The organism is Halobacillus litoralis, from assembly GCF_009856415.1.
Lineage (GTDB): Bacteria > Bacillota > Bacilli > Bacillales > Halobacillaceae > Halobacillus > Halobacillus litoralis_C.
Genome location: NZ_WMEZ01000003.1, coordinates 283,543 through 341,213 on the forward strand (window position 1 = coordinate 283,543; position 57,671 = coordinate 341,213).

57 protein-coding genes and 1 pseudogene (2 of these 58 only partly in view) are annotated in these 57,671 nt (G+C 44.9%); 20 read left to right on the plus strand and 38 right to left on the minus strand.

All coding sequences use genetic code 11. The annotated features are described in order from the left end of the window. Positions 1–1,414 carry the 3' portion of an acetolactate synthase large subunit gene (locus GLV98_RS11170; protein WP_160915111.1) on the plus strand. It extends 221 nt beyond the left edge of the window, so 1,414 of the gene's 1,635 nt are visible here — the last part of the coding sequence; the start codon falls outside the window, past its left edge; its stop codon occupies positions 1,412–1,414. A gap of 9 nt (positions 1,415–1,423) precedes the next feature. Further along, positions 1,424–2,857 (plus strand): aldehyde dehydrogenase family protein, encoded by a 1,434-nt coding sequence (locus GLV98_RS11175; protein ID WP_160915113.1) that lies wholly within the window; start codon positions 1,424–1,426, stop codon positions 2,855–2,857. Positions 2,858–2,892: 35 nt separating this feature from the next. Here the strand turns inward: GLV98_RS11175 and GLV98_RS11180 are convergent, their stop codons facing one another. The 3 genes from GLV98_RS11180 to GLV98_RS11190 all read right to left on the minus strand — a co-directional run bounded on the left by GLV98_RS11180 (position 2,893) and on the right by GLV98_RS11190 (position 6,071). Beyond that, positions 2,893–4,203 carry a Glu/Leu/Phe/Val family dehydrogenase gene (locus GLV98_RS11180; protein WP_272917294.1) on the minus strand — a complete coding sequence of 437 codons (1,311 nt, stop codon included), beginning with the start codon at positions 4,201–4,203 and terminating at the stop codon, positions 2,893–2,895. An 83-nt stretch (positions 4,204–4,286) separates the two neighbouring features. Continuing rightward, entirely contained in the window at positions 4,287–5,261 is a 975-nt protein-coding gene (locus GLV98_RS11185; protein WP_160915115.1) for a cation diffusion facilitator family transporter, read from the minus strand. A 183-nt stretch (positions 5,262–5,444) separates the two neighbouring features. Continuing rightward, positions 5,445–6,071 carry an FMN-dependent NADH-azoreductase gene (locus GLV98_RS11190; RefSeq protein ID WP_160915117.1) on the minus strand — a complete coding sequence of 209 codons (627 nt, stop codon included), beginning with the start codon at positions 6,069–6,071 and terminating at the stop codon, positions 5,445–5,447. A gap of 301 nt (positions 6,072–6,372) precedes the next feature. Between GLV98_RS11190 and GLV98_RS11195 the strand changes: the two genes are divergently transcribed. Beyond that, entirely contained in the window at positions 6,373–6,558 is a 186-nt protein-coding gene (locus GLV98_RS11195) for a YjzC family protein (RefSeq protein WP_160915119.1), read from the plus strand. Positions 6,559–6,615: 57 nt separating this feature from the next. Here the strand turns inward: GLV98_RS11195 and GLV98_RS11200 are convergent, their stop codons facing one another. Then, the gene (locus GLV98_RS11200; RefSeq protein ID WP_160915121.1) at positions 6,616–6,840 is read right to left on the minus strand and encodes a hypothetical protein; all 225 of its coding nucleotides are present in this window, start codon (positions 6,838–6,840) and stop codon (positions 6,616–6,618) included. Positions 6,841–6,937: 97 nt separating this feature from the next. Further along, the gene (locus GLV98_RS11205; protein WP_160915123.1) at positions 6,938–7,912 is read right to left on the minus strand and encodes an aminoglycoside phosphotransferase family protein; all 975 of its coding nucleotides are present in this window, start codon (positions 7,910–7,912) and stop codon (positions 6,938–6,940) included. A 215-nt stretch (positions 7,913–8,127) separates the two neighbouring features. On the opposite strand from GLV98_RS11205, the gene GLV98_RS11210 reads away from it, so the two are divergent. The 4 genes from GLV98_RS11210 to GLV98_RS11225 are packed head-to-tail and all read left to right on the plus strand — an operon-like array spanning position 8,128 to position 12,677. Beyond that, entirely contained in the window at positions 8,128–9,363 is a 1,236-nt protein-coding gene (locus GLV98_RS11210; RefSeq protein WP_160915125.1) for a Zn-dependent hydrolase, read from the plus strand. Between the two features lie 15 nt (positions 9,364–9,378). Continuing rightward, entirely contained in the window at positions 9,379–10,971 is a 1,593-nt protein-coding gene (locus tag GLV98_RS11215) for an amidohydrolase (protein ID WP_160915127.1), read from the plus strand. A 14-nt stretch (positions 10,972–10,985) separates the two neighbouring features. Further along, the gene (locus tag GLV98_RS11220; RefSeq protein WP_160915129.1) at positions 10,986–11,207 is read left to right on the plus strand and encodes a DUF3311 domain-containing protein; all 222 of its coding nucleotides are present in this window, start codon (positions 10,986–10,988) and stop codon (positions 11,205–11,207) included. Continuing rightward, positions 11,208–12,677 carry a sodium:solute symporter family protein gene (locus GLV98_RS11225; RefSeq protein WP_160915131.1) on the plus strand — a complete coding sequence of 490 codons (1,470 nt, stop codon included), beginning with the start codon at positions 11,208–11,210 and terminating at the stop codon, positions 12,675–12,677. Positions 12,678–12,769: 92 nt separating this feature from the next. On the opposite strand, the gene GLV98_RS11230 is transcribed toward GLV98_RS11225, so the two are convergent. From GLV98_RS11230 to GLV98_RS11245, 4 genes are all read right to left on the minus strand, one after another. Further along, positions 12,770–13,330, minus strand: coding sequence for a histidine phosphatase family protein (locus GLV98_RS11230; protein WP_160915133.1), 561 nt, complete (start codon positions 13,328–13,330; stop codon positions 12,770–12,772). 16 nt (positions 13,331–13,346) lie between these two features. Continuing rightward, positions 13,347–13,721 (minus strand): hypothetical protein, encoded by a 375-nt coding sequence (locus tag GLV98_RS11235; RefSeq protein ID WP_160915135.1) that lies wholly within the window; start codon positions 13,719–13,721, stop codon positions 13,347–13,349. 132 nt (positions 13,722–13,853) lie between these two features. Beyond that, a complete protein-coding gene (panF, locus tag GLV98_RS11240; RefSeq protein WP_160915137.1) occupies positions 13,854–15,320 on the minus strand; it encodes a sodium/pantothenate symporter in 1,467 nt (488 codons plus the stop codon). After that, positions 15,317–15,598: a YhdT family protein gene (locus GLV98_RS11245; protein ID WP_160915139.1), complete on the minus strand. Its 282-nt coding sequence runs from the start codon at positions 15,596–15,598 to the stop codon at positions 15,317–15,319. Before GLV98_RS11245 ends, panF begins: the two co-directional genes overlap by 4 nt. A 514-nt stretch (positions 15,599–16,112) precedes the next feature. On the opposite strand from GLV98_RS11245, the gene GLV98_RS11250 reads away from it, so the two are divergent. Further along, on the plus strand, positions 16,113–16,415 hold the full coding sequence (locus tag GLV98_RS11250) for a hypothetical protein (protein WP_160915141.1): 303 nt from the start codon (positions 16,113–16,115) through the stop codon (positions 16,413–16,415). Positions 16,416–16,612: 197 nt separating this feature from the next. Here the strand turns inward: GLV98_RS11250 and GLV98_RS11255 are convergent, their stop codons facing one another. The 9 genes and pseudogenes from GLV98_RS11255 to GLV98_RS11295 all read right to left on the minus strand — a co-directional run bounded on the left by GLV98_RS11255 (position 16,613) and on the right by GLV98_RS11295 (position 24,057). Beyond that, positions 16,613–17,140 (minus strand): GNAT family N-acetyltransferase, encoded by a 528-nt coding sequence (locus GLV98_RS11255; RefSeq protein WP_160915143.1) that lies wholly within the window; start codon positions 17,138–17,140, stop codon positions 16,613–16,615. 58 nt (positions 17,141–17,198) lie between these two features. Further along, complete coding sequence (locus GLV98_RS11260) at positions 17,199–17,585, minus strand: VOC family protein (protein WP_160915145.1); 387 nt, start codon at positions 17,583–17,585, stop codon at positions 17,199–17,201. Continuing rightward, a complete protein-coding gene (locus GLV98_RS11265) occupies positions 17,570–18,115 on the minus strand; it encodes an HAD-IA family hydrolase (protein ID WP_160915147.1) in 546 nt (181 codons plus the stop codon). Before GLV98_RS11265 ends, GLV98_RS11260 begins: the two co-directional genes overlap by 16 nt. Before the next feature lie 142 nt (positions 18,116–18,257). Further along, complete coding sequence (locus GLV98_RS11270; protein WP_160915149.1) at positions 18,258–18,701, minus strand: GNAT family N-acetyltransferase; 444 nt, start codon at positions 18,699–18,701, stop codon at positions 18,258–18,260. A 5-nt stretch (positions 18,702–18,706) separates the two neighbouring features. Continuing rightward, positions 18,707–19,132: pseudogene (locus tag GLV98_RS11275) on the minus strand (DUF1801 domain-containing protein). A 112-nt stretch (positions 19,133–19,244) separates the two neighbouring features. Then, complete coding sequence (locus GLV98_RS11280) at positions 19,245–20,786, minus strand: methyl-accepting chemotaxis protein (protein WP_160915151.1); 1,542 nt, start codon at positions 20,784–20,786, stop codon at positions 19,245–19,247. A 134-nt stretch (positions 20,787–20,920) separates the two neighbouring features. After that, positions 20,921–22,066, minus strand: a complete 1,146-nt coding sequence (locus tag GLV98_RS11285; RefSeq protein WP_160915153.1) for a D-alanyl-D-alanine carboxypeptidase family protein — start codon at positions 22,064–22,066, stop codon at positions 20,921–20,923. Positions 22,067–22,356: 290 nt separating this feature from the next. Then, a complete protein-coding gene (locus GLV98_RS11290; RefSeq protein ID WP_160915155.1) occupies positions 22,357–23,520 on the minus strand; it encodes an iron-containing alcohol dehydrogenase in 1,164 nt (387 codons plus the stop codon). A 96-nt stretch (positions 23,521–23,616) separates the two neighbouring features. Continuing rightward, a complete protein-coding gene (locus GLV98_RS11295) occupies positions 23,617–24,057 on the minus strand; it encodes a GNAT family N-acetyltransferase (protein WP_160915157.1) in 441 nt (146 codons plus the stop codon). 138 nt (positions 24,058–24,195) lie between these two features. Between GLV98_RS11295 and GLV98_RS11300 the strand changes: the two genes are divergently transcribed. Then, positions 24,196–25,005 carry an alpha/beta fold hydrolase gene (locus GLV98_RS11300; protein ID WP_160915159.1) on the plus strand — a complete coding sequence of 270 codons (810 nt, stop codon included), beginning with the start codon at positions 24,196–24,198 and terminating at the stop codon, positions 25,003–25,005. Between the two features lie 251 nt (positions 25,006–25,256). Here the strand turns inward: GLV98_RS11300 and ilvA are convergent, their stop codons facing one another. The 9 genes from ilvA to ilvE all read right to left on the minus strand — a co-directional run bounded on the left by ilvA (position 25,257) and on the right by ilvE (position 35,582). Beyond that, on the minus strand, positions 25,257–26,186 hold the full coding sequence (gene ilvA, locus GLV98_RS11305; RefSeq protein ID WP_423785010.1) for a threonine ammonia-lyase: 930 nt from the start codon (positions 26,184–26,186) through the stop codon (positions 25,257–25,259). A 44-nt stretch (positions 26,187–26,230) separates the two neighbouring features. Next, the gene (gene leuD / locus GLV98_RS11310) at positions 26,231–26,836 is read right to left on the minus strand and encodes a 3-isopropylmalate dehydratase small subunit (protein WP_160915164.1); all 606 of its coding nucleotides are present in this window, start codon (positions 26,834–26,836) and stop codon (positions 26,231–26,233) included. Positions 26,837–26,840: 4 nt separating this feature from the next. Next, positions 26,841–28,253 (minus strand): 3-isopropylmalate dehydratase large subunit, encoded by a 1,413-nt coding sequence (leuC, locus tag GLV98_RS11315; protein ID WP_160915166.1) that lies wholly within the window; start codon positions 28,251–28,253, stop codon positions 26,841–26,843. A 21-nt stretch (positions 28,254–28,274) separates the two neighbouring features. Then, a complete protein-coding gene (leuB, locus tag GLV98_RS11320) occupies positions 28,275–29,381 on the minus strand; it encodes a 3-isopropylmalate dehydrogenase (protein WP_160915168.1) in 1,107 nt (368 codons plus the stop codon). 16 nt (positions 29,382–29,397) lie between these two features. Then, complete coding sequence (locus GLV98_RS11325) at positions 29,398–30,942, minus strand: 2-isopropylmalate synthase (RefSeq protein ID WP_160915170.1); 1,545 nt, start codon at positions 30,940–30,942, stop codon at positions 29,398–29,400. Next, positions 30,929–31,960, minus strand: coding sequence for a ketol-acid reductoisomerase (ilvC, locus tag GLV98_RS11330; RefSeq protein ID WP_160915172.1), 1,032 nt, complete (start codon positions 31,958–31,960; stop codon positions 30,929–30,931). Before ilvC ends, GLV98_RS11325 begins: the two co-directional genes overlap by 14 nt. A gap of 24 nt (positions 31,961–31,984) precedes the next feature. After that, complete coding sequence (gene ilvN, locus GLV98_RS11335) at positions 31,985–32,506, minus strand: acetolactate synthase small subunit (protein WP_089654003.1); 522 nt, start codon at positions 32,504–32,506, stop codon at positions 31,985–31,987. Next, positions 32,503–34,218 (minus strand): biosynthetic-type acetolactate synthase large subunit, encoded by a 1,716-nt coding sequence (gene ilvB, locus GLV98_RS11340; RefSeq protein ID WP_160915174.1) that lies wholly within the window; start codon positions 34,216–34,218, stop codon positions 32,503–32,505. The genes ilvN and ilvB overlap by 4 nt, the downstream gene beginning before the upstream one ends. A 461-nt stretch (positions 34,219–34,679) precedes the next feature. Continuing rightward, positions 34,680–35,582, minus strand: a complete 903-nt coding sequence (gene ilvE, locus GLV98_RS11345) for a branched-chain-amino-acid transaminase (RefSeq protein WP_089654001.1) — start codon at positions 35,580–35,582, stop codon at positions 34,680–34,682. Between the two features lie 502 nt (positions 35,583–36,084). On the opposite strand from ilvE, the gene GLV98_RS11350 reads away from it, so the two are divergent. Next, positions 36,085–36,210 (plus strand): YjcZ family sporulation protein, encoded by a 126-nt coding sequence (locus GLV98_RS11350; RefSeq protein ID WP_089654000.1) that lies wholly within the window; start codon positions 36,085–36,087, stop codon positions 36,208–36,210. Between the two features lie 502 nt (positions 36,211–36,712). On the opposite strand, the gene GLV98_RS11355 is transcribed toward GLV98_RS11350, so the two are convergent. Together GLV98_RS11355 and GLV98_RS11360 are read right to left on the minus strand one after the other, a co-directional pair. Continuing rightward, positions 36,713–36,898, minus strand: a complete 186-nt coding sequence (locus GLV98_RS11355; RefSeq protein WP_160915176.1) for a hypothetical protein — start codon at positions 36,896–36,898, stop codon at positions 36,713–36,715. A gap of 306 nt (positions 36,899–37,204) precedes the next feature. Beyond that, positions 37,205–37,444: an indolepyruvate ferredoxin oxidoreductase subunit alpha gene (locus GLV98_RS11360; RefSeq protein WP_146813959.1), complete on the minus strand. Its 240-nt coding sequence runs from the start codon at positions 37,442–37,444 to the stop codon at positions 37,205–37,207. Between the two features lie 292 nt (positions 37,445–37,736). Here GLV98_RS11360 and GLV98_RS11365 point away from each other — a divergent pair, with 292 nt between their 5' ends. The 3 genes from GLV98_RS11365 to GLV98_RS11375 all read left to right on the plus strand — a co-directional run bounded on the left by GLV98_RS11365 (position 37,737) and on the right by GLV98_RS11375 (position 41,881). Beyond that, the gene (locus tag GLV98_RS11365; protein ID WP_160915179.1) at positions 37,737–38,591 is read left to right on the plus strand and encodes a thermonuclease family protein; all 855 of its coding nucleotides are present in this window, start codon (positions 37,737–37,739) and stop codon (positions 38,589–38,591) included. Positions 38,592–38,832: 241 nt separating this feature from the next. Continuing rightward, on the plus strand, positions 38,833–39,846 hold the full coding sequence (locus GLV98_RS11370; protein ID WP_089653996.1) for a TAXI family TRAP transporter solute-binding subunit: 1,014 nt from the start codon (positions 38,833–38,835) through the stop codon (positions 39,844–39,846). Between the two features lie 64 nt (positions 39,847–39,910). Continuing rightward, the gene (locus tag GLV98_RS11375; RefSeq protein ID WP_160915181.1) at positions 39,911–41,881 is read left to right on the plus strand and encodes a TRAP transporter permease; all 1,971 of its coding nucleotides are present in this window, start codon (positions 39,911–39,913) and stop codon (positions 41,879–41,881) included. A gap of 19 nt (positions 41,882–41,900) precedes the next feature. Here the strand turns inward: GLV98_RS11375 and GLV98_RS11380 are convergent, their stop codons facing one another. Further along, complete coding sequence (locus GLV98_RS11380) at positions 41,901–42,809, minus strand: EamA family transporter (RefSeq protein WP_160915183.1); 909 nt, start codon at positions 42,807–42,809, stop codon at positions 41,901–41,903. A gap of 541 nt (positions 42,810–43,350) precedes the next feature. On the opposite strand from GLV98_RS11380, the gene GLV98_RS11385 reads away from it, so the two are divergent. Further along, entirely contained in the window at positions 43,351–45,039 is a 1,689-nt protein-coding gene (locus GLV98_RS11385; RefSeq protein ID WP_160915185.1) for a serine hydrolase domain-containing protein, read from the plus strand. A gap of 158 nt (positions 45,040–45,197) precedes the next feature. Then, positions 45,198–45,524 carry a nucleoside triphosphate pyrophosphohydrolase gene (locus GLV98_RS11390; protein ID WP_160915187.1) on the plus strand — a complete coding sequence of 109 codons (327 nt, stop codon included), beginning with the start codon at positions 45,198–45,200 and terminating at the stop codon, positions 45,522–45,524. Positions 45,525–45,567: 43 nt separating this feature from the next. On the opposite strand, the gene GLV98_RS11395 is transcribed toward GLV98_RS11390, so the two are convergent. Then, the gene (locus GLV98_RS11395; protein WP_160915189.1) at positions 45,568–46,047 is read right to left on the minus strand and encodes a site-2 protease family protein; all 480 of its coding nucleotides are present in this window, start codon (positions 46,045–46,047) and stop codon (positions 45,568–45,570) included. Positions 46,048–46,375: 328 nt separating this feature from the next. On the opposite strand from GLV98_RS11395, the gene rlmN reads away from it, so the two are divergent. Both rlmN and GLV98_RS11405 read left to right on the plus strand, forming a co-directional pair. Beyond that, positions 46,376–47,461, plus strand: a complete 1,086-nt coding sequence (rlmN, locus tag GLV98_RS11400; RefSeq protein WP_160915191.1) for a 23S rRNA (adenine(2503)-C(2))-methyltransferase RlmN — start codon at positions 46,376–46,378, stop codon at positions 47,459–47,461. A 219-nt stretch (positions 47,462–47,680) separates the two neighbouring features. Further along, positions 47,681–48,124, plus strand: a complete 444-nt coding sequence (locus GLV98_RS11405; protein ID WP_160915193.1) for an excalibur calcium-binding domain-containing protein — start codon at positions 47,681–47,683, stop codon at positions 48,122–48,124. 121 nt (positions 48,125–48,245) lie between these two features. Here GLV98_RS11405 and GLV98_RS11410 read toward each other — a convergent pair whose 3' ends face one another. Genes GLV98_RS11410 through ccmA form a run of 3 tightly spaced genes read right to left on the minus strand, consistent with a single transcriptional unit; the run spans position 48,246 to position 50,658 of the window. After that, positions 48,246–48,905, minus strand: a complete 660-nt coding sequence (locus tag GLV98_RS11410; RefSeq protein WP_160915195.1) for a TetR/AcrR family transcriptional regulator — start codon at positions 48,903–48,905, stop codon at positions 48,246–48,248. A gap of 32 nt (positions 48,906–48,937) precedes the next feature. After that, entirely contained in the window at positions 48,938–49,948 is a 1,011-nt protein-coding gene (locus tag GLV98_RS11415) for an ABC transporter permease (protein WP_160915198.1), read from the minus strand. Further along, positions 49,945–50,658, minus strand: coding sequence for a heme ABC exporter ATP-binding protein CcmA (gene ccmA / locus GLV98_RS11420; protein ID WP_160915353.1), 714 nt, complete (start codon positions 50,656–50,658; stop codon positions 49,945–49,947). Before ccmA ends, GLV98_RS11415 begins: the two co-directional genes overlap by 4 nt. Before the next feature lie 269 nt (positions 50,659–50,927). Between ccmA and GLV98_RS11425 the strand changes: the two genes are divergently transcribed. The 3 genes from GLV98_RS11425 to GLV98_RS11435 all read left to right on the plus strand — a co-directional run bounded on the left by GLV98_RS11425 (position 50,928) and on the right by GLV98_RS11435 (position 52,596). After that, complete coding sequence (locus tag GLV98_RS11425; RefSeq protein WP_160915200.1) at positions 50,928–51,110, plus strand: hypothetical protein; 183 nt, start codon at positions 50,928–50,930, stop codon at positions 51,108–51,110. A gap of 65 nt (positions 51,111–51,175) precedes the next feature. Next, the gene (locus tag GLV98_RS11430; RefSeq protein ID WP_160915202.1) at positions 51,176–51,793 is read left to right on the plus strand and encodes a DedA family protein; all 618 of its coding nucleotides are present in this window, start codon (positions 51,176–51,178) and stop codon (positions 51,791–51,793) included. Further along, positions 51,784–52,596: an undecaprenyl-diphosphate phosphatase gene (locus GLV98_RS11435; RefSeq protein ID WP_160915204.1), complete on the plus strand. Its 813-nt coding sequence runs from the start codon at positions 51,784–51,786 to the stop codon at positions 52,594–52,596. Before GLV98_RS11430 ends, GLV98_RS11435 begins: the two co-directional genes overlap by 10 nt. Before the next feature lie 33 nt (positions 52,597–52,629). Here GLV98_RS11435 and GLV98_RS11440 read toward each other — a convergent pair whose 3' ends face one another. From GLV98_RS11440 to GLV98_RS11455, 4 genes are all read right to left on the minus strand, one after another. Then, the gene (locus GLV98_RS11440; protein ID WP_160915207.1) at positions 52,630–52,878 is read right to left on the minus strand and encodes a phage holin family protein; all 249 of its coding nucleotides are present in this window, start codon (positions 52,876–52,878) and stop codon (positions 52,630–52,632) included. 121 nt (positions 52,879–52,999) lie between these two features. Next, positions 53,000–54,133 (minus strand): alanine dehydrogenase, encoded by a 1,134-nt coding sequence (ald, locus tag GLV98_RS11445; RefSeq protein ID WP_160915209.1) that lies wholly within the window; start codon positions 54,131–54,133, stop codon positions 53,000–53,002. 21 nt (positions 54,134–54,154) lie between these two features. Then, a complete protein-coding gene (locus GLV98_RS11450; protein ID WP_160915211.1) occupies positions 54,155–55,495 on the minus strand; it encodes an aminotransferase in 1,341 nt (446 codons plus the stop codon). An 868-nt stretch (positions 55,496–56,363) separates the two neighbouring features. Further along, positions 56,364–57,671, minus strand: partial view of a PucR family transcriptional regulator gene (locus GLV98_RS11455; RefSeq protein ID WP_160915212.1) — the 3' portion only. Its footprint extends 279 nt past the window's final position; the window shows 1,308 of its 1,587 coding nt (coding positions 280–1,587); its start codon lies off the right edge, out of view; its stop codon occupies positions 56,364–56,366.

A 57,671-nucleotide genomic window follows, 5' to 3' on the forward strand; every position in this document is an offset into this window, starting at 1 on the left:
AGCGACTAACCTTTTAACCGGTGTAGCCAATGCGAATATGGACCATTGCCCGCTGATCGCGATTACGGGGCAGGCCGGACTGAACCGCCAGCATAAAATTTCCCACCAGTACTATGATCTCGTGGACATTTACGCACCTGTAACGAAGTGGAACGCTCAAATTAAGACAGGCGAGATTGTTCCTGAAGTCGTAAGAAAAGCGTATCAGTTAGCGATGCAGGAAAAACCGGGAGCGACCCATATTGATCTTCCGGAAGATGTGGCGAGCATGGAAGTGACGGCCCAGCCCCTTCCAATCACCGGACGCTCGCTCCCCCAAGCCGACGAAAAAGTCATTCGAGATGCGGTTGATCTGCTTTCCAAGGCAGAAAAACCTCTGATTTTAGCAGGAAACGGTATCACTCGAGAGCAAGCAACAGACGAGCTCCAAGCGTTAGCAGAAAAAGCGAACATCCCCGTCGTCCACTCGTTTATGGGGAAAGGCGCTTTGTCCTGGAAGCACAAACTAAGCCTCCTAACGGCAGGACTGAGTGGGAAAGATCATATCACCTGTGGTTTTCAACAAGCTGATTTAATCATCCCGATTGGTTTTGATATGGCCGAAACGCCACCTCAAAACTGGAACCCGACCGGTGAGACATCCATTTTGCATATCGATACAGAAGAAGCTGAAATAGACGCTTATTATCCGGTAGCCTTGAACGTCATCGGAAATATCAAAGAGAATTTGAAACAATTAATAGAAGCAGTACCTGCAAAAGAAAGAAACCTGGACTGGTCTACAGCGATCCGTAAAAACATCCTCGATGAGTATGATCAGTATCAACAGGATGAGGCCTTCCCGCTTAAACCGCAAAAAATCATTGCGGATTTGAGAAATGCCATGGCCGATGATGACATCGTGATCTCAGATGTCGGTGCCCACAAAATGTGGATGGCCCGCATGTATCATACATCCAATCCGAACACCTGCCTCATCTCGAACGGGCTCGCTTCCATGGGAGTAGCGGTTCCTGGTGCGATTGCAGCTAAAATGGCCGCTCCTGATCGGAATGTGGTCGCTGTTTGTGGGGATGGCTCTTTTCTTATGACAGGAGCAGAGCTTGAAACCGCGGTCCGACTGAATTTACCGATCATCATTCTCCTTTGGAGAGATGATGGCTACGGCTTGATTGAATGGCATCAGATGAAAAAATTCAAGCGTCCTTCCAACATTGAATTCGGAAACCCGGACTTCATCAAATTGGCCGAATCTTTCGGCATGGAAGCCTTACGTGTTGAGCAGTCAACGGACCTAAAGAAAGTGCTGGACCAGGCAATTTCCATGAACAAACCTGTGTTAATTGACTGCCCAGTGGATTACAGCGAAAACATGAAGCTCACGGAAAAACTAAAAAATATCACATGCGAATGAGGTGAACACATGAAAATCGGCTCCATCATCAATGGTGAAGAATACCGGGAAGACACACGGAAAACCATCACGGTAAAAAATCCGTACAACGAGGAAGTGGTTGCTGAGCTGGCCTTAGCCAATGAAGAGGACTTGAACAGAGCCATCGATATTAGTTACGACACATTTCATCAAACCATGAAGAAAATGCCTGCGCATGACCGGGCAGACATTCTTTTAAAAGCATCGAAACTATTAGAAGAACGTAAAGATGAGTTCGCTGAAACCATCACCAAAGAAGCCGGGAAACCCCTTCAATTCAGCCAGGGTGAAGTGCAGCGCTCAGTCCAAGTCCTCCGTTTTGCGGCAGAAGAGGCGAAACACATCGAAGGGAAAGTCATCCCGATGGATGCAGCAATTGGCGGGGAAAACCGAATTGGGTTCACCAAGCGCGTGCCGCTCGGCGTTGTGGCAGCGATCACACCGTTCAACTTCCCTTTAAACTTAACGCTGCATAAAGTGGCGCCTGCCATTGCCGCGGGCAACACGATCGTATTGAAACCAGCGGAAAAAACGCCGGTTTCCGCTTATAAACTCGTCCAGCTTCTTCATGAGGCCGGACTCCCAAAAGGCGCCCTTAACTTTCTACTCGGTACAGGTAAGGAAATTGGCGACCCACTCGTGAAGCACGATAAAATCCATAAGGTCACATTTACAGGAAGCCTGCCTGTCGGGCGAATCATCCGTGAGAATGCAGGATTCAAAAAAGTGACGCTTGAACTTGGCTCAAACAGTCCGAACATTCTTTTTGAAGATGCCGACCTGGATTATGCGGTTTCGAGTTTAGTCAAGGGCGCTTTCGCTTTTTCAGGCCAAGTTTGTATTTCGGCCCAGCGCATTTATGTCCACCAGAATATCTACGACCGTTTTCTAAAAGCGTTTATTGAGAAAACAGAAGCACTGAAGATCGGTAATCCGATGAGCGAGGACACGGACTTTGGACCAATGATTAATGAAGATGAAGCGAAGCGCGCAAAGATGTGGATTGATGATGCCGTTGACAATGGCGCGAAAGTGGAAACCGGCGGGGAACGGGATGGGACCTTATTAAAACCGACCATCATGACAAACGTCAAAAGCGATATGAAAATTATTGCAGAAGAAGTATTCGCGCCCATCGTGTCTGTCATTCCTTTTTCATCAGAAAATCAGGTCGTCCACCAGTCCAATGACTCCATTTACGGACTGCAGGCCGGCATTTTCACAAGAGATATCAATCGCGCCTTTCGTGTGGCCGATCAATTGGAAATGGGCGGGGTTTGGATTAACGAAATGTCCACTTACCGTCAAGACAACCATCCGTATGGTGGTGTGAAGAAGAGTGGCATTGGACGGGAAGGCGTCCAATATGCCCTTGAGGATATGACGGAATTGAAGTTTTACGGCATACGACTGAATGGGTAAAAAAACTGCTGTCCGAATTCTGGACAGCAGTTTTTTTATGATTCGAGATCTTTTTCTCCGATCCAACCACGAGCATCCATCGCTTTAACAAGGTGACTGATTCCGACCATATACGCTGCATCGCGCATCCGACAGCCTTTTTCTTCTTTCATCTGAATAACCTTTTCAAAGCCTGTCAGCATTTTTTCTTCCAACTGTTTATTGATTTCATCCACTTTCCAGTAGTAATTCATATTGTTTTGGACCCACTCAAAGTATGAAACCGTTACGCCCCCAGCATTGCAAAGAATGTCAGGGATGACGAAGATTCCTTTTTCCTCAAGGATTTGATCGCCTGCCGGAGTTGTCGGACCATTGGCCGCTTCGGCAAGAATTTTCGCCTGTATGGTGGGTGCCGTGTTTTCTGTTACCTGATTTTCAATCGCAGCCGGGATAAGTATATCAACAGGAAGGCTGAACATCTTTTCATTCGTGATCGGTTCTGCTTTTTCATAAGAAGAAGCATAGTTTTCTCCATTTTTTGTGAAAGCCAGTAAATCCGGAATATCAAGGCCGCCTTCTTTATAGATGCCGCCTTTCGCGTCCGTGACCGCTACGATTTTCACACCGAGTTCATGCAAAAACTTCGCTGTCATACTTCCAACATTTCCGAAACCTTGAATGGCCGCGGTCGCTTCTGTCATCTCAATTCCTAGCACTTTACATGCTTCCCGGATCGTGAATACGACCCCGCGCCCCGTCGCTTGAAGACGCCCGAGCGAACCGCCTAGCACAACAGGCTTCCCTGTCAGCATACCAGGGATATTATATCCACGAAGTTGATCAAACTCATCAACCATCCATCCCATGACCTTCGGATTTGTATTCACGTCCGGGGCGGGGATGTCTTTCTGAGGTCCGATGATTGGGGTGATTTTCTTGATGTAGTTTCGGCTCAGGAGCTCTAACTCATTCTCAGATAATTGATCGGGATCAACAATGACCCCACCTTTTCCTCCCCCTAAGGGTAGGTCGATAATCGCAGATTTCAAAGACATCCAGATGGATAGTGCCTTCACTTCATCTAAATTAACATCGGGATGGAAGCGGATCCCGCCCTTTGTCGGTCCAAGGATATCCATATGTTGAGACCGGTACCCTGTGAAATTTTCAATCCTTCCATCGTCCATCCTTACAGGGATGGAAACTTCAAACACCCGCATCGGTTTTTTCAGCAGGTGATAGATGTTCTCATGAAGCCCCAGTGTCTCCACTGATTCCTTCAGTAACCCTTTCACAATCTCATAAGGATTATGCCCATGCGTCATAATATCCGACTCCACCTTATCGTACCTTTCCTTACCCATACTCCCACCTCATCCTTCCATATTTTTCTACACCAGGTCATGCATTTTCTTCCAGACCAGGTCTTACATAAATTACCAATCATTCACATATCATTCTTATTAGGGTCCCACGATAATTGCTGATCATCTTCATCTGATTCAATAATGACTTCTGTTACACCGCGCTGGTTTAGGATTTTCTTCTCAATTCCATCGAGCACGTGATCGATGGTTTCTATAGACATTTCAGGATCGAACTCTAATTTCAATTCCACATGCAGCTCTTCTCCCTCTTTCATAACCAACAACTTTTGGATATCCCGCACTTCAGGGTGCTCAAAGACAAATTCACCGATTTTCTTCTCCATTTCTTCATCTGCGACCCCTAACACACCAGCTGCGTTGTCTAAGAAAATACGGCCGACTACGTAAAACAGCATGACGCCGATGATAACGGAGGCATATCCTTCAGCTGTGTGAAAAGGTGTATAGGTGGCAATAAGGATGGAAATCATCGCAATGAGTGCACCCGCAGTAGCCACCATATCTTCAAGGAAAACCAGCTTTGTCGCCGGTTTTGCTCCTCCTAGATTTGCGAGGCTCACTTTTACAACCTCCATGCCTTTGACATTCTCCTGTCCGATATCTTTGACGACTTCTTTCATGGCTTTGTACAAGACAAAAGACTCAAGAATGGCAGCAACCCCGAGTACCGTTAAGTTCAGCCAGAGCCAAGAACCAGCTTCTGGTGGGTGAAGGATGTGATGGATTCCTTCTTTGATCGTTTCATACGCCAATATGCCAACGATAATGACAGCACCAAGCAATACAAGGTTTACAAGCCGGGCAAACCCATTCGGAAATTTATCGGTCGGTGCTTTTTTACTAAGGGCCGAACCAATAAACACAAAGAATTGGTTGGCCATGTCACCAATGCTGTGCATCATTTCCGCAAACATCGCCACATTCCCAGTAATGAAGTAAGCAATGCCTTTGATCAATGAAATCGTGGCATTTATAATGCTCGCCCATAGTGCTGGTTTATTGCCTTTCTTCAATAATACGAATAACTCTCTCATCCCTTACTCCTTTCCGTCCCCGGCTTCTCCCCATAGTTTCCCAAGAATGAACGGAAATCATTCCATAAAATGTCTGACCAGGTCTTACATATTCTTCCGTACCAAGCCTTACATTTTATCCTAATTAAAAAGAACACAAAAAAGGCACCCCTTGTTGGGATGCTTTTCCTTGTCTTCTTTTATTTAGAATGAAGCAGCTGCAGATGCGGCTTCTTCCAGACCGTCTTCGATGATTTTTTCAGCGCGATCAGGGAATTGGTTATGACCTTCGACCACGAGTGTTGTGATATCTTGGATTCCCCAGAATTGCAGAATGTTTTCAACATAGTTAACCGCCATTTCTGCAGATTTCGCCGGGCCTTCGGAATAAACACCGCCACGGGCATTCAAGATGGCTACCTTCTTATCCGGAAGCAGGCCGACTGGACCTTCTTCAGTATAACGGAACGTCTGCCCAGCCTGAGCCAGGTAGTCGAAATACGTATGCAGAACAGCTGGAATAGTGAAATTCCATAGAGGGAATGCAAATACGACTTTATCTGCAGCAAGGAACTGATTCAAGTATTCCGTTACTGTATTCGTCGCTTCAATTTCTGCTTCAGTAAGCTCCATGCCTTTGGAAAGTTTAAACATACCATTGATTTTATCATTATCATAGTAATCCAAGTTTTCTTCGAACAAGTCGAGCTCTTCTATCTCATGATCCGGGTGGACCTGTTTATAGTTATCCAAGAATGTGTGGTAGAGTTTGACGCTCACAGACTGCTCCATCGGTCTGGAATTTGCTTTTACGAAAAGTACTTTTGTCATCATGTGAACCTCCATTTATATAAATTAGTTGGTGTAACAACCATAAGTTATAACAAAAAACAATCATAGCTGTTCGGACGTAACGAATTATTTATGTCCGTAATTCAAGATGTTGCTACACAAACTATTCAACGTTGTTTATCTTATTAACTTATCTTTTAAATGTCAAACCACAAGTTTTGGGAAATAGAAATTCGTTCAAATGTAACATTTTTACAAAAAGAGGTTTTCAGTCTGTCTTATGCGGATATATAGCTTATGTGCGCACAACTAAAACAAATTCGAAAGGATGTATTTCTAAATGGCTGATCGTTACAAAACAGGTGAACAAGCTCCAAAAGCAGGTACTTACGAATTTGATGGTTTAGTGGATGGTCGTAAAAACAACAATGTGACCGAGGATGAGAAACATATCGAACTGAGCAATGGCGATACGTTCCCACCTCTTCGCTCCAGTAAAGAAGCAGCTTACTGGAAAAAAGCATAATCATACGCACACACCACATAGAAAAGTCCTGGACATCCCCCTGCCCAGGACTTTTCGTCATTTTTTCTTTCCATTGATCACCTTTAATGTCGGCGCTTGTTTTTCATCTGGCTGACGTTCGAAGGACGTAATCGTCGCCCCGATTCCGATTGTGAGTGAACCATCTGACTCCACACGGAACAATGTGCCGGGCTCTTTTACTCGGATGGATTGGACATTGTGTCTGGCAAACACCTGCTGCAAGTCACCAATCAGTTCATCTTTTCCATATGTGAAACCCATTTTGTCACTCCCTAAATGATCCTCTATTACTAGTAGGATATGTAAAAAGAGAGACAAACATGCCCATGAATTCTGCGAGTTTTCTAAAGCCGCTCCATCATTCATAGAGAGACTTGCCATAACGGGCCTTATATAATTCCAGTGCTTTCAGATGAGTGGCTTTCGCTCTTTGCTGTGTTCGTTCTTTTACTTCAGGATATTCTTCTGCTTCTACATAATCCGCAAGAACGTCAATGACGTCATCTAATAATTTGGCCTTAAAATAAAGTGACATCCGTTCAACCACATCATCTCCTGCAAGCCCTCTCACTTTCTGTTCCCACATCGGCCATTCAGACGTATCAACCCACGGCCAAAGCAAAGACGCAAAATCTGCTGCGGCATCTCCAACGGTTAGATCGTCCCAATCAATGATGCAAAACCCGTCCCCATTCACTAAAATATTTTGCTGATTCAGATCATTATGAACGACATCTTCTGCTGGACGTTGAAAATGAATCGATTGATGAACTTCCTCTTCCAACTGATCCGCCATTTCGTGAAACATGTCAAAGGTCTCCTCTTGTACAAATGGAAGACTCCCTCTATCAGCATCTATTATTTTCATATCTTCCCGGAACCGATGGATATACGTATCGATAAACGCATCGGCATAACTCTTTTCCTCTACCCCGAGCACACGTTTAAGATGTGTATCACCATGTAGCTGACATATTTTCGATAAAATTCGATCCGACCAAGCTTGTCCTTTCCATGTTTCTCCTTCAAAAAACTCAAACAAAAGACCGTAGGAGTATTCTGGAATAACGGTTTCATGGATTTCCATGAGCAACTTCGGCGCTTCGTAATTTCCCCTCAAATATTCGTGATGACAAGCCCACTGTTGTAAACTCGGTTGATGGGCACGATCGGCAAACTTCACATGCATGCGCTTCTCCTCATCAGAAATTTGATAGGACTGATTGACAAAACCACCCGGATTCCATATGTACTGAATGTGGATATTTTCTGATTCCAACTCAAGTTCTGCTCTTTGTGCCCATTTTTTCAAACGGATTGCGTTCTTTTCCATCCATTAGTCCCCCCTTACTACTCATTCTTTACTGAGCCTTTCGCTTCCTTCTATTACACCAACCAAACGGAGAAAATATGCACCTTCTCATCCTACAATTTGTATAAAAAGGACTCCCCACTCTCGACCCTTACTATTGAATCATTTAACGTTTTGTCAATTGTCAGACAATTATGAACTTGATATAGTTAGTAAAAACAAGGAGGAGATCCAACTTGAAGATCAATCAAAAAAGATTTCACGAACACATCGAAACCCTGGCCGAAATCGGGAAGATTGGAGAAACCGGTGTCTGTCGTCTCGCTCACTCGAAAGAAGACAGAGAAGCTGTCGATGTTGTCCGCCTTTGGATGGAAGAAGCTGGCCTTGAAACACATATCGATGGATTCGGAAATTTGGTTGGTCGTGTCGAAGGCAAAGAAAAAGACAAACCGATTCTCATGTTAGGTTCCCACATTGACTCTCAGCCTTATGGCGGTCGATTTGACGGAACATTAGGTGCTTTGGGCGCCATTGAAGTTGTACATACATTGAAAGAAGAAGGCATCACCCCTAACCGCTCCATTGAAGTCATCTGTTTTGCAGACGAAGAAGGTTCCAGGTTCAATAAAGGCGTCTTCGGCGTCCGTGGAATCATCGGCCAACTCGAAGAAGGAGAACTTGAACGCAAAGACAAAAATGGGGTGACCCGCTTAGAAGCTCTCCGAGAATTCGGCGTAGAACCTGATTTGAGCCAAAGCCCTGTCTACAAACCTGGGGACATTGAAGCTTTCCTTGAACTTCATATTGAACAAGGGCCTGTCCTCGAATCACAAGACAAACCTGTCGGAATCGTATCAGCCATCTCCGGTCCGATCTGGCTGACCGTGACACTTGAAGGATTTGCCGGACACGCAGGATCCGTGCCCATGAATTTGAGGCAGGATGCGTTTCTTGGAGCCTCCATCATTACCAAAGAGTTTAATGAACTTGTCCGGAATGAAGGCACGCCGAATACAGTCGGTACCGTCGGCAGTGTCCAGACTTTCCCGAACTCCCGCAACATCATCCCTGAAAAAGTCGAATTCACAGTAGACCTTCGTGATATTGACTTGGATGCCCGCACAAAACTCGAAAAGAAACTATATGAAATCATCGAACGTACGAGCAAAGAACACAATCTCGAATATTCCATCAGTGAAGATACACGAAGTGATCCACGTTATTGCGCAGACTGGATCAAAGACATTATGAAAGCAGAAGATGAACAACTCGGTTACGATTCGCCAACCTTAATGAGCGGACCTTTTCATGATGCCTTATTCATGTCCTACATCAGTGATTACGGCATGATTTTCGTCCGTTGTGAAAAAGGGATCAGTCACAACCCGTTGGAGTATGCCGAAATGGAGGACATGCAAAAAGGCGTGGAGCTTCTTTATCATACAGCCTTAAAAATCGCTCAGTCCTAAATGGAGGGAGAAGAAATGAAAGCAACCAAAGTATTCATCAATGGAGAAGCCATCACCGCCGATCAATCAGGTACGGTTCATGAAGCTGTTGCTGTCAAAGGAGAACGCATTCTCCAAGTGGGAACAACGACCGAAATCATGAAACTATGTAGTACTCATACAGATGTGATTGACTTGTATGGGAAAAGCGTGCTTCCCGGATTCAATGATGCCCATGCCCACCTCGAGTTGTACGGCACCAATCAGATCGGCGTCAACCTGAAGCAGGAGGATTCCATAGATTCTATCATTGAAAAACTTCATAGGCGGGCAGAGGAAACACCTCCAGGAGAATGGGTCCGCGGCTGGGGTTATAATCAGAACACCTTGCTGGAGGGTCGCCATCTGACTAAATGGGATTTGGACAAAGTGTCCACGTCCCATCCAATCATTGTCGTACGTACTTGTGGTCATATTTCATGTGTAAACAGCAAAGCATTAGAAATAGCTGATCTTACTTCACAGACACCCCATCCACCTGGAGGAACCTATCACAAGGATGAGGACGAGCTTTCCGGTCTATTGTTGGAAGCTGCCCATATGGAGATGTTCCAGCTTGCTGATTATTCAGAAGCAGAAGTAATGCTGGGGCTACAAATAGCCTCCGATCACTTTTTACAAAACGGAATAACGAGTGTTCATGATGCAGGTGGATACGGCACGAAACACATCCGTTATTTACAAAAGGCGGCTCAAGAAGGAAAGATCAGGCAACGACTTTATGTCATGTATGGTTCCCTCTACGATTCTCCATCTGTTGTCCAAGCAGGTGTGAAGAGCGGGATCATGACGGGACTCGGAGACGATACATTTAAAATCGGCCCTGCGAAAGTTTTCATTGATGGAAGCAGCAGCGGTCCGACATGCAAAACCCGTGATCCATACACAAGTAATCCAAATGATTCAGGGATTCTATATATGGACCAAAAAGAACTGGACCGACATCTCCTAACAGCACATGAACAAGGATGGCAAGTTACTGCTCACGCCATGGGAGATGAAGCCGTACATATGCTATTGTCTACAATTGAGCGAGCGCTCAATCACAGGACAGGGATCAACCACCGTCACAGGATTGAGCATGCAGGAATCACTCCCCCTGACCTTGTTGAAAGAATAAAAGCCACCCACTCCGTTCCGATTCCGAACCCTGCTTTTCTTTACGAGTTCGGAGATGGATATATCAACGATTACGGTGACAGAGTCCACCACTTTTTCCCGTTAAAAAGTTACGTGGATCAGAACATTCCGTTTGCCATCGGTTCCGACAGCCCGATTACAGCGGTGAGTCCGCTGATCGGCATCCACGCAGCCGTCAATCGGACAAGTAAACACGGCCACCCTGTCGGTCAAGGTCAATCCATCACGGTCAAAGAAGCAATCCGTGCTTATACATGGGCAGAGGCTTATGCCAGTGGGGAGGAAGATTTGAAAGGAACCTTAGAACCAGACAAGTACGCGGATCTTGTCATTCTCGATCAATCCATCTTGCGTTGTCCTTCTCAGCAGCTGAAGGATATCCAAGTAGAAATGACGATTCTAAATGGAGATATCGTGTATGAAAAATAAAAGGAGGATGCCCATTGACCAAGCAAAAGTTCGTTAAAATTTACTGTCTTTCTTTAACCATCCCATTTTTACTTCTCGTCTTCCCGTTGTTCTCCATCGCCAACAGGGAGACGCCATTCATCATCGGTTTACCATTTTCGGTATTCTGGGTCATTTTTTGGATCATTGTCACATTCATCATCGTCCTATTCCTGTACAAAATCGATCCTGACAAAGACGAAAAGGAGGTCCACTAAATGGCACAATGGCAAATTGCAATGATCATGATGATCGGTTACCTCGTCGTCGCTTTATTCATCGGAGTCTTAGCCGGCCGTAACCAGGACAAAAGTTCACTAGAAGAATTTACGACAGCGAAAGGGAATCTTGGTCTCTTCGTCATGTGGTTCCTCATGGGTGGAGCGGTCTTCAGTGCCTTCTCCTTCCTCGGCGCACCAGGATGGGCCTTTTCCCGGGGTGCACCTGCGTTGTACATCATCACCTATACCGCCTTCGCCATCTTACCTTGGTATATCATCGGTCCGAAAATCGGTGCCATCGGCCGCAAGCACAACATCTATACGGTCGCCGGATTTTTACAACTGCGCTATTCCAGCCGTGTGATCGCCATGATCATCGGAATCGTCGCTTTACTAGCCTCTATTCAGTACTTGGCCACACAAATGAAAGGGATGGCCTATATTTTTAACATCATGACAGAAGGACGGATTCCTTTCTGGCTTGGTGCGCTGCTTTCTTACGGAATTGTCGTCGTTTATGTCGCCACAGGCGGACTTCGGGCTGCTGCCTGGTCAGATGTGTTTCAAGGAATTCTCATGATCGTCATTTCCTGGACGGTCGGGCTCACGATCGTCAATCAGCTTCACGACAGCGTTCCAAATATGTTCCGTAATTTGACACAGGACAACCCAGGTTTTCTGCAGATCGGTGCAGAAGGTTCAACGATGTCCATGATGGCCTACACAACAACCATCCTTGTATCGACCATCGGGTTTCTCATGTGGCCGCACTTGTTTTCAAAATCATACGCCACAAAAGCACGTACCATCAAAAAGACCGTGCTCGTCTATCCGATGTTCGCCTTGTTCCTAATTCCGCTTCTTTTTGTAGGGTTCTCTGCCGTTAACGTCATCCAAGCCAATCAAATCGGTTCACCTGATGAAATTCTGCCCTACCTGATTACAACGGTTCTCACATTGCCGGGCTGGGTGTATGGACTTGTCGGTGCTGGTGCGCTTGCTGCTGCCATGAGTACCGCAGATGCGATCACGCACAGTGCTTCCCTTGAATTTACAGATGGCTTGATCCGTAACGTAAAAAGGGACCTTTCATCGAAAGCAACGCTTTTAATCATGAGAATCGGCGTCTTCGTCATCGGTGGGCTCGCCTATTTCATTACTGTGTTTGGTGGACAAGGATTGATCGCTCTCCTCCTCGGAGCCTACGGATCTATCGTCCAATTCGCCCCAGGTGTCTATGGTGCTTTGTATTCGAAGAAAATCACTGCTCCTGCCGTAGTTACAGGGTTAATCTCAGGTACAGTGGTCAACTACTACTTCCAGCTTGTCGCGGACTCCCCGCCATTGGACATTAATCCAGGTATCTTAGGATTGATTGTTAACGTTGGACTCGTCGTTCTGATCAGTGCCTTTACCCAAGGAAAAGAGATGCCAATGGCAGAGGAATACAGAAAAATAGGTTCGTAATAAAAAAGACTCTGAGTTAGCTAAACTCAGAGTCTTTCTTTATGCTTAATGCAATGAACGACGAATGCAATTATAAGTTTAAGACTTCGTCGTTAGACCTTCACCCTTATCCAGCCCGTCTCTTTAGGAAAGTCCTTCCGTGTCAATGTTTTCCCATCTAACCATTGCTTGTAGGCTGTCATCGTACCATCATGTGTAACGACAAAAACACGGTCTTTCCCTTGTTGCTTACACCAATGAATCAGTTCAGAAGCAACGTCCTCGAATTCCTTTTCAGGGATTTCATTGATCCCCTCTTCCCATTGTTCATCAGTCAATTGAAAGCCAGGGAAATCAGCCCACACCTGGTCTTTACGCAATGTCCGGTCGCAAGGTAATGTTTTCCACTCCTTCTTCTGTGGAAACATACGGGGACCAAGGGCAGGAGACACAACCCTTCTGCATGGAATGCTTTCGCTCCAACGCTCAGCCGTTTGTAGAGTTCTTAACGTCGGACTGACGATGAGTAGATCTTCAGAAGACAGTGGCCATGTTCCTTGTAATTCTCTTGCCTGGCTTTCTCCACGTAATGTCAATGCTGGGTGGAGGGTATGTAATCGATCAGGTTTTTCCGTATGTTCTCCTTCCCCATGACGCACAAATACAAGTTCCATCCTTGTCCTCCTTTTGTTATGTCTTTGCTCCCATCTTTCTTACATTGCTAATAATCATCAGGATAATAGAATATACCCAAGTACACCCGATGATAAAAGCGGAAACCACAAGCTCTTCTTCCTTTTGTAGTGAGAAAGTAAATAGGACGAACCCACATAACCCCGATCCTATGAGCGTGTAATAAAAAAGGGTATGCCACCACTTTCGCACAGGCAGGACACGATGGATGAGAATAGACAAGGGGATTCCTAAGATGAGGTAAACCGGTAAAGTGTACACAAATATAAGAAAAGAAACATCCGGATTACCCGGAGATAATAGGTTCAAAGAGAATGATACGAGGATGGTTGAAAAGAAGGCGGCTAGAATTCCCGTATATATGTTGTTCATACATTCAACTCCGTTCTGACCTCTTGAACCTAAGGTGTTATTTCCCGAGCAATATTTATCCATACCGTACTACAGTCTAGGATTGGTTTTCTAACAACAAAAGAATGGAGCCCTCTCCATCCTTTTTGTTATTTAAGCACTCCACAATTTTTGGAACACTTGTTTCTGTATGTCCTCATGCCGTTTCACGGTCAATAAACTAAACAGGACATAGGCTAGCAGACTCAATAGCACGGGCAGTACCACTGTATGCATACCAAACGCTTGAGGCATAAAACTATGAAATAGAATATAGCTTCCTACCCCTGTCAAAATGGAAGCAATAGCTCCGCTGGCATTGCCTTTTTTCCAATACAACCCCATAATTACGGGCCAAATGAAAGCTGCTTCCAGCCCGCCGAAAGCAAATAAGTTCAACCAAATCAATAAATCCGGTGGCTGAATCGCCATGGCAAATACGAGAATTCCAATCACAGCGGTGACGGAAATACTCAATTGTTTCACCTTCTTCGTACTTGCTTCAGGATTCACATAGTTCAAGTAAACATCTTTCACCACCGCTGAACTGACAAGCAGGAGGAGGGAATCGACGGTCGACATGATTGCAGCCATCGGGGCAGCAAGCACAATGCCCGCCAGCCACGCCGGCAGCACCTCCATCGCAATTCGCGGCATGACCGTATCTCCCACTTCTATTCCAGGAAGGACAGGTCTTGCGAAAACCCCTGTCAAATGCATACCAAGCATGATCACACCGACAACCACAGTTCCTATAATTAAAGCACGGTGCATGCCACGTGAGCTTTTATAGCTCATGGCACGGACAGCAACTTGAGGCAGACCGACAACGCCGACACCGACAAGGATCCAGAAGGACGATACATACAGTGGCGTAAGGGAACGATCCGATCCGTACGGTGAAATCAAGTCCGGGTTCTCTGCAGCAAGATCGGAGATGATGTTCTCAATCCCACCCCCTGCAAGAATCGTGCCGATCAAGATGATCATCGTACCGAAAAACATGATGATCCCCTGCACAGTATCTGTAATGGCAACAGCACGGAACCCACCAATAATGACATAAACGAGCACGGATATGGCAAAAATGAACAAGGCTGCCGTATAAGATAGGCCTGTAAAAGATTCAATCAGGCGTGCGCCTCCGACCCACTGGGCCGCCATCGCCGAGAATAAGAAAATGATAATACTTGCAGCTGATAGGATGACCACCCACTTACTCTGATAGCGTTCCTTCAAAAAATCGACAAGGGTGACCGCCCGGATTTTTCTTGCCATGATGGCAAACTTCTTTCCAAGTACCGACAGCACAAAATAGCCCGTCGCAAGCTGTGTCATGGAAAGCAAAACCCAGCCTAGACCGACGGTGTATGCAACTCCAGGCCCTCCCACAAAGCTGCTTGCACTTCCATAGGTGGCGACCATCGTCATCGCTAAAATGAAACCACCAAGCTGACGACTTCCTAAGAAATATTCCTGCAGAAAATCCGCACTCGACTTTAAGTATTTCGAAGCATAAAAGCCAATAAAAAATATGATGACTAAAAATAGTAACAGTGGTATGACAACGCCCCAATTCATTCTTCATCCCCCTCATCTAGCGGTACTTCCTTAAATAAAAATTTGACCGCAAGAATGACGAGAAGGAAGATAAGGACCGTGACAGCGATACAACTATAAAAAAACCATGCCGGAAAGCCGAAAATGTAGTCATATTCCTCCACAGTTCCCGACCCGAAACCATAAGCAAAGCCATACCAAAGAATGAAGTTCACAACAACCAGTGCAACTCCAATCAACGCCTCTTTGTTCGCAATTTTGTATCGTGGATCTTCCAAATTCTTATCTTGTTGTTTCATAGGATATTCCCCCTTGACCATCCAAACGTCTAGTTATCTATGTATCTGTTCTGTGCTGTCATCATGTTTTCCCCTTTTCCAAGCTTACCGAAAAATCACTCGTCTGTCTGCACCCTTTTTTTCACAAAAACGTGCTACTCCAACCTTTACAGACATAAAGTATGAATGTTCCATTTTTAAATATAAGCTCCTTATTCTTGAAGACTCAGTTTCGAGAAAACGAGGGTTCGTTGCTAAGTTTTTCGTCAGGGGTGGATGGGGAGACTCCTTCGGGAAGAGAGTGCTTGGCGAGACCCCGCAAGGCAAGCCTGAGGAGGCTCAACGCGCTCCCGCGGAAAGTGAGTCATTCCCCGCCTCCCCAATCCACTCAACAAAAGTCTCGAAATCAAGTCTTCAACAATCCTCTTATCTCCTTTAATTACGGGACTTCGTTTGGATTAGAAAATTTTTGCTTGCGTTACCAGCTGCATCATGTAAAATGGATATATTCATAGATACAAAGGGAGTGCGCCGAATGAAAAGACACTCAGCCTTGTTCATAGTCATCCTGCTTCTTAGTTTTGCATTGCCGTTCACATACGGTGAACACCACAGCGGCTATTTCAAAGGCGACGTCCAGGAAAGCACTCTACTTGAAACATCGTCCTCACACGATGATCAAACAGACAAAACGTTTGTCATTTCAGCTGTTTTCAGTTTTCTGTTGATCGTCCATTTATGTACAAAAATTACTACTACACCCTTGAGGTCCTTCCGCGAGTTGTTCTTTCTGAACCCTGTATTCTATCAATCCAATTATGTGATCCAATTCCTTTGATGTTGCTCAAGTCAGCCAACAATCAAAGGAGGTTTCACCTATGCTATGGTTCAGAATGATCATGATCGGTATGTTCTCTTTGACAGCTTTGTCACTTCTGTCTTATCAGGGAACAGAGATCTATCATGCTTTCCTAGAATTTTTCAGTAGAAAATAATAATCTCAGACCCATACGTCAAACCAGGCGTATGGGTTTTTTATAGTATAAATTCTAGTTGAATGTCTCTAGGTTCACGAAAGAAGATCGTTGCATTCACTTCTTTTGCTGGCTCACACCCCATCTTTTGATAAAACCTCTGGGTTTCAACAGAGGGGTGAGCACCAATATACAGTTTCTCTGCTCCTAATGCTTTAGCAACCTCACAAGCTTTCTCGAAAAGCACTTTCCCAATTCCGCTCCCGCGAAATTTTCGGGTCACGTGGATGTACGATAATTCTCGGTACATGGACTTTTCACCAAAATCAGTCGCTTCAATGACAGCAAAACCGTAGACTTTTTTCTCCTTCAAAGCTGCTACTACGGCTCCTCCATTTTCGATCACCAACCGAAAATGATGGATGATCGTCTGTTTGTTTCCTTCGGTCCAATCCTCTTCAAAAGGGTTGCATTCTTCATGAAATGTCCCTGATTGAAGCACCCATACGCGGTCCGTTTTTTGATATCGATCAAAAGAATCCAGCATGTGATCGTCAAGGTCGGCCAATTTCAATCGTATGATGTTCATGTCCTGCCTCCGATCCCTACTACAAAAAGGAGCCCCTTTAATGGCGGCCCCGTTACGCTTACTTGTATAGTAAGTTCAATCGTTCTTCCTCTTCTTTTTTATCATGATATTCATAAAACCCTACCCCGTTTCCCCAAGGATCTTGAAAAGTCCCCCACTTGACGGGAACCTCTTCACGCGAATGGATGTCAAAATGGGCAAGGTTTAATTCTTCAACCAGAGTATCTCTTGTCGCTTCAAGATCTGTAACTCCAATGCGGAAAGGTCCACTGTTTTTGGATGGCGTACCCTCCGCCAGCTGCAGCCAGAATCCAGGGATGACCTCCCACTCGACAAAACCTTCATGAGGGATGAAGTCAGGCTTCTTCCCAAGCAGTTTTTCATACCATTGCTGACCTTCTAGAAGATCGGGGACACGGATTTGATTGGTCACTTCGAATAACACGAGCGTTCCTCCTTAGTATTCATTTTTTGTAGTAGTGACGGGAGTTCCGTCAAATGAAAAATAGAATAGCGCGCCAATGACTCTTCCTCTTTTTTGTCCTTTTTCCATACCGCTTTCATCCCAATGTTTTCTGCTGCTTGGACATCTTTTTCCAGATGATCCCCAACATACACACAGGCTTCCAGCGGTTGGTTGATCCGTTCCATCGCTCGTTCAAAAATCGTCGGATCAGGCTTTTTCACCCCCTCAAGCTCTGAGATGAGAATGGTTCTGAAGAAAGATTCAATGCCTAACGCCTGGATATTATCCATTTGAAAACGTCCTTTTCCATTTGTGATGAGACCCAGTTGGTAGTTGTTCTCTATTAATTGTAGCAGCACTTCCTTGAGGCCTTTAAAAGGAATACAATGGTGTTTAAAAGAGTCCTGATAATCTTGATCGAGCTCTACCACCATGCCTTTCCCTAAATCCAATTCATGGACAAGTTGTTTATAAACTTGATTCTTAGGCAGATACCCTCGCTGATCCATTCTATGAATCTTGAGGTGAAAGCTACTCTTGATACAGACTTGAGAGACTCCTCAAAGCGATCGTATTGATCCTTAATAAAACACTCAACAGAAGCATCGCGGTCCAAAAGCGTCCGGTCCAAGTCGAAAATGACAGCCTTAATCATATTCGATGCCCTTCTTCTCTCGCTTTTCGATAGCCGTAAAAGGAACAGTTCTCCTCTACTTGAAAACCACAAGACTCATAGAATGAGAAATTCTCATCCGACGTATGCGCAAACCAATCCCCATGCGGCAGTTTTTCCATACATAAAGAAATCAGCTTATGGGCGAGTCCCTTTCCTCGGTATGGTTCCGAAACGACCAAGTCCATGATTGTCGCCATCATGATCTGGTCAGAGACGACTCGTACCATCCCTACCATCTCTTCCTGATCCCAAACCGTAAATGCCCATGTCGAGTTCTCAAAGATAAGAGAAAATTTTTCTTCCTGCCAGGAAGGTCCACCTCGTAACCAGCCGACCTCTTCAAATAGCTGTTTTACACGTTTCGCAGGTACTCCCTTTGTGCCTTCACGGATCGTCAATCCTTGAAAATACTGATACATACCCCTTACCCCTCCGGATACGTGTGCTGCAAAAAAGTGACAGATTGAAGGATGAGTTCTTTTAAAACCTCTACATCAATGTCATCCACCTTGTTGATGTACACACACGCTTTCCCGCTCTTGTGTTTCCCGAACTTCTCAAGAAGCTCTTCACGTTCCGGATCACCCGTTGCGAAATACAGGCTGATTTTCGCTTTTCGTGGAGAAAAGCCTACAAGTGGAGCATCCCCTTCATGGCCCGTCTTATATTTGTAATGATAAGAACCGAAGCCAATGATCGACGGGCCTCACATTTTAGCTTCATACCCTGTCGTTTCAGTGAAAATATCCAACAACCGGTAGGCGTCTTCCCGCTTTTTTGGGTGGTCCACTTCTTCAATGAATTCGAAGACGCTTCGATCGTTCTGTTTTGTTTTCTGTTCATAAGCCATTTCTCCCACTCCTTTCCATCGTGTTTCTTTACTAGTTCCACTCCCTCCCCTCCATTTCCTTTTAAAACCCAAAAGAAAAAGGAGGCGCTACAACGGAACCTCCTTTCCTTCATCAGCTGACAACTCTCAAATTCGGTTTTCCCTCTCCCTGCTTTCCACTCATATTTTCTGTGATGCGCTGGACGTCCTGGACCATTTTTGTCATTCGCTGTGCTTCCTCGGTCACTTTCTTAACATGTTCCAACTGTTGCTTTGAGAAGTGCAAAATACTTTGATTCTGTCCTTTTCCTTCTTTGGTAAACTTCAGTAAGCTTTCGAAAGAATGAGAGAACAGGTCGACAGTGGCTAAAAGCTGTTGACTGGAAGCAGTGATCTCACCTGTCTGCCTTTCCACTTCCTCCGATTGCTCCAGGATGCGCCTGAAGTTTCCTTCCAGATGCGTGACATGGTCGAGACTCGTTTCCATCTTCCTTTTCCCTTCACCAGCATGAATACCGGCTTGAGTCACGTGTTCCCCAATGGCATCAACAATTGAAAAAATGCGTTCCGTCGCATGACCGGACTGTTCCGCAAGCTTCTGTACCTCTTGTGCTACAACGCTGAAACCTTTTCCATGTTCACCCGCCCTGGCCGCTTCAATAGAAGCATTTAACGCTAACAATTTGGTATGTTCAGTCATCGAGGCAATCTCTTTTGTCAGTTGACTGATATGATCTGAGTACGTTTGTAAGGATTGAATATTTTCACTCGTTTCTGTGAAGCTGGTATCTGTGGAGTGAAGATGGCTCGAAATCTCGGTAAGAGAAGCCTTTCCATCTTGAGTTGCTGCTGAAGTATACTTCGCCTGTGCAGATACAACCTCAATACTTTTCGAAATCTGTTCCAAAGCGGCTTGGATATCCGATAAATTCAGTGCATGGTTCTCTGCCTGTTCCACTTGCTCCTCAGCGTTCTGTCCACGTTTGTATATCAACTCTTCCATCTCAGTGAAGGATTTTGAGGACTGGTGTGAGGTATGATTGATGACATGCGTCGTACTTTTTAAAGCATTCCCTACGGACTGCAATTGATGAAGGAGCTGTTCCGTTTCCGCTTGTTTATTTTGAGAATGCTCGGTTAACTCTCTTACGTGCGCATTCTTTTGGAGAATCTGATAGGAAGTTCCGGCACTCGTCAAAATTAAATAAATAGCATGAAGGGAGAACATGAACCACGAGTAATTTTCCGTTCCATAAAAGAAATCCATCCCCCAAAACATAGTAATGATATGAAAGAGTGCAAAAAGGAGCGTCATCAACGCAATGATTTCTGTCCGGTCATAAAAAGCAATCAATGCGACAACAAGAAAAATGGAAAAATGATAAACAACCATGCCTTCCCCATTCGCAATCATCCCTATACTAATGAAAGTAAACAAAAGGCTCATCAACCACGGGATTGCGACGTGGTCCTGTTTTTTCAAATAAACGAAGCATGTCATCCCATATAAAGCAAAGGGAATGATGAGATATGTATATAAATAAGGAGCATAACTCGTAAAGTCATTCACACTCCAGTTCAGTAACAAATTTCTGTGAGTCAAATGAATCACAAGGACCAACAATAAGCCAACAGCTCCAAACATGAGCATCGTCCGATTCTTTTTCTTTTCCATACAACCACCCTCAAATGATAAGACTTAAGATCTCCATACAACAGAAAAAGTATAAAACTTCGAATTCAAACCTTTTCCCGCAATAATATATATCCCCCGGCAAAAAAAATAAACCTCCTGAATGTGGAGGTTTATCATGATCCATGAAGTTCTTCATAAATTTCTGTCACCCAAAAATGTCGCGGAAAAATGAAAAGAGTCCAATACTCTTGCCATTCCGGCTTCTTCTCAACCTCTTGTTCTTTCACAGGAGGGGTTGTTTTTTTCTTCACCTTTTCCATCTGCGCTGTATGAATTTCTTCCCCATCTGAATCAGTTACAGAGAGTACCCCTGATTCATCCATTTCCGTTTTGACAGGTTCTCCTTTTAGGTGTGTGTATGAAATCTCACCAGGCAGTTGATAATCTTCTTTTACATCTGGAAATTCTTCCTCAGGTTTTATGACAGATGTTTGGTAGTGTTCAAATCCATAGTCCAGTAGTGTCTTCGTATCTTCATAGGATAAATCTTTGGTTCGGCTTTTCATTGTGATTACAATCAAGTCCATATTCTCTCGGCTAGCACTCGTAGCCAACGTGAAACCAGATTGAGGCACATAACCTGTCTTCCCACCTGTCACGCCTTCGTAAGGGTCTTCTCTCATTAAACGATGATGCGTGTACAGCGTGGCATCCCACTTTTCTCCATCCCAATCCAGAACCTCTAGTCCGTATATTTCATTAAACGTTTGATTTTTTTGTGCATATTGCGTAATTTTCGCCAGATCTTTCGCTGTCGTCCTATGCTCTGATTCAAACAAGCCATGAGGATTCTTGAAATTCGTCTGCTCTACCCCGGCTTTTTCCTCAAGGTAAGCATTCAAATCTTCGGAGAACTGATCGACACTCCCGCTCAAATGCTCGGCAATCGCAACACCTGCATCATTCCCGGAGTTCAGGAGCAGCCCCTGGACGAGCTCTTTTAATGTCGCCTGATCTCCCTCTTCTAGGAAAACACTGGAACCCCCTGTTTCATAAGCCTTTTCACTTACCGTCACCGTGTCATTGAGGTTCCCTTTTTCAATCGCATAAATCGCTGTTGCAATCTTCGTCAAACTGGCTGGATACATACTCGTTTCGGCATTCTTCTTATATAAAACTTCACCTGTATTCGCCTCAAGAACGATCGCCGTTTCACTATTGATCGATGGAGCATCCGGTTCGGATATGGCCATCGCTATGTTTGAATTTATATAAAACGTGGTATAAAAGACTACAATGATTACTATAAGTTTCTTCATATAAATGACGACTCCCTGTACACAGTTATTGATTTGATAAATCCGCTCTATTTAACCATGTATCAGTATATACATAATTGTCGCAATTTGAAGAAAACCCACGAATTCTTAAATAAATTGTAATCGCTTTGTAAACTACTTGGCTATTTCCTGAAAATTTTCCAACAGTTGTTTCTTCAAGCTTATGGCAGAACTGTAGAAGACTTAACATTTCGAAACTAAGTCTTCCATAAAAAGTTTTTATAGGAAAAGAAAAGGAGAGGCTCTAATAGAGTCTCTCCTATCTATATTTATAGAGAACGACACAGAATATCTAAAACTGTTTCACGATTCATTTCTTTGTATGTGCCTACGCCCGGTTTAATGAACGTTTTTTCCACAATATCGTTAAATGCTTCATCTGTGATGTCATAGTCCTGAAGAGTGTTTGGTGCTCCAAGAGAGTTCCAGAAATGTCGCAGTGCCTTTGCGCCCTCTCGTGCCACTTCCGCATCCGTCTTTCCTGCAGCGTCAATATCAAACACATTCGTTGCCAGTTGCTTCACTCGGGTTGGATCCTCCTCCAATACATGCTCGAGCCAATTAGGGAACAGAATAGCAAGACCACCACCGTGCGGGATATCATAGATGGCGGATACAGCGTGTTCGATACGGTGAGTAGCCCAGTCCCCTCCATCTGTTCCGTTCATTAAAGTTCCATTGAATGCGGTTGTACTTAAGTACATCATCGTTTCCCGATGTTCATAGGATTCCAGATTGTCTATCAATTTCGGTCCGGTTTGTATAGCTGTACGTAAAAGGGACTCAATGAATCCATCGATCATAGGTGTGTTAGCCGTCCTATGGAAGTAGTGTTCCAATGCATGGGACATGCTGTCGACGATTCCATACACCGTCTGGTTTTCAGGCACAGAAAATGTATACGTTGGATCAAGGATTGAAAACGTCGGATACACATGAGGGGATCCCCATCCGAGTTTGTCCTTTGTTTCCCAGTTTGTAATGACGGAAACAGCATTCATCTCAGACCCTGTGGCTGCAAGCGTCAGCACCGTACCAATCGGCAGTGCTTTTTCGATCGGAACTTCCTGTGTAATTAGTTCCCACGCATCTGCTTCACTCGCTGCCCCTGCGGCAATCGCTTTTGTACAATCGATCACGCTTCCGCCTCCAACAGCAAGCAAAAAGTCGATCCCCTCTTCTTTACAGATCTCGACACCTCTTCGGACGGTTGTCAGTCGGGGATTCGGTTCAACACCGGACAGTTCATGAACGACGACCTCAAGCTTCTCTAATTGTTGCATAACGTCCTCATACACACCGTTCTTCTTAATGCTTCCCCCACCATAAACGACAAGCACCTTTGCTCCTTGTCCTATTTCGTTAGGGATTTGTTTGATTTGACCCTCGCCAAAGTAGAGCTTCGTAGGGTTATATTGTAAAAAGTTATTCATCGTTCCACCTCACCTTTTTTTAGCCTATCTATTGTATCATTCACACAGTAAAAGCAGGTAACGATGATTATTGATCGTACTCATCAATATATTTGATTATTCCATTCCCACTTTCAGTACAACTTCATCCCACATAATTTCCCCGGTCCGTTCAAAACCAAGTGTTTCATAAAGGCGGATAGCAGCTTTATTCTCAGGTTCTGCACTCGTGTAGAAGTCGACTGGTCCGTACGTTTCTTTAATAAGAGCAAGCAATGCCTTCATCGATGCTTTTCCGTATCCTCTGCCCTGATGGTTTTGATCAATCATAAATCGACTTACTTCCAATCGCTTTGTTTCGGGATCACGGTCGTACATAAGAAAACCAATCATCGTGTCGCCATCATAAATACAAGTAGGAAAAAACTCCTTTTCAAAAGAAGCTTCAATAATCGAATACCAATTTTCCGCGACAAAGCCTTTTTGGCTTTCATCTACTTTAAGACTGACGCACTCTTCCCAATTTTCTTTTGTTACAGGTTTCAATAGTAGATTCATGTCCAGCACCTCCTCTCCCTATTATATAGAGAGAGGATGAAAATAAATAGAATAGTGGGATGAAGCTTCCTACTATTCTGTTTTAAATGAAGGAGACCGGGAATATTCTTCTTAACTTATAAAAAGGAGTTTTTTCAAATGTCACTCTATATCGAAGTAGATCATGACCACCATATCGACGTATTTGTAGAAGATATTGGAGAAGGACAGCCGATCGTATTCCTTCATGGCTGGCCCCTGAATCATCAAATGTTCGAATATCAAATGAACGAACTCCCCCAGAAAGGTTACCGATTCATCGGCATCGACCTGCGTGGATTCGGAAAATCAGACAAGCCTGCTTTCGGTTATGATTACGATACACTTGCCCACGATGTGAAAACCGTTGTGGAATATCTTCAACTGGAAAACTTCTATTTAACTGGATTTTCCATGGGTGGACCAATTGCCATCCGCTATGCAACGAAGTTTGCAAACAAAGAATTGGCTCAATTGATTTTGGCAGGTCCAGCCGCCCCAAGCTTTACTCAAAGAGAAGGGTATCAACACGGCATGAAGAAAGAAGAAGTGGACGGACTAATTGAAGCGCTCCAAAACGACCGGCCAGCTGCATTGAAAGACTTCGGTGAAGGCTTCTACCATTCTGATATCTCGCAACCTTTCGGAGAATGGTTCCACAGTCTTGGTCTTGAGGCTTCGGCTCACGCCACCCTAGCATGTGCCGAGTCCTTAAGAGATGAAGACCTAAGGGAGGAAGTAAGTCAGATCGAAGTCCCTACCCTCTTGCTTCACGGCAAACATGATGAAATCTGCGATTATGCATTTTCCGAAATACTGAATGAGAAGATTCCGAACAGTACACTCGTTCCTTTTGAAAACAGCGGACATGGAATGGTTTATGATGAAAAAGAAAAATTCAACCAAACGCTACTTGATTTATTAAAATAAAAGAAAAGGAGAACCGGCTTCTAGTGCTGGTTCTCTTTTCATTCTTAGCCTAATTTGGAATCCAAAGTATCTTTCAACCCCTTCTATACTAATCTTTGTCAAGTAGAGGAGGAGCAAACCTCTGAATACCTAAATTAAATACTAATGCGTTAAAACCAGACGTCTCTGACAAATCTCCAAAACCGACTATAAATGATTACTCCCCAACAAAAAAGCCAGGAAGAGCTCAAACGCTCCTCCTGGCTGTCATCTTAGGCGATGACCACTTTCTTCGGATTGGCTAGCTTCTGGATCAGCGGCAATCGGGATAGATCCATGTTTCCTCCACTCAAGACAACCCCGCATTGCTGTTGTTCAAACGTGTCACACGTACTAAGGAGACCGGCAAGCGCCGTTGCTCCCGCTCCTTCGACCAGTGTTTTTTCACGTTCAAGCAGCATCAGCATGGCTTTAGCGATTTCATGTTCTTCCACCGTAATTACTTGATCCACGTATTTTTGGATACACGTGTAGGTGAGTCTTCCTCTTTCCTTCACGGCGATTCCGTCAGCAATCGTCGAGACAGATGTCAGTTTTTCAGGTCCTTTTTTGTACAGCGCATTGTACATGGAAGGGGCTTTTGCGGATTGGACGCCGATGACTTTGATGTCCGGCTTCAGCTGTTTGGCTGCGAACGCAATGCCTGCAATCAGCCCGCCTCCCCCGATCGGCACGAACAGACGGTTTAGATCGGGTTGCTGCTGGAGCATTTCAACGGCGACCGTCGCTTGTCCTGCCATGACATCATAATCGTCGAACGGATGGAGAAAGGTAGCACCTGTTCTTTCCTGTTCAAGCAAAGCGGCCTGGTAAGCTTCCTGGAAGGACTCGCCGGTAAGAACGACTTTCGCTCCGTACCCTTGGGTCGCTTCCACTTTCGCTCTCGGTGTTCCTTCCGGCATGAAGATTTGTGCCTGGATGCCCCGCTTCGCTGCAGCAAGAGCGACTCCCTGGGCGTGGTTCCCTGCAGATGCTGCAATCACACCACGGAACGCTTCTTCTTCTGTCAGGCAAGCCACCTTATAAGAGGCCCCCCGCACTTTGAAAGCGCCTGTTTTTTGCTGATTCTCCATCTTCAAATAGACGTGTTGTCCGGTTTGCTCATTGAAGGTTGTTGAAGTTTGCAGCGGGGTGCGGTGCACCACCTCCTGCAATTGTTCCTGTGCATCCATTACTTTAGCTAGCGTTAAGAAATCCCCAACGTCTTCACTCCTTTGTTTTGTTTTTCGTACTGGTCGATTTTGTCTTCATACGTCAAGGTGACGGCAATCTCATCCCAACCGTTCAATAGCATTTCTTTGTGGTAGGACTGAATATCAAAGGACACTTCTAAGTCCCCGTCATCAATGATCTGTTTTTCCAAATCGACCTTCACTTCATACTTCTCATTCATAGCCTTTTCCATCAGCTGATCAACAACCGGCTTCGGTAACTGAATCGGCAGGATCCCGTTTTTGAAGCAGTTGTTGTAGAAAATGTCGGCGAAACTCGGGGCGATGACTACCTTAAAACCATAGTCCTGAATCGCCCATGGTGCGTGTTCCCTGGAGGAACCGCACCCGAAGTTTTCACCGCCGACAAGAACAGAAGCACCATCATACTTCGGGTCATTCAAAGAGAAATCTTCCCGTAGTGTTCCATCCTCGTTGAATCGCCAGTTGTAGAAGAGGAACTGGCCGAACCCCTGTCGTTCAATCCTTTTCAAAAACTGCTTGGGAATGATCTGGTCAGTATCGACATTCGATCGATCCAATGGGTAGACCAGACCACGATGTTGTTTGATCGGTTCCATCTCTTCACCCTCCTACCGTACTGGCGTATTTTCTGACATCGACAAAATGACCTTCCAAAGCAGCCGCTGCTGCCATTTCCGGACTAACGAGATGGGTACGGGCACCATTCCCTTGACGACCCTCGAAGTTCCGGTTGGAAGTGGAAGCACAGCGTTCCCCAGGTGGCACGATGTCATCGTTCATGGCGAGACACATGCTGCATCCGGCATCGCGCCATTCGAATCCTGCAGTCAAGAAAATCGTATCCAGGCCTTCTGCTTCTGCTGCATCTTTCACAGATTTAGAACCAGGGACGACAAGAGCTCTCACTCCTTCATGAACGCGGCCCCCACGGACGATTTCTGCCGCTTTACGCAAGTCGCTCAAGCGGGAGTTTGTGCATGAACCGATGAACACGTGCTCCACAGGGATCGATTCAATACTCTGGTTCGCTTCCAGACCCATATACTCAATCGCTCGTTCAATACCGTCGCGATCATCTTCCACCGATTCTGGATCGGGTACACGACCGCCGACAGGAACACATTGAGAAGGATTCGTTCCCCATGTCACTTGAGGCTCAATCTCATCCGCATGAATCGTAAGCGTCTGGTCATATTCGGCCCCCTCATCGGAAGCTAAAGAAAGCCACTGCTCAGCTGCTTCATCAAAAGCTTCTCCTTTCGGCACATAGCGTTTGCCACGCATGTAATCAATCGTCGTTGCATCAGGACTGATCAATCCGGCTCTTGCTCCTGCTTCAATGGACATGTTGCATACGGTCATGCGTTCCTCCATTGAAAGGTTGCGAACCGCTTCACCAGTGTATTCGATCACATGACCTGTGCCGAAACGGACACCATATTTTCCAATAATAGCAAGGATTAAGTCCTTCGCCGTGACGCCTGTTCCAAGCACCCCATCGACGTTGACTTGAAGGGTTTTCGGAGGGGCCTGCCACAAGGATTGGGTGGCGAGTACATGCTCCACCTCACTCGTTCCGATACCGAAAGCCAGTGCTCCAAAAGCTCCGTGCGTCGAAGTATGGCTATCCCCACAGACGATCGTTTTCCCGGGCTGGGTAAGGCCGAGTTCCGGCCCGATCACGTGAACGATCCCCTGATCAGGGTGGTTGATGTCCGCAAGGCGGACACCAAACTCTTCACAGTTGGTTTTTAATGTTTCCATCTGCTTTTTGGATACTTCATCTTTAATGACATTCCGGTGGATCGTCGGGACGTTATGGTCCATCGTCGCATACGTACGATCCGGTCTCCTCACTTTCCTTCCGGCCATCCGTAACCCTTCAAACGCCTGGGGAGAGGTCACCTCATGAATCAGATGCAAGTCGATGTAGAGGAGGTTCGGCTTCCCTTCTTCTTCATGGACGACATGCTGATCCCAAATTTTTTCTACAATGGTTTTTGGATGACTCATTCCGTTCCGCTCCCTTCGTGTTTATACGTAACAACGCATGATATTTTCTGTCGTATCATTAGTGCTGATTTGATCGACCACTCTTCGTGCCAATTCACTTCCACTGACGACAGTACCTCCGACGAGATCGATGTCTGCCGTATGGTAGCCTTCGTTCAACACTTCCTGTACAGCCGCTTCCACCTGTTCTGCTTCTTCTTCCATGCCGAACGAATGCTTCAGCATCATTGCGACAGATAGAATACTAGCAAGAGGATTCGCTTTATTCTGTCCAGCGATATCAGGAGCAGAACCGTGGACCGGCTCGTATAGTCCGACGCCTGTTTCATTCAAACTGGCAGATGGCAGCATGCCGAGCGACCCCGTCAGGACAGAAGCTTCATCGCTCAAGATGTCTCCGAACATGTTCTCTGTGACGATAACATCAAAGTAAGCCGGATTCGTCACAAGTTTCATTGCAGCGGCATCCACAAGCATATGCTCAACCGTTACATCTGGATACTGCGCTTTTTTCTCCTCCACGACTTCACGCCACATGCGGCTTGACTCTAGAACATTCGCTTTATCGACAGATGTGAGATGCTTCTTTCGCACCTGCGCGCTTTGGAAAGCCTGGTCGACGATTCTTTCAATCTCCCGTCGTTCGTATGCCAGCGTATCGACAACCGTTTTGCCATTGTTGCGGCGTTCTCTCGGTTCTCCGAAGTACAACCCACCGGTCAGCTCACGGACGATCAAAAGGTCACTTGCCGCGACGACTTCGTGCTTCAAAGGTGATGCATGGAGCAACTGCTGGAACGCTTTGACAGGACGGAGATTCGCAAACAAACCGAGTTGCTTACGGATCCCGAGGAGCCCTTTCTCAGGCCTCATATGACCGGGAAGCTGATCCCATTTCGGACCACCGACCGCTCCGAGAAAAATAGCATCCGCTTTTCTCGCTGCTTCGACTGTATCCTCCGGGAGGGGCGTTTCGTGATTGTCGATCGCCACTCCTCCGATGTCATGACTCTCAAAAGTGAAGGTGTGTTGAAACCGGTCCGCGACCGACTGCAATACACTTTTAGCGGCTTTCGTCACTTCTGGACCGATCCCGTCTCCTGGCAAAAGTAAGATATGTTTTTCCATGTGCATCCCCCTTTAGTTATACTTGCACTTTTTGATAATTCTCCATTTTGCTTCTATATAATGTGCGGTTGACTGCGTTCAAGAAGGCGTGAGCGGATGCTTCCAGCACATCCTGAGCCGAGCCTCGACCGGACGCTTTGACTCCATCGACGGTCAATTGAACATGGACTTCTGCTAGAGCGTCACGCCCTTTACCGATCGAACTTAATTGATAGTCCTGCAGATGAACATCTGCATCAATCAAATCATCCAGCGTGTTATAAATGGCTTCAACGCTTCCTTCACCTGTATTGGCTTTCTCGACTTCTTCCCCATCCGGACGTGTCAAAAGCACGGTCGCCGTCGGACGGTTGATACTTCCATATTGAACTTGGAAAGCTTTCAACTCGTATTTAGGCTGATCTTCGTTTTCCGTCTGTGTGTCTGTCAAAATGGCGAATAGATCATCATCCGTCACTTCTTTCTTCTTGCCAGTCAGTGTCTTAAACGATTCAAAAGCTTCCTTCAGCTTGTTTTCAGTAAGTTCAAATCCGAGTTCTTCTGCTTTCTGTTTGAACGCATGCCTGCCGGAGTGTTTTCCTAACACCATTCGATTGGAATCGATGCCAACCATTGCTGGGGTGATAATTTCGTAAGTTGTGGACTCCTTCAGCATGCCGTCCTGGTGGATCCCGGATTCATGGGCAAAAGCGTTACGTCCAACGACGGCTTTGTTACCTGGCACCTGCATCCCTGTCAGGCGGCTGACCAGATCACTGGTCCGTTTGATCTCTTTCAGGACAAGGCCTGTTTCAAAATCGAAACGATCTTGGCGTATTTTCAATGCAACAGCTATTTCCTCAAGCGCTGCGTTTCCGGCACGCTCGCCGATACCATTGATCGTCCCTTCAATTTGTCTCGCTCCGTTTTCAATCGCTGCCAAAGAGTTGCTTACGGCCATTCCCAAATCATCGTGATTGTGCGTAGACAAGATTGCCCTGTCGATGTTTGGCACGTTTTCCCTTACATAACGGAAAAGTCGACCGATTTCGTCAGGCGTTGTAAAACCGACGGTATCCGGAAGGTTGATGACACTTGCTCCAGCGTCGATCACTTTTTCGATGATGTGAACAAGAAAGTCTTGATCCGAACGCAGCGCATCTTCTGCGGAAAACTGGACGTGTGGAAATTTTTCTTTCGCATAGGCGACCATTTCTACCGCTTTTTCAACCACCTCATCGGGTGTCTTTTTGAGTTTGTGTGTCATGTGGATCGGGGAGGTGGCGATGAAAACATGCAGCCTCGGCTCCGCTCCGCCTTTCAATGCTTCCCAAGCAATGTCAATGTCACGTTTATTGGCTCGCGCTAAGCCTGTAACCGAACAACCGCGGACGGTATCAGCGATTTCTTTGACCGCTTCAAAATCGGCTTGAGAGGAAGCGGGAAAACCCGCCTCCATAATATCTACACCTAAACGTTCCAGCTGTTTGGCAATTTCCACTTTTTCAAGACGATCCAAATTGACACCAGCGGATTGTTCTCCGTCTCTCAAGGTTGTATCGAAAACGTTAACGTGAGCCATGTGTGACCACATCCTTTTCTTTGGATTGGGACTTCTTGACGAACGGCATCAGTTCACGGAGCTCTCTACCCACCTTCTCGATTTGATGATTGTTTTCACGGGAATTAATGGCGTTGAATTCTGGACGGTTCACCTGATTCTCAAGGATCCAGCCTTTGGCGAACTTCCCTGTCTGGATATCTGTCAACACGTCTTTCATCCGGGCTTTCGTACTTTCGTCAACAACACGTGGACCGGATACGAAGTCACCCCACTGTGCTGTATCGGAGATGGAATAACGCATACCCTCAAGTCCGCCTTCGTACATCAAGTCAACGATCAATTTGAGTTCGTGCATACATTCGAAGTACGCCACTTCCGGCTGATAGCCAGCTTCTGTCAGCGTTTCAAAACCAGCTTTCACAAGGCTTGATAGTCCACCGCAAAGGACCGCCTGTTCACCGAATAGATCGGTTTCCGTTTCTTCCTGGAAGGACGTTTCAAGGACTCCTGCACGGCCACCGCCGATACCTTTAGCGTAAGCAAGAGCGATTTCTTTCGCTTCCCCAGTGACGTCTTGCTCGACACCGATTAGTGCGGGTACACCAGCACCCTCTTCAAACGTACGGCGGACAAGGTGTCCCGGCCCTTTTGGTGCGACAAGGAATACATCTACGTCTGATGGAGGAACGACCTGGTTGAAGTGGACATTGAATCCATGAGCAAAAGCAAGGGCTGCTCCGGACTTCAAGTTCGGTTTGATGGATTCTTCATAGACTTTCGGCTGATACTCATCTGGAAGGAGAACCATGACCACATCGGATTCTGCTACAGCGTCGGCAACGCTTTTCACTTCCAATCCGTCTTGTTCCGCTTTATCCCATGACTTTCCTTTACGAAGACCGACAACGACGTTATGGCCGCTTTCCTTCAAGTTTTGAGCGTGTGCATGACCTTGGGAGCCATAGCCTACAACAGCGACCTTTTTATTTTTTAGTACCTCGTCTTTAATATCATTGTGATAGTATACGTGTGCCATTTTTACATCCATCCTTTCGGGAAATTATTTTAATAGAGAGTAAGATTTGAATTCTGCTACTTGCGGCTGATGACCGCGGGTGAATGCGGTTAAGCCCGTTCTGGCCAGTTCCTTAATGCCATAAGGCCTTAACAGATCGATGAGCGCATCGACTTTATCTGATTTACCTGTCACCTGAACCGTGACGCTTTCTTTACTGACATCGATGATTGATGCACGGAACGGTTCGATGATCCCTTGGATTTCGCTGCGGATCTGCGGGTTGCTGATCACTTTCACCATCGCGAGCTCCCGGGCGACAATCGCTTTGTCTGTGATGTCCGATACTTTTAGAACATCGATTTGTTTGTTCAGCTGTTTGGTGAGCTGCTCCAGCTTTCGGTCATCTTCCACTTCCACGACGAACGTCATTTTTGAGACGCCTTCCGTTTCCGTACGGCCGACGGAAATGCTTTCAATGTTGAATTGCCTTTTCGCAAGTAATCCTGTCACTCGGTTCAGCACACCGCTTCGATTATGAACGGTTGCTGTGACGATTCGCTTCATCGTTTCACCCCAATCATTTCGTGTAGTCCTTTTCCTGGTGCGATCATCGGATAGACGTTCTCTTTTTGGAGGACACGGCAATCAATGACCGCCGGCTGATCATCCCCCAAAACTTTCGGCAGTACTTCCAAAAGTTCTTCCTGGGTTTCAATCTTGTAGCCGGGGACCTGATAGCTTTCTGCAAGTTTCACAAAGTCCGGCTGCACATCGATGATTGATTCTGAGTATCTCTCACTATAGAACTTCTCCTGCCACTGCCTTACCATGCCTAACGCCTGGTTGTTGACAATCAATATTTTGACCGGCAGTCTCCGTTCTTGTAGAACGGACAGTTCCTGAAGCGTCATTTGAAAACCACCGTCACCGACAACAGCGACGCAGGTGGAATCCATGTCCGCAAGCTGTGCCCCGATGGCTGCCGGGAACCCATAGCCCATCGTTCCAAGGCCTCCTGAAGTGACCCAGCGATTCGGTCGATCAAATTGATAGTATTGCGCCGCCCACATTTGATGCTGTCCGACATCTGTCGTAACGACCGCTTCTCCACCGGTATATTCATAGACTTTCTGCATAAGCCATTGAGGGACGATGAGTTCATCCGGCTGATCATGCCAGAGTGGATAATCGATTTTATTTTGGCTGATCGCATCCATCCATCCTTTATGGTGCAGCCCTTTTACAGTCTTTGCGTTCAAAGCTTCCAGTGCTGCTTTGGCATCCGATACAATAGGAATGTGCGTGGGAATGTTTTTCCCGATTTCAGCAGGATCGATATCGATATGGGCGACCATAGCGTTTGGTGCGAAGTGCTTGAGATTCCCCGTCAGTCTGTCATCAAAACGGGAGCCGATATTGATCAACAGATCGCATTCATAAAGGGCGGTGTTTGCAGAATAGGTCCCATGCATACCAGCCATTCCGAGGGACAAATCACAGGAACCAGGGTAACTGCCAAGCCCGAGTAACGTAGTCGTAACCGGCAATTGGTAATTTTGTACGAATGTTTTTAACTCCTCCGAAGCACCTGCATGAATGACACCGGATCCTGCGAGTACCACTGGTTTTTTCGCCTCTACAAGTGCGTCGTGCAGTTTGCTTACCTGAAGTGGATTCGGCTTGACGGTCGGCTGATAGCCCGGCAAATGAAACTCACTCTTCACTTCCTTTGCGTAAACCGTTGAACTGATATCTTTCGGAATATCCACAACAACCGGCCCTGGTCTGCCTGTCGTCGCAATATGGAAGGCTTCATTCACAATTCTCGGCAGGTCCTCAATTTCCTGAACTTGATAATTGTGTTTAGTAATCGGTGTCGTAATCCCCATGATGTCTGATTCCTGAAACGCATCGGTTCCGATGACGCCTTTGGCTACCTGACCGGTAAAAATGACGAGTGGAATGGAGTCCATCATCGCATCCGCAATACCTGTAACTAAGTTTGTTGCTCCTGGTCCAGACGTTCCGATCACAACCCCGGCTTTTCCGGAAACCCTCGCATATCCTTCTGCTGCGTGGATTGCTCCTTGCTCATGTCTTGGAAGAATATGATCAAAGCTGCCTTCCGCCCGGTAGATGGCATCATAAATCGGTAAAACCGCGCCACCTGGATATCCGAATAACGTTTCGACACCTTGACCGATCAAAGCTTCCACGAGCAAATCTGCTCCTGTCTTTGTCGCGGTTTCTTGTTCCGCACTTGCCTGTGCCTTCATTTTTTTCATCCCTCCTGTGTTAAACATATCTTTTATGGAAAGCGGATCAGGATATCGTAATGCTTCTCCGCTTCGAAACTTTCGCCTTTCGAACAAAAAAGAGACCTTCTTCCTCCTCAGATTCCTGCAACACCATAACAGTGTTATAAGAATGTGAGGGGTGAAAAGGTCTCTCTTTACTTCCACGGTACCACCCTCATTCGTGAAGCCTTGTAACAGGCTCCACCTCATGGGATTCATCATGAACCCCTTTTGATAACAGGTGCGGTGAAACACCTGGTCCCGCCTACTAGATGAACGTTCGGCGTGGACACTCAAGGATGATGTCAGAATAAGATGTATTTCCGGGCTTCCAGCAACCCCGGCTCTCTGGGAATACAAGCACTTATTCCTTTATTCCTTTCATCGTGTTCGTGTGATTTATTTTTCAAATGTCTCAGACTCTGCTCCGCTATTCTCTACTAACTCACGTGCGCTTGATCTTTGCTGTACACTTTGTATCCGTCTGTTGTCGTTACTTTTCTGAATTCTGAAAGCAGATGGTTTGTGACAACGCCCGGCTTCCCATCTCCAACTTTTCGCTGATCGACTTCCACGACAGCGATTACTTCTGCCGCTGTGCCTGTCAGAAATACTTCATCCGCAACGTAAACATCGTGTCTCGTAAACGGCTGCTCTTTGACTTTATAGCCTTTTTCTTCAGCTAAATCGATGATGGCGTTACGGGTAATGCCTTCCAAAGCGCCTAAATAAGTCGGCGGTGTTAAAATCGTTCCATTCTTCACGATAAAGATGTTATCGGCAGATCCCTCGGTCACATAGCCTTGATCATTCAGCATAAGCGCTTCATCAACGCCTGCCTGATTGGCTTCCATTTTTACAAGAATGTTATTCAAGTAATTCAACGATTTCACTTGTGGCGGTAACACGTCCGGTCGATTTCTTCTGCTTGATACAGATGCAAGCCGGACCCCGCGTTCATATAGTTCTTTCGGGAACAAAGCGAGTGCTTCAGCAATGACAACCAAGCGTGGATTTGCACAGCTGGCCGGGTCCAGACCCAGATTGCCAGCGCCTCTGGAAACGACGACGCGGATATAAGCGGTTTCCAACTGGTTTCGGCGGACCGTTTCAGCAATAATCTCTTCGAGTTCCTCCTTGCTATGTGGAATCTCGAGCATAATCGACTTCGCTGAATCATAAAGACGGTTCAAGTGTTCATCAAGCTTAAAAATGTTGCCTTCGTATACGCGAATGCCTTCGAACACCCCATCTCCATATAAGAAACCATGATCATAAACGGAAACGACGGCTTCTTCTTTTTTCACGTATTCGCCGCTCATATAAATCCATTGGCTGCTCATTTTCAGCACTCCTTTCTTTTATAGTTTAATGTTTGAAATGATTAAAGAATGATAAAGAAAATGTGGACCCTTCTGGTAAGTGGTGATCTTACATTTTCAGGGTCCCAATCTCAGGTCTTTCGCATGAACCAACCAGACGATTGAAAGAATCGATGTGGTTGATTGAGGACTACTTTAAACCCATTTTGAGGGAAGGTCAACAGGTTTTTAGTAAATTTTCTGAACACTCAAAAGATTCGATGAATGGGTTAAGCGCTTACACCGTTGAGAGGCTTGGCATCCGCTTTCTTTTTCTCTTTTCTTTTTTTCTTTTTTATCTCAAATGAGCATGAATTCAGCTTGGAAACATTCGTAAACCTGCAGACGATTCTTGACAATCTTTCTGCAAGATAATCCCTTTTTGTTCATGAAAGTAGAAAAAAATATAGTGGACATTCGCCCTGCCTTCAGAGCCCGTCCCTTCATACTGTGTCATATAGGATTAAAAAAGGTGGTGAAAGATATGAGCTGGTATGGTGGCTGCGGCGGATATGGCGGCGGATACGGCGGTGGATACGGAAGCACTTTCGTTTTGATCGTTGTATTGTTCATCCTATTGATTATCGTAGGAGCTTCTTTCTACAACTAAAAAGACCTTAGCGTGTGAACCACCTCTACCCGTTATAAGTGGTTCACACAAAAGCGGATGGTCATTTAGCCCTTTCCGCTGAATAGGTATGCATAAAAAAAGAACCAGAGGTCCTCACCACCTTCTGGTTCATTGTTCGTTATCTTTGCAATTAAAAGAATTCGGAAGAAAAATTGTTTTCCCAATATAGGTTTGGTTATAATAGACGGCGAGACATATTCTCTACAACCTCTACCTGTAGAAAGTCTCCCTCTTTCATTACCAGAGCGTAATCGCTCTGGCTTTTTTTATTACAAAAACGTTTATTATATCAATATAATGAGCATACTCTTTTTTGTGGGCTGGTTTCATCATGTTTTTCATCGCCGCACACCGGCCTGCCCAAAAGGATTAATAAAGATTTATCATGTTAAAATAAATAAAGAAGCGAGTCGTCTATGTAAGATAGTCGGTTCGCTTCTTTATTAGCTCTAAAGATTTTTCAAGTTCGGACAGATCCTTTTTAATTTTCCAGCGCACACTCTTTTTGATACTCTAAGTTGATGAAAGTTTGCTGCAACTCAGGCAGAGTCATCTCAATGGTTCTTTTTCCAAAGGCATCCTGTGTGTAACCTAAATCCCTTAATTGATCAATCAAATAATACCTTTCTTGATAAGAACCTTCCGGGGGATAAACTGACACAAGCATCCTAATCAACTCCTGAGCAAAAGATTATTATAATAAGTTCTTTCTACTCTCATACCCCTTATTCCTCTTTTCAACCGCGAAAATTATCATAATTGTCTGATTTTTATCAGGAGAAGACATCTATCATAGGAGAACCAGCCATTTTTTGGTGAATAACCTCCACATTTGTTTCTTTATGTTCGAGCCCCCGCTTCATGACACTTTGTAGGAGTCGGGTCGGCGAACCGTTCCAACTTATTGCTTCAAGGATTCCAAACTATTGTTAGATAAAAAAAACGCCCATGTAGTGGACGTTTTTTCGATCAATTATATATTGCCGAAGAACTTCTCCGCTTTTTCTAAATAAGGCTCTTCTTCAGGCATCAGCTCGTACTCTTCGACAATCGCATCTACCGGACATACCGATACGCATGCGCCGCAGTCTATACATAAATCAGGGTTGATGTAATACTGGTCTTCCCCTTTTTCAATACAATCGACAGGACAAACGTCTACGCATTCGCCGGCTTGTTCGCCCTGGCACGGTTGTGTAATGACAAATGCCATATGTATCTCTCCCTATCTCGTTTATGATTCTAGTGTGTCGGAAAGGAGAGGGGTTTGTCAAACTTCGCATTTCATATTCTCATCGAATCCTCATAGTCGAATGCGGTCATAGCCCCCCCCCATTTGTACGTTTGCCAAAGGAAATAATGGCAAGTAGAATAAAAGATAGCCAATGGAAAGGCTGGGAATATGATGAAAACGCATGAAGTCTGGTTTGAAACTCTGGATTTCTTGCGTTTTTTCCTTTAATCATGTCCCAGCTTTTTTGCTAGAAAAGGAAGGAGGGATGTCCATGTCATCATGGATACGGCCTTTTCGTGGTCTCATCGTTTTACTCTTGTTATCTATTTCTTTCCTTACCGGTTGTACCGAAACCCAGCCTGTAGAAGAAGAGCCTGAAAGTCAAACGGAACAACCACCAGATTCCGAAGAGAGTGCTTCTATAGAAAAAGAGGAGGAAGCACCTTTAGAAAAGAAATCTAAGGCCTCCGAAGAAAAACAGCCCGGGGATGTTGATGCCACCGTCACGAACGTTGTGGACGGGGACACCATCGACATTCAGATCAATGGCAAAGAAGAACGCGTTCGTTTGTTACTCGTCGACACGCCTGAGACCGTTCATCCTGACAAGCCCGTGCAGCCTTTTGGACCTGAAGCAAGTGACTATGCAAAAGAAAAATTGTCCGGTAAAGATGTACGTTTCGAATATGACGGACCAAAGCGTGATCATTATGACCGCCTTCTTGGCTATGTTTGGATAAACGGAGAGAATTTCAATCAGCAATTACTAGAAAAAGGGTTTGCTCGATATGCTTATGAATATGACCCACCCTACGTTCATTCAGCATCCATGAAAAATGCAGAGACTCGCGCCATACAAGAGGAGAAAGGGATTTGGAGCATCGACGGCTACGTTACGGATGAGGGATTTCGTGAAGGAGAATCATCAAGCGTTGAAGAAACACCCGCCTCCTCCACCTATGCAGGTGGTCTTCCCTATGATCCACAAGGTCCTGACCGGGACTGTGGTGACTTTTCCTCCCAAGAAGAGGCCCAAGCTTTCTATGAAGCAGCAGGAGGACCCGCCCAAGACCCCCATCGCTTGGATGGACACGATCAGGATGGTCTCGTTTGTGAAAGTTTATAATTGAATAAAAATGTCCGATCCATTGAAGTCTTCTTTCATTTTTGGTCGGTTAAAGAGGATTTCCTACCGGGAAATCCTCTTCTTTTTTGCTCCCCACCCTTTAATCGTCTTAATTTTTGTAATATTATTGTAATTCACCCATAAACAAGGTAAAATCATGTAAATATAAGGGACTTTTTGATTTAAATGGGTGACAATGATCCTTTTAAATCAATTCAATATCATAATAGGGGGTCTTCAAATGAAAAAGTATTCATGGTTGATGTTCGTTCTCCTTTTCACTGTAAGCCTATTCTTGAGTGCTTGTGGTGAAAGTGGGACAAGCGGTTCCGCAGGAGAAGACGGCGGAAGTGATGGTGGCGAAGAAATGACGAACCTGACGATGGGAACAGGTAGTGTCGGTGGTGTCTACTATCCGCTTGGTGGAGAAATGGCGAATCTTTTCACAGACAATATTGACGTCGAGGGATTTGACGTTAGTTCCGTAGAATCTGGAGCTTCTGTTGAAAACATCGCCAAAATTCAATCCGGAGATTTCCAATTAGGGATTGCCCAGAATACCACGATGATCAACGCCGTTGAAGGAATGGGTGAATTCGAAGGAAAAGATGTCGGAAATGTCGGAGTCATCGGTTCCCTTTATCCAGAAGCGCTTCAAGTCGTCACACTTGATTCTACAGGAATCGAGTCGATTGAAGATCTGAAAGGTAAAAAAGTAGCTGTCGGACCGCCAGGCGGGGCGACTCGTGAAGCTGCTGAGATGGTTCTTTCCGCTTATGGCATCGAAGAAGGAGACTATGAAGCGTTTGAAGAAGGATTTGGCGACGCGAAAAGTAAACTTCAAAATAATACCATTGACGCTTCTTTTGCGGTTGTAGGGGTTCCATCCTCAACAACGGATGAATTAGAAGCGGCAACAGGAGAAGTTAAATTCCTGAACATTGAAGGAGACGCTTTAGATGAAGTGGTTGCTAACAGTCAGTACGAAGCTTACACAGTTGAACCTGGTACGTATGAGTGGCAGGAAGAACCTGTGGAAACCATTACTGCATTGGCACTGCTTCTTGGTTCAACCAGCCAGGTCAGCGAAGATCTAGCGTATGAAATGACGAAAACACTTTATGAAAATGCTGGTGATATGTCCATCGCTCAAGCGAAATTGATCACGCAGGATAGTGCCTTGACAGGTGCTCAGGATCTTCCGCTTCACCCTGGAGCAGAGAAGTATTTCAAAGAAGCAGGCATTTTAGAATAAAGATAGGATTGGGAACCGGACATTGTTTTTGTCCGGTTCTTTAAAGCGCTGATTTAAGAAGAGAATGGAGGTAAGAGGCGTGACAAAAAAAGATAACAAGGAAGTCGATAAGCAAGAAATGATGAAAAAATACGATAAAGAGAGCACATTCCGAACCAATCTCGGGACCTGGGGCTGGGTAACTTTGATCCTCGGAAGCGCACTTACGATTTTTCAGCTTTATACAGCTTACCGTGGAGCTTATGTATCACTCATCCAAGGTGCGATTCACTTAGGTGCGGCACTCTGCTTAGTCTATCTCCTCTATCCGATTAAATCTTCATTGACGAGCAAACGCGGCATTCCATGGTATGACCTTATCTTTGCTGCGATCGCTCTTTATGCGAACTTTTATATCATTCAAAATTATGACCGTCTTATCAATGAAGCGATTATATTCGGCTTCACCTATATGGATCAGTTTGTTGCGACTGCCGGCATCCTTTTGTTACTGGAAGCGACTAGGCGAGTCGTCGGACTTCCAATTGTCATCATAGCGATTCTTGCCCTGCTCTATGGCATGTTCGGAAACTTCATTCCTATCATTGGGCACGCTGGCAATGATTGGCCGACGCTCGCAACGAAGATGTTTTTCAGTTCCAGTGCCATTTTCGGTATACCGATTCAAATATCATCGACCTATATCTTTTTATTCCTTTTTTTCGGAGTAATTCTCGTCAAAACAAACATTGGACAGTTTTTCAATGACCTCGCTCTACGCTTGACAGGAAAATACACAGGAGGAACAGCCAAAGCTGCCGTTGCCGCGAGCGGCCTTCAAGGAATGGTAAGCGGAAGCTCTGTAGCCAATACCGTTGGATCCGGATCATTTACGATTCCGATGATGAAAAATGCAGGGTTCAAACCTCACTTCGCAGCAGCCTCTGAAGCTTCTGCTTCAACCGGTGGGCAGCTCATGCCACCGATTATGGGTGCCGCAGCATTCATCATGGCGTCTTATACGGGAATCCCTTATAACGAAATTATCGTCATCGCGATCGTCCCCGCTCTTTTGTATTTTTCAGGCGTCTTTTTAGGGACACACTTTGAAGCAAGAAAACAAAACATCCGCGGACTTTCAAAAGAAGAACTTCCTAAAACGAATAAACTGGTCAAACGACTGGACTTGTTTCTTCCGCTCGTCATCATTATAGGATTCTTACTTGCCGGACGGACACCGACGTATGCCGCTCTATTTGCAATCGTGACGGCCTTTGTCATCAGTTTTTTCCGTAAAGAAACACGCATGTCCTTGAAAGGAATCATCAAATTGCTTGAAGAAGGTGCACGTGTTGCCCTCCCTGTCATTGCTGCCTGTGCGACAGCAGGAATCATTGCTGGAACAGTAACGACGACAGGCCTCGGGCCAAAAATTGCTGGAGGCATCATCGATCTTGCTCAAGGGCAGTTTTTCCTTGTTATGTTCTTCACCATGATTGCTTGTATCATTTTAGGGATGGGACTACCTACGACAGCCAACTATGTTGTAACTGCAACGATGGCGGCTCCAGCCTTATTAGCCTTTGATGTTCCTGTCATTGCGGTTCACATGTTTGTCTTCTATTTCGGAATTGTCGCAGATATCACTCCTCCGGTTTGTCTCGCTGCTTATGCAGGGGCAGGAATCGCCGGAGCCAATCCGATGAAAGCTGGTGTCACTGCAGTAAAACTTGCGATCGCCGCATTCATCATTCCGTATGTGTTCGTCACCAACCCGATTTTATTGCTGCAGGGAGACGTCAATGCATTCAACTTATCCATTAGTGTCGTCACAGCTTTATTAGGGATGGCGGCCATCAGCTCTGCATTAATTGGATATTTTGCAACCAATGTTTCGTGGGTCGAACGAATCGCTCTTGTCGCCTGTGGACTCATGCTCGTTTATCCGAACCTGGTCATTTCTCTTATTGGCCTAGGCGTTTTCGGAGCTGTTTCTTTCTTCCAATATATAAAAAACAAAAAAGAAGACGCTTCGAAACAACAAGCTGTCGTGTGATCGAAAGCCAGACCTTGTATTACAAGGTCTGGCTTTTTCTTGCCGAATTCCCTTTAAGCCATAGTCCCCCAAGCTCATTGATGAAAATAGCGGCTACGATCAAAATCACCCCTATCCACTGGATCAAGGAAACAGATTCAGAAAGGATGATCATAGCTGAAACAATCGCGACAGGTAGTTCAATAGAACTCAATACATTTGCAAGCCTTCCAGAAATCAACGGTGCTCCCTGAGCAAAAAATAAAGGTGGGATGACTGCCCCTACTAAAGCCACTCCTGCCCCTATACTCCACAACTGCGCATCAAATAGTGGCATTGTTGGGAGGTCTTGAAAAAAGACAGCCAGTACAAGAATCAATGATCCGGTAACCATCAAAGCACTTCTTGCAATTGGATCGGTTTTTGTAGCGACCTGTCCGCTGAAAAAGACAAAACCCGCATAAGAAAACCCGGAAAGCAGCCCAAGCACAAGTCCTGCCAATGGAAGGTCAAAAAAGCCTCCACCAATCACGCCTGAGGCACACACCACACCTAAGAGGGTCACGATTAATGAAAGAAAATTGATTTTTGTAGGAATCATTTTCGTAAACATCCATTCGTAAATCATTCCGATCCATACGAACTGAAACAGAAGAATAATGGCAATCGAGGCTGGTAAATACTGCATCGCCCCATAATAGAAAATACTAGTTAGACCAACCGATGTCCCCGTCAACATGATTTTAAAAAGATCTCCTCTGCTTGTACCTCTTAAAGAAACCCTTTTGAAGAGACTGATCCCCCATAAAAATACAAAAGCGATCAACATTTGAACAATATTCAATTCCCCGAGCGTGTAACCGAAAGAAAAGCCTGTTTTCACAAAAATCGGGGTGAACCCGAAGCTCGCGGCACCGATTAAAACAAGTGTAATCCCTCTCCCTTTCAATCTTCTCCCTCCTTTTTCCAACTGAAACTCTACATTCATACCTCCACCATTCTAACATTCTCTTCCATAAAAAAAGGACCCTCCTCAAAAGAGCGGCCCTTCTCTATGTTATTGAATTATACGATTCTCTTAATCAATCTTCCTATGGTACGTGGAATGAATAAGAGAATATCTACGATAGTATGGATTAACGAGCGAATCAGTTTCATTTTCATTCCTCCTTTTTAGATATATAGATACATACCTCAAATAAAGAAGGCTGAAACACCTCACCACTATTTAAGGTGAAATGTCCCAAAGTCATTAGAACGAATTGGAGATATATGAATACATCGCAACCTTGATCCTGCCCTAAATCTGGTTAGATTTCTGGGAAGGAAAATCGATTGCCCGGTCATTTGAAGAAGCTGTCTCCTCCCTTTATCCCATACCATTTTAACTCTTTCTAATTCAGTATAATTTTTCCATTGCTACTAAAGTGGTATAGACAACTAGAAGGTTAAGCCGTATGCTTGAATTATCTGAAAAAGGAGGTCATGAAATGGAAAAGAAAGCGGTATCTATCTTATTAACAACTGTTTTAGGAGCGACCTTATTCACCTCCACCTCAACCTTTGCAGCACCTGGACCAGGACCAAGCATAGAGAAAGGAGTAAAAACAAATGTACATACGGGGAAAAGAACGGCCCACCCTGTCTTTTCATGGGATCAGCCTGGTCCCTCCTCTCCGGTCCTGCATCCCGGGTCTGTACGAGGAGCAGGCATGAGAGAAGAACCCTTGCAGGATATTGATCCCTTATTACTCTCGGCTATCGAAGATAACGTGATGCCCGGGGCCGTAGCTCTTGTCGCAAGGAGAGGCCATATTGTGAAAGAAGAGGCTTACGGGTATGCCATGAAGTATGAAGACGATGAATTCACACCATCGGAAAACCCCATCCCCATGACGAAAGATACCATTTTTGATCTCGCTTCCATCAGCAAAATTTTCACGACAACCGCCGCTATGATTTTATATGAACAGGACGCGTTCGAATTAAACGATCCTGTCGCGAAGCACCTCCCGGAATTTGCTGAAAATGGCAAGGAAGATGTGACGATTGAGCAGCTCTTGACACATACCTCAGGCTTCAAGGCCTGGATCCCTCTTTATACCGTTGAAGGGGACAGAAACGATCGTTTACAGCATGTCTTACAATATCCTCTCAAGAATGAGCCTGGGTCCACTTATACTTACAGCGATTTAAATATGATTACACTAGGAGCTCTCGTCGAACGCCTCTCCAATATGCGCTTAGATGAATTTGTGGAAAAACATATCACCAAACCATTAAAAATGAAAGATACGATGTATAATCCTGAGGAGGACTTAAAGCCACGCATTGCTGCAACCGAAGATCAGCCATGGACGAATCGTGGGCTTGTGTGGGGTGAAGTCCACGATGAAAGCGCCTGGTCACTGGATGGAGTAGCTGGTCATGCAGGAGTTTTTTCTACAGCAAACGATTTAGCCAAATTCGCGCACATGTTTTTAAATGAGGGTACGTATGGAAATAAGAAGATCCTTGAGCCAGAAACCGTTAAGCTGCTCACGGAAAACCGTATCCCCCAATTTCCAGGTGATGAACACGGATTAGGCTGGGAACTACAACAAGGCTGGTACATGGATGCCCTCTCAAGTCAAGGGACTTATGGGCACACCGGTTACACGGGAACATCCATTGTCGTCAACCCGGAAAATGATACGATCGCGATATTATTAACGAATCGGGTTCACCCCACAAGAGAAACCGTTTCTACGAACGGAGCACGCAGAGGCTTTGCACGTAAAGTGGCAGATGCCATTCCAGTCCAAATGGATAAAAAAGCGAATCCGTGGTTTTCTGGGTATGGGGATCAATTGGAGAACCAGTTAGATGCAGAGGTAACTCTCAACGAAACGGCCTCCCTATCGTTCCGCACATGGTTTGAAATCGAAAATGGTTATGACTACGGAACATTAGAAGTTTCAGATGATGGGGAAACATGGACAACACTGGATCGTTTCACAGGGGACAGTAACGGATGGGTATCACGAAATGTCGAACTTCCATCAGACACGACACATATCCGCTTCACCTATGAAACCGATGGAAGTGTCAACAACCGTGGCTGGTACATTGATGATTTGAAACTAAACGGAAAGGGATTGGATGTCGAAAGCGATTCCTGGGAAAAGAGACCCTATTAATCTTTTTCTCACAATGCAGACAAGTGACTCTACTTGTCTGCTTTTATTATTGATCCTTCCCCACCTCATCACCTTGATCAAGCGGGTGGATGCATTTGATAGTTTTCTTTTTCCTGAAAACGGTTAAGGATGGGTAAATCGGAAAGGAGAGGGGCACATTGACAGAACACAACAAACTCGTTCGAGATCACATTCCTAACTTATTGAGAGATTCGGGGAAAAACATCCGCACACGAACTCTTGATAAGAAGGAGTATGATGAATCCTTGAAAAACAAATTGAAAGATGAAGTCCAAGAATACTTCAAGACAGATGAGAACGAAGATTCCTTGAAGAAACTCGCAGACCTATTGGAAGTCATCCACGCCTTGTCTTATACACATGGATCCACAATTGAAGAACTTGAACATATCCGTCAACATCGCAGAAAAGAACACGGCGCATTCCATAATCGTACGATGCTCCTGGATATCGAAGATGTGTGACCAGTGGTAAGGGGAAAGCCTCAACGGCTTTCCCCTCTTTCTATTAATCGATTGGATCCACCGCTTTCCCATAACGAATGACATCATAGATTGCCATTCCGTCACTCGGCTTTCCATCTCCATTTCGATAAGGAAATAAGGAAAAGAAGATGAAATAGACAGAGAAATAGGAGTACTGGTAGAAGAATAAATCGACAGGAAGTACTTCCTGGGTGATCAAAATATTTAACATCAGGATAATCGCCAGGTTGAAGGCACTTCCGGCAAGGTATATGGCGACATGTGCCCAAGTTTTGTTGTAGGAAAGCTTTTCGTACTGACACCAGCCCTCCATAAAGTACATCCGCCTCACTTCCAAGGGACCCACATTAAACAACAGTTTTCCTGTCCCTATACAATAGCGGATCTTCCCTCCGAATAAACGAGCGACCACGACATGACCCGTTTCATGAACAAGGGTGACGAGTGGCAGAATCAAAAAAAAGTTTATGATGAACATAGGAATGTCATTCATTGTAAACATATGCTTTCCTCCGTGATGGTCTGTTTTGAACTACTGGAACTACCCCTTCCCGTTTTGATAAAAAGGTAATCAAATTGCCGAAAACTGCATCGATAGGCTCAGTATGAATCCATTACGCAAATGTCCCGAAGATCGAAGTGCTGTCTCGCCGTTATCATCCCCTTCCCACCTTTTCGTCTTCCTTTTACTTTTTTCATCAAGGACTTCGTAAAGAAAGCTCACCCTCCTTCAAATGTTTGTAAAATTCCAACATTCCTCATCCTGTTGTTTCCTTCTTCTATTTCGAGTATGATAGAAATAGCGATTTTTTTTAAAGAGGAGCGTATTTATGAAACGATCCATTTACGGATTGACGTTTGACCAACTGACAGATTGGCTTATAGATCATGGGGAGAAAAAGTTCCGCTCCAAGCAAATTTGGGACTGGCTCTACCAAAAGCGTGTAACAGATTTTTCACAAATGAAAAACGTGAACCAATCGTGCATCGATGTTCTCGAAGAACATTTTACGATTGAGACACTTTCTGAAGAAATAAAGCAAGAATCAAAGGACGGAACCGTCAAGTTCTTATTTAAATTGGATGATGGGAACGTAATTGAGACGGTACTGATGCGGTTCAACTACGGGTTATCCGTGTGTGTGACGACACAGGTCGGCTGCAACATTGGCTGCTCCTTCTGCGCGAGTGGAATTCTCCGTAAAAACCGAGACCTTTCCAGTGGTGAGATTGTTGAACAGATCATGCAGGTCCAACAGCACCTGGATCAACAAGGGAATGACGAACGCGTCAGCCACATCGTTGTCATGGGAATTGGTGAACCGTTCGATAACTACGAAAACCTGATTGATTTCTTGAAGGTCGTGAACGATCAAAAAGGTCTTTCCATTGGAGCGCGTCACATCACCGTATCCACAAGTGGAATTGCACCGAAAATGTATGAGTTCGCAGACGAAGGCATCCAGATTAATCTGGCCCTTTCCATTCATGCACCAAACAATGAACTGCGTACCAAAATTATGAAAATCAACCGTGCCTATCCACTCGAAAAACTGATGCCGGCCATTGATTACTATCTGGAAAAAACGAACCGCCGGATTACCTTCGAGTATATTTTACTGAAAGACGTCAATGACCATAAGAAGGAAGCGGAAGAGCTTGCGGACTTGTTGAAGGATAAAAGGCACCTATCCTACGTCAACTTGATTCCATATAACCCGGTCGCTGACAACCCTTATGAACGAAGCGAAAAAGAAGCGATTCTCACGTTCTACCAAACATTGATGGACCGCGGAATCAAATGCGGAGTCCGTACAGAACACGGGACTGACATTGATGCTGCCTGCGGACAGTTACGCAGTAAGCAGATTGAAAAAGAAAAAGCACGCAAAAAGAAAAAGATGCCAACGAACTAAAAGCATGAGGCCCCGGCCTCATGCTTTTTTTCATTCTTAAAACTTTTTCTAGTGGCTTCTCTTCTATGTCCCCATTCACCTCTTATTCCTTACCACTGCTGAAAATATCTTCAGATAAAAGCAAAAAATTGGTTTTATATGTAAAAATATAGGTAATAGAAGGGTATACAAAAATATCCAAGGGGTGATGGGAATCTATCAAAAAGGAGTTTTTCCAGGATGAGAAAATTCTTATCTATTCTGTTCGCTTTCACTCTAGCCTTTGGCAGTGCTGGGATTGTAAGTGCGGATAGTCATGACGGAGACAAAGATTGCAGCGACTTTGATTCTACAGCTGAAGCTGAGCAGTATTGGGAAGAAAATGGATATGACGAAAACAACGATCCAGATGGTTTAGACCGCGACAAAGATGGGACACCATGCGAAAGCTTAAGCGGGAGCTCATCGGATGATGGCTCTGGTGATTCAGAAGCAGCAGATGAAGAAGCAATGGATGAAGAGGCAATGGATGATTCTGAAGAGAGTGGAACAAATGAAGAATCCTCTGACGAAGAAGGTGGAGAGCTTCCAGAAACCGCAACGCCGTATGCTACATATGCGTTACTCGGAATGGGGCTGTTTTTATTAAGTGGCGGACTGTTGTTTGTACGTAGGGAAAATTAAAGCATCTTAACCATCCCCCTCTTCAGCGAACCTTAAATGGTTCGCTTATTTTTTGCTTTTGATTTTCTCACCTATTCTTTAGAGCAAAACAGGTCTATCCATTGGTAGGATAGACCTGTCATTATTTCTTTGCTAATCCATGCATAATGAAGTCAATCGTATAATCGATTTCCTTTTCATCCTCCCAGTTTAAATCAGGTGCGATGATGAAACGGGTGACCAGAAAACCGACCACGGAAGAGATAATCATACGTATGATGGAAGCATTCGGGATTTCTACAAGTTTTCCTTTTTCTTTCAATTGATTCAATGCCTCTTCGAATTTCGGGAATATCTCTTCGAGAAACACTTCCTGAAATTTTCCCTGAAGCTCGGGATGAAAAGCCATTTCCTGCATCACAATGCGCAAGAGCGGAGCATTCTCTTTGGCAAATTCAAACCGATTCTTCAATAGAGTCCGCAATAAACTTTCCAAACCCTCCGGAGGCTCCTCAAAAACTTCATGGGCAAAATGGGATGCAAAAAACGGCAAAGTGAATTTCGTCATGAATGGGGTCACGATAGAAATCAAGAGCTCTTTCTTCGTTTTATAATGACGGAAAATGGTTCCTTCAGCCACATTCGCTTTTGCTGCAATTTCACTGGTGGAAGATGAAGCATACCCTTTTTCCGCAAAAATCTCTACGGCAGCTTTTAATATTTGTTCCTGTTTCGGTGTTAACTTCCGATCTTTTTCTGTCGTCTGTTCTAACGTTTCCACCATTTTCTTAAAGTCAGTCATTCATCCATCCTCCTAAAGCGTCCATTCTCCCATTATAAACGCCGATGCTTCTTCAATGCGAATATATTCAATGTCGTGAAAAGCACCGTAAACCCGAGTAGAATATAAACTTCCAGTTGGATATCCGCGAAAGAAGCTTCACGCAGCATAATCTCTCTCATAGCTTCTGCCCCATACGTTAAAGGCATCATCTGTCCAATAACCTGTATCCATATTCCCAGTCCCTCTGTTGGGAATAAACCGGAGAAGAACACCTGGGGGACAATGATCAAAGGGATGAATTGAATCATCTGAAATTCATTCTTAGCAAAAGCTGATACCAATGTACCAAGGCTTAAAGCTGTGAGAGCGAGTAAAATAGTGACAATGAGCACATAAAAGAAATTCCCATCCATGAACACCCCCAGGATGTAAATGGAAAAAGAAGCAATAACAAGTGACTGAAGGACCGTGAACAGTCCAAACCCTGCCAGATAACCGAACACGATTTCAGACCGTCTGATGGGTGTAGCCAACAATCGTTCCAATGTGCCCTGTGTACGTTCTCTTAAAAAAGAAACTCCGCCTACGATAAATACGAAGAAAAAGACGAAAAAACCGATGAGGACAGGTCCCACATAATCAAATAACCCGAGTTCCTCTGAGCCATGGTAGTACTCCACGTTTATTGGACTTTGCTGATTCGCACTTAAAGATTGCAATTCTTTTTGAATTGCTCCAGCAGTGTTTGGATCACTTCCCTCTAGAACCAGGGATATTTCCTGATTTTCAAAATACAGCACAGCATCCAACGTCCCCTCATCCAGCTTTTCTTGTGCTTTAGAAGAAGACAGCGTTTCAACGACAAGGGTATCCGACGACAATTTTTCAAGCATGGATTCTGGAACGTCGACGGCTCCTAGTTCCAGGTTGGATTCATCATGATCCAGTACCATCCACATGAGTGACAAAACAAGGAGCGGAGCCACCACCATCAGAGCTACACTTCTTTTATCCCGTCTGAATTGGAGAAGGATTCTTTTCATTACATGGAAGGTATTCATGTTGTTTCACCTCCGTAATGTAAAAACACGTCTTCCATAGATGGCACATTCACCTTTTCCTTCAACATTTCTGGAGTATCCATGGCTATCATTTCCCCGTTTCTAAGCAGAGCTAGACGATCACATTTCTCCGCCTCATCCATGACATGTGTGGTAACAATGATCGTAACTCCCTTATGCTTCAAATCATTAAGTTCGTTCCAAATCGACTGCCGCAAAACCGGATCAATGCCAACCGTTGGTTCATCAAGGATGATCATTTCCGGTTCATGGACAAGAGCTGCAGCTAAGGACAACCGCCTTTTCATCCCTCCAGAAAATGTTTCGAAAGGCTGGTCTTTCGAAGAAGATAGGTCAACCATTTCAAGTACTTCCCTGATTCTTTCCTTTCTCTTTTTTCTTGGTAGGTGATAAATGGAAGCAAAAAAATCAAGATTCTCCCATGCCGTCAACTCTTGATATAATGCATCCGACTGCGCCATGAAACCAAAACCTTTCATCTGAGAAAGGTGCCTCAAAGATTCCCCATCAAGGGAAATGGTTCCTTCTGTAGGTTTTAGAATACCTGCGATCAACTTTACAAGCGTGGTTTTTCCTGCCCCTGAAGGGCCCAACAATCCAAAAATCTCACCTTTCTGTATGGAAAGATCCACCTGATCAATGATGGTGACTTTACCATAACGATGGATGACACTCTTCATTTCAACCATAGAATTCAATTTAACCCCTCCTGAGTGAGTGATTACTCACTTTTTATTATACATCGCTTTGTGAACATGTAAAGGAAGAAATATTTCTCTCCCTTCGTTACTAATTACCTTGAAGCGTGCTTTTCCAGGAAGGTATGATCATTACCGAAAGAACGGTTTATTCTGTTCAATCATTATTTAATATTAGATATCTATCCACATTCTCAACTGCTATAATATTCTCAATCACAAGGGAATGTCTGTTCGCAATTAATGAAAGGGGTAAAACGTTGAAAAACCATGATGATCGCGACTCCCTCTATTATCTTTTTTCAGGAATAACGCTCGCTTCTTTTTTTGGAGCCATTTTTTTGGCAGGATGGCTGGCAGGTGCGGACTGGAGTGCCTATTCCATTGAATTCAGTTGGAGTATGTTGAATACCGATACGCTTAAAGACATATTTACAAACTGATTTCAGGTTCTATTTTGGAAGCTTGTTCGATACAATACATCGATCATCTTTTGGAGGAGAAGTTCATGGAAGAATGGATCATTTGGATGATGGAACAGTTCGGGTATCTGGGGGTTTATGCATTGATGGCAATCGAAAACCTCTTTCCCCCAATTCCATCGGAAGTTGTTCTGCCGCTTAGTGGTTTTATGACTGTAAGGACGGATTTAACGATGACAGCTGTGATCATTTATGCGACCTCGGGTTCTTTGACCGGCTCCCTTCTGTTGTATGGAATCGGGATGTCCATCAGCAGAGAGAAATTGGAAACATGGGTGGAACGTCACGGGAAATATCTGCGCCTAACAAAAGCAGATGTGAACAAAGCTTTCCATTGGTTTGAAACATATGGGTACTGGGCCGTCTTTTTTTGCCGTATGCTTCCACTTGTCAGAAGTTTCATTTCCATACCTGCAGGAATGGCCCGTTTCTCCATCCTCCCGTTTATTTTCCTTACCTTTTCGGGAAGTTTGATTTGGAATTCAGCTCTGATCTACACGGGGGCCGTCCTCGGAGATTCGTGGCGCGATATTGTGCACTATATGAAGGTTTACTCGATATGGACATATGTCATCATCATCGCGGTTGCTTTTTTTACTATTTGGTGGATGCGTAAAGGAAAAGGTGTTCGCTTATGGAGATGATGGAGTTTATTAAAGTCGTCATTCTTGGAATGTTTGAAGGTTTGACAGAGTTTGCACCCGTTTCTTCAACAGGGCACATGATTCTGGTTGATGAAATGTGGCTGAAGACGGACTTGTTTCTGGGAGACTATGTTGCGAATACGTTTAAAGTGTTCATTCAGCTAGGATCTATTCTTGCCGTCGTTGTCATTTTCCGGGACCGATTTAGAGAACTCTTACTATCCTCGCAGAAAAGTAAACGTGCTCGATTAAAATGGTCCCATATCATCACAGGACTCCTCCCTGCTGCCATTTTAGGTTTCCTTTTTGAAGATTTCATAGATGAGCATTTATTCATGCTCGAAACCGTGTTAATCGGATTGGGTGCAGGAGCTGTGTTCATGATAGCAGCTGATTTACATCAGCCAAAAGAATGGAAGGAAAGTGTTGACCAAATCAATCATAGACAAGCTTTCACGATCGGTATGTTTCAATGTTTATCCTTATGGCCCGGCTTCTCTAGGTCTGGTGCTACGATATCTGCAGGGGTTTTAATGGGATTGAGTCACAGAGCCGCTGCAGATTTCACTTTCATCATGGCTGTCCCGATTATGCTGGGAGCAAGTAGTCTGTCCATTGTAAATAACCTTTCCTATTTCCAATGGACGGCTATTCCTTATTTTGCCGTCGGCTTCCTAAGTGCATTTCTTTTCGCTCTTCTCTCCATTCGGTTCTTTCTGAAACTGATCAATCATGTGAAATTAATTCCATTCGCGATCTACCGTTTCCTATTAATTGTAGTTATTTGTTTTCTATATTTTTAAGTTAAAAAAGGACCAAGCTATAAGAGCTCAGTCCTATTCGCCATCTTCTTTTTTCTCTAAAAAATACTTAACCCCTGCCACGGTACCGATGCCAAGCAAAGCATATTTCAACCCTTCCACCGTTGCTGATGGAGAGATGCCCTGCTGCCAATAGGAAAAAGCGACACCTAAAACGACAGCGATGATGGGAATGTATCGGTTTGGCACTCTCTTCGTCTGCCTCATCGCATACAACAATACAGCAAGTCCTGCATAAGGAGTGAAGTCCGTCATGAAATCCATGGATTGATCTCCTTTAATATAGAATAAGAGCTTATTCCATGTTATTCATGGGTCAAGGTTTGAAGTACTCCCTGCAAAAAAATACGTCCCGCCCTTCTAAGGGACGAGACGCGTTCATCTCTTATGAAACGAATGATTTCGGTCCTAGGGCTTTCTCGACTTCCATATAGTCCAGCCCATGAGCTTCTGCCACTTCGCGGTAAGTCACACTGCCATTTACGACATTCACACCTTTTAGTAAGGCCGTGTTTTCGATGCATGCTTTTTGAAAACCTTTGTTCGCAATCTGAATCGCATAAGGAACCGTAACATTCGTCAGTGCAAGAGTGGATGTTTGCGGAACAGCTCCCGGCATATTGCCGACCGCATAATGGACAACTCCATGTTTCACATAAGTCGGATCGTCATGTGTCGTGACGTGGTCGACGGTTTCGACAATGCCTCCCTGATCGACCGCAACGTCAATGATGACACTTCCCCGACTCATCGACTTCACCATATCTTCGGTCACGAGTTTGGGAGCTTTGGCCCCTGGAATCAAAACCGCACCGATGACCAAATCCGACTCCTTAACAGCTTCACTCAAATTCAATGGGTTCGACATGAGCGTGTTGATGGAGGAGCCGAAGATATCATCCAGCTGCCTGAGGCGATCTGGGCTGAGGTCAATCATTGTCACGTCTGCGCCTAGACCAATTGCGATTTTAGCAGCGTTCGTTCCTACAACACCGCCACCGATAATCGCCACCTTCCCACGCTTCACGCCCGGTACTCCGCCGAGAAGAATCCCTTTTCCACCATGAGTGCGCTCTAAATATTGTGCGCCTTTTTGTGTAGCCATCCTTCCTGCCACTTCACTCATTGGTGTAAGCAGGGGAAGCGATCCATTTTCAGCCTGAACCGTTTCATAAGCGATGGCGACCACTTTTTTCTCTGCCAGTGCTTTTGTCAATTCTTCATCTGCTGCAAGATGCAGATACGTAAATAAAATTAATCCCTCATAAAAGTAGCTATACTCTTCGGCAAGCGGCTCTTTAACCTTCAAGACCATCTGCTGAGCCCACGCTTCTGTAGCCGTATCTACAATCTTCACTCCGACTTCTTCATATTGTTGATTAGAAAAACCTGAACGTTCCCCGGCTTTTGACTCTAAAAATACTTCATGTCCTTCATTAATTAAATTCACCGCACCAGCAGGAGTGATGGCTACACGGTTTTCATTATTTTTAATTTCTTTTGGTATCCCTATCCGCATACAAGGAACCTCCTATCAAGGTCATATCGACTGAATCGCTTCTACCACAGTATCCAGCAAGAAAGTCAAATCCTCTTCTTCGATAGACAAAGGAGGAGATAGAGTAATGACATTGTTGTATCCAGCCACTGTCATCCCATTTTTCCCAATCAGTATTCCTTTGTCTTTACAATAGGCGATGATTTGGTTCACTTTCTCAACAGCTAATGGTTCCTTTGTTACTTTGCTTTCCACCATCTCTATACCAATGAGTAAGCCCTTCCCTCTAACATTGCCCACATGGTTATGGTTCTGAAGTCGGTTGTTCAAGTCATTTATTGCTGTCTCTCCCAAATCACGCGAACGCTCAAACAAGTTTTCTCTTTCCATAATTTCAATATTCTTAAGTGCAACTGCGCAAGCTGCTGGATGACCTCCGAATGTATTAATATGACGGAAAAAGTCATACGTATCATCTCCGCAGAACGCTTCATAGACTTCCCGTTTGACTGCCGTAGCTGAAAGAGGAAGATAAGCACTTGTAATCCCTTTCGCCATCGTAATGATATCCGGCTTCCCCCCATAGTTCATAAAACCGAACGGCTTACCCGTACGCCCGAACCCGCAAATCACTTCATCCACGATCATGAGGGCTCCGTGTTTTTCACAAACGGCTTGAACCTCTTTCATATACTGCTCTGGCGGTACAATAACACCGCCGCCTGTAATGATCGGCTCCATGATGACACCAGCAATCGATTCACTATATTCCCAAGTCATCACATCATCGATTTCCTTTGCTCCAAAGCGGTCTTTTTCACTATGTTCATTCCGGTATTCATCAGGTGGAGCCACATGCAAAAATCCGGGGCCGAGAGGTTCATACTTGTATTTGCGCTGCGCTTGACCCGTAGCAGCTAACGAGCTAGTGGAGTTTCCATGATAAGCTCGATACCTTGAGATAAACTTCGTACGGTAATGATCTCCTTTTTGCTGATGATATTGTCGAACCATTTTAAAAGCAGCTTCATTTGCTTCCGATCCACTGTTTGAGAAAAAGATTACATAATCATCACCAAGTAGCTGATTGATTTTTTCACCTAATTGAATCGCTGCTTCATGACTCTGTGTAAGCGGCATATAAGAAAGGTCCTTGATCTGTTCGTATGCTGCTTTCGCAAGCTCTTCTCGCCCATAGCCAACATTTACACACCATAAGCCTGACATCGCATCCAAATATCGGTTACCATCTATATCGGTGATCCAAGAACCTTTCGCACTTTTCGCTACCATGGTTGCATCAGGCTTATAGGGTTTCATGGAGTGCCATACATACTTCTCGTCCTTTGAGAGCATTTCGCTTTTTACATCAGCTTTAGTCACCGGAGATTCCTCCTCAATGGTCTTTTGTTAGAATTATCTTAATTATCTAACATTTAAGACGCGCTTTCATTAGACATTGTGTCAAACAGTCATCTCCCCACTTTCACATAATGACAACAGCGCTTATTCAACAATCTGGCAGGATTGTGTAAGACTTGATTTCAAGACTTGTGTTATGAGGGTTGGGGCGGAGGGGAATGAGTCGCTTTCCGCGGGAGCGCGGTGAGCCTCCTCGGACTGCGTCCTGTGGGGTCTCTCCTAGCACTCTCTTCCCGCAGGGAGTCTCCCCATTCCCCTCCGCCCCTTTGCCATGTGAGTGTCTCGAAATCACTTCTGGAATCAACTCATTTTCAACTGATGGAGATGAGTAGTTTTTAGTACAGGTGCCAGGAATTGGATTCCTAATGCTTGATATAGAGAGATTCCTGCGTACACCACATGGACAGTGGAAGACTGTTCTACTGTGCGAAGGGGTTCGTTTCTCCACTATATCGAATGGGGTGGTTGGGAAGCTGCGAGACTCCCGTGGGAGAAGGAGATAGGCGAGATCCCGCAGGACGTAGTCCGAGGAAGCTCGCCACTCCCCCACAGGAAAGTGTTCAAATGCGGAATCGCCCTGGTAGACACGACTGGCATAAGCCGAATAGCAACGGAATGTGCCTTTTCATTCCTTTGCTGTTCGGCTTATGACGCGAGTGTCTGGGCGATGGAGCTGGACGAGTAGCTTCCCAACCAACCTAACGCCCAACACGGCAACGAACCCCGATACCTCTCGAAACTGAGTCTTCCACAATCGGGAGCTTTAGTTGAAAAAGGGTGATAGAAAAACACTTATTCGGAAAGCGAATAAGTGTTTGAGAGCGCATGGTCAGGTGACGGCTCTTTGGTATTCATAGGCTAGAAGCGCAAACTCGATGACCTGCCTTTTTTCACATTCCATGAAATCAGATCCCAGCAGCTTTTCTAACTTTTCCAGGCGGTGATATAACGTCTGGCGGACGACAAAAACTTTGGAAGCGGTTTCTTTTTTAGATCCATTGCATGCCAAATAGACCCTTAATGTCTCAAGGAGGTTCGTGTTATTCTTTTCGTCATACTTGATAATCGGTTCTAAGTACTCTTCAACTAACCCGTCAAGATTGCTGTGCTGATGGACGAGTGAAATCAATCGATACATGTGTAAGTCATCGTAAAAGAATTTGGACTGACTTTCCGGAAGCTTTTCCTGGAGGGTTAAGGTTTCCTGTGCTGTTTGAAAGCTTTCATGCAATTTGCAGAGGTCTTTCACGTATTTACCAACAGCGATTTGAAATGATGATATACATGAATCATTCAAGAGGCTGATTTTCTGCAGTCGCTCGACCCCGCGTTTGACCCGATTCTTCCAATCTTCGGCTTCTTTTCTATTCAGCAGAATGAACGTCAGCTGATGTCGCTTCTCTACAGGAAATACATAATAGCCGTTCTGGTCAAAAATATTGTGGATGAGCATGTTCATATAAGTGACGTCTGGATTGGATTTTTGTCTGTCCACCATGTTCAACTTGATGGTGAGGACAATGGCGCCTTTTACGGATTTGTCCAGTTTGTAAATCGCAAGTCTGTCACGTATCTCCTCTTCTTCATGCTCTCCCTGCAACCACTCGGTCAGCCACTCCGTTTCTTTTGCTTTTCTTTTTTCTTCCGTATAAAGTTCCCTTAATAAATACTGAGCAAGAGCGGTTCCCGTTCGGTCCAATAATAAAGACTCGAATTCACCGAACTCCCTCCGGTTGGACAGTAAGTAAATATTAGCAAATTCCCGATCAAATACTTGGACCGGTTGTTTTAAAACTCTTCTCGAACCGGTTTCCGGCTTGCTAAGCTCCATCAATATTTGCTCGCGTTCTTTCTCTCTCAAGGCGGGGATTGTGACGACCGTATGATCCTTGGCAATATAGACGAGCTGGCAATTAACATATTGCTGCAAGTTTTTTAGGATCTCAAAGTAGTTATCAATCGATAATAACCGTTTATTCAACCGCTGCGAATAATCTTCTAAATTCGTAATGAACTCGTATTGCTGATTGATGAGATCCGCATGAATATCTTGAGTAATTTCCACAAAAGAAACTTCTTTCCGGAATAAGATAATCGGAAAATCGTTGGCTTCCGCATACTCAATCGCTTCCTGGCT

Coding starts and splice junctions, on each gene's coding strand:
- GLV98_RS11175 (WP_160915113.1), top strand. CDS start 1,424: ATGAAAATCGGCTCCATCATCAATGGTGAAGAATACCGGGAAGACACA.
- GLV98_RS11180 (WP_272917294.1), bottom strand. CDS start 4,203: ATGGGTAAGGAAAGGTACGATAAGGTGGAGTCGGATATTATGACGCAT.
- GLV98_RS11185 (WP_160915115.1), bottom strand. CDS start 5,261: ATGAGAGAGTTATTCGTATTATTGAAGAAAGGCAATAAACCAGCACTA.
- GLV98_RS11190 (WP_160915117.1), bottom strand. CDS start 6,071: ATGACAAAAGTACTTTTCGTAAAAGCAAATTCCAGACCGATGGAGCAG.
- GLV98_RS11195 (WP_160915119.1), top strand. CDS start 6,373: ATGGCTGATCGTTACAAAACAGGTGAACAAGCTCCAAAAGCAGGTACT.
- GLV98_RS11200 (WP_160915121.1), bottom strand. CDS start 6,840: ATGGGTTTCACATATGGAAAAGATGAACTGATTGGTGACTTGCAGCAG.
- GLV98_RS11205 (WP_160915123.1), bottom strand. CDS start 7,912: ATGGAAAAGAACGCAATCCGTTTGAAAAAATGGGCACAAAGAGCAGAA.
- GLV98_RS11215 (WP_160915127.1), top strand. CDS start 9,379: ATGAAAGCAACCAAAGTATTCATCAATGGAGAAGCCATCACCGCCGAT.
- GLV98_RS11225 (WP_160915131.1), top strand. CDS start 11,208: ATGGCACAATGGCAAATTGCAATGATCATGATGATCGGTTACCTCGTC.
- GLV98_RS11230 (WP_160915133.1), bottom strand. CDS start 13,330: ATGGAACTTGTATTTGTGCGTCATGGGGAAGGAGAACATACGGAAAAA.
- GLV98_RS11235 (WP_160915135.1), bottom strand. CDS start 13,721: ATGAACAACATATATACGGGAATTCTAGCCGCCTTCTTTTCAACCATC.
- panF (WP_160915137.1), bottom strand. CDS start 15,320: ATGAATTGGGGCGTTGTCATACCACTGTTACTATTTTTAGTCATCATA.
- GLV98_RS11245 (WP_160915139.1), bottom strand. CDS start 15,598: ATGAAACAACAAGATAAGAATTTGGAAGATCCACGATACAAAATTGCG.
- GLV98_RS11250 (WP_160915141.1), top strand. CDS start 16,113: ATGAAAAGACACTCAGCCTTGTTCATAGTCATCCTGCTTCTTAGTTTT.
- GLV98_RS11255 (WP_160915143.1), bottom strand. CDS start 17,140: ATGAACATCATACGATTGAAATTGGCCGACCTTGACGATCACATGCTG.
- GLV98_RS11265 (WP_160915147.1), bottom strand. CDS start 18,115: ATGGATCAGCGAGGGTATCTGCCTAAGAATCAAGTTTATAAACAACTT.
- GLV98_RS11270 (WP_160915149.1), bottom strand. CDS start 18,701: ATGTATCAGTATTTTCAAGGATTGACGATCCGTGAAGGCACAAAGGGA.
- GLV98_RS11280 (WP_160915151.1), bottom strand. CDS start 20,786: ATGGAAAAGAAAAAGAATCGGACGATGCTCATGTTTGGAGCTGTTGGC.
- GLV98_RS11285 (WP_160915153.1), bottom strand. CDS start 22,066: ATGAAGAAACTTATAGTAATCATTGTAGTCTTTTATACCACGTTTTAT.
- GLV98_RS11290 (WP_160915155.1), bottom strand. CDS start 23,520: ATGAATAACTTTTTACAATATAACCCTACGAAGCTCTACTTTGGCGAG.
- GLV98_RS11295 (WP_160915157.1), bottom strand. CDS start 24,057: ATGAATCTACTATTGAAACCTGTAACAAAAGAAAATTGGGAAGAGTGC.
- GLV98_RS11300 (WP_160915159.1), top strand. CDS start 24,196: ATGTCACTCTATATCGAAGTAGATCATGACCACCATATCGACGTATTT.
- leuD (WP_160915164.1), bottom strand. CDS start 26,836: ATGGAACCGATCAAACAACATCGTGGTCTGGTCTACCCATTGGATCGA.
- leuC (WP_160915166.1), bottom strand. CDS start 28,253: ATGAGTCATCCAAAAACCATTGTAGAAAAAATTTGGGATCAGCATGTC.
- leuB (WP_160915168.1), bottom strand. CDS start 29,381: ATGGAAAAACATATCTTACTTTTGCCAGGAGACGGGATCGGTCCAGAA.
- GLV98_RS11325 (WP_160915170.1), bottom strand. CDS start 30,942: ATGGCTCACGTTAACGTTTTCGATACAACCTTGAGAGACGGAGAACAA.
- ilvC (WP_160915172.1), bottom strand. CDS start 31,960: ATGGCACACGTATACTATCACAATGATATTAAAGACGAGGTACTAAAA.
- ilvN (WP_089654003.1), bottom strand. CDS start 32,506: ATGAAGCGAATCGTCACAGCAACCGTTCATAATCGAAGCGGTGTGCTG.
- ilvB (WP_160915174.1), bottom strand. CDS start 34,218: ATGAAGGCACAGGCAAGTGCGGAACAAGAAACCGCGACAAAGACAGGA.
- ilvE (WP_089654001.1), bottom strand. CDS start 35,582: ATGAGCAGCCAATGGATTTATATGAGCGGCGAATACGTGAAAAAAGAA.
- GLV98_RS11350 (WP_089654000.1), top strand. CDS start 36,085: ATGAGCTGGTATGGTGGCTGCGGCGGATATGGCGGCGGATACGGCGGT.
- GLV98_RS11355 (WP_160915176.1), bottom strand. CDS start 36,898: ATGCTTGTGTCAGTTTATCCCCCGGAAGGTTCTTATCAAGAAAGGTAT.
- GLV98_RS11360 (WP_146813959.1), bottom strand. CDS start 37,444: ATGGCATTTGTCATTACACAACCGTGCCAGGGCGAACAAGCCGGCGAA.
- GLV98_RS11365 (WP_160915179.1), top strand. CDS start 37,737: ATGTCATCATGGATACGGCCTTTTCGTGGTCTCATCGTTTTACTCTTG.
- GLV98_RS11370 (WP_089653996.1), top strand. CDS start 38,833: ATGAAAAAGTATTCATGGTTGATGTTCGTTCTCCTTTTCACTGTAAGC.
- GLV98_RS11375 (WP_160915181.1), top strand. CDS start 39,911: ATGGAGGTAAGAGGCGTGACAAAAAAAGATAACAAGGAAGTCGATAAG.
- GLV98_RS11385 (WP_160915185.1), top strand. CDS start 43,351: ATGGAAAAGAAAGCGGTATCTATCTTATTAACAACTGTTTTAGGAGCG.
- GLV98_RS11395 (WP_160915189.1), bottom strand. CDS start 46,047: ATGTTTACAATGAATGACATTCCTATGTTCATCATAAACTTTTTTTTG.
- rlmN (WP_160915191.1), top strand. CDS start 46,376: ATGAAACGATCCATTTACGGATTGACGTTTGACCAACTGACAGATTGG.
- GLV98_RS11405 (WP_160915193.1), top strand. CDS start 47,681: ATGAGAAAATTCTTATCTATTCTGTTCGCTTTCACTCTAGCCTTTGGC.
- GLV98_RS11410 (WP_160915195.1), bottom strand. CDS start 48,905: ATGACTGACTTTAAGAAAATGGTGGAAACGTTAGAACAGACGACAGAA.
- GLV98_RS11415 (WP_160915198.1), bottom strand. CDS start 49,948: ATGAATACCTTCCATGTAATGAAAAGAATCCTTCTCCAATTCAGACGG.
- ccmA (WP_160915353.1), bottom strand. CDS start 50,658: ATGGTTGAAATGAAGAGTGTCATCCATCGTTATGGTAAAGTCACCATC.
- GLV98_RS11430 (WP_160915202.1), top strand. CDS start 51,176: ATGGAAGAATGGATCATTTGGATGATGGAACAGTTCGGGTATCTGGGG.
- GLV98_RS11435 (WP_160915204.1), top strand. CDS start 51,784: ATGGAGATGATGGAGTTTATTAAAGTCGTCATTCTTGGAATGTTTGAA.
- GLV98_RS11440 (WP_160915207.1), bottom strand. CDS start 52,878: ATGGATTTCATGACGGACTTCACTCCTTATGCAGGACTTGCTGTATTG.
- ald (WP_160915209.1), bottom strand. CDS start 54,133: ATGCGGATAGGGATACCAAAAGAAATTAAAAATAATGAAAACCGTGTA.